The following is a 56812-nucleotide window of genomic DNA, read 5'->3' as shown; positions in this document are numbered from 1 at the left end:
AGTAATTTTCTAAAGAATAGGTTCTTTCTTTGTGAAGTTCATCGAATCTTAAAAATTTGTTATTGTCCCTGACAAAAAATGTTAAGAAATGTTCCACACTGTCTTTTTTTTCGCCGGGAAAACTATCCCATAAAAAAGCAAAGTCCTCTGTCTGATAATGATAAGAATACTCGCGAAAGCCTTCATTGATTTGATGAAGAGAATGCACATCAAACATAAAGATACCTTCTTCTTCTAATGCTGAATATACGGTATCAAAAACCTGCTGGACCGATTGACGATCCGGCATGTAGCACAATGAATCTGAAAAACACGTTATCGCCTCATAAGTTCCTGCTTCAGACAAGTCCAGCATGTCTCCTTGCACAAATTGGACCTCTACGTCATCGGCAGCAGCCTTGCTGCTTGCCACCATGAGCATTTCTTCAGATAAATCCAATGCAGTGACGTCGAAGCCTTCTCGAGCAAAAGCACAGGCGAGTGCGCCTGTGCCGCATGCCAACTCTAAAATTCTCTTGGTCCCGGGAACAAGATGACGTTTAGCAAACGCCAGCCAAGACGTGTATAAACTTTCATCCATGACCTCATCATAAATAAAAGCAAAATTTTCATAAGTCATTTTAAGACACCCATCTGGTGATCGAAACTGATGGTGCATCGGACCACAGTTTTTCTAGATTGTAAAAACCTCTTTCATCTCCATGGAACACATGGACGATCACATCTCCAAGGTCTGCCAAGACCCATTTTCCCATCTCTCTGCCTTCTACTCTGCCCACATCCACGCCGGCTTTTTGAGCAGCCTCAACCACTCCGTCAGTGATGGCTCCGACTTGTTTTTCGCTATTTCCGTGACAAATGACAAAATAATCTGCTAATACTGAAATCTCACGAACATCCAGCACCAATAAATCTTCTGCCCTTTTGTCATCTGCGGCTTTTACAATTAACTCCAATAATTTTTCACTGTTGATAATAAATCCCTCCTCAAATAGTTTGTTTGCTAAGTATTGTCATGTCTTTTTCTTTATCTCAAATCAATTGGCTACCCAAGCATTATAAGTTTCAATAGTCTTTGGGTATACCTTAACTTCTTTCTCAATTAAAAACTGCAGTGTGTGTTTGGTCTCAAAGGCGACCGCTGAAGCCAAGTTTTCAAATGCCAGTCGTCTTGCCGTTGCCACACCGGGAAAGTCTCGTCCGTCTTCGATAAAATCCGCCACATAAATGATTTGTGCCAAACGGGACATCTCCTTTGCGCCTGTAGTGTGTAAGCGAACAGCCTGCAAGATAGCTTCATCTGATATCTCTAGCTCCTCAGCGACAAAATCCGCACCGATGATGCCATGCCAAATTTCGTTGCCGTAAGCCTTTAAGTCTTGAGAATATTTTCCTTTATCTATCTGACGAATAAAGTCTTCATCCGGGCGCTCCTTTGCATAGTCATGAACTAAGGCTGCCACACTTGTTTTTTCCAATTCCTCACCGTAGTATTCAGCCAGCTCTAAAGCAACTTTTTCCACCCGGAGGACATGGGAAAATCTTTTGGGACTCATGGTTGCTGAAACTTTTTTTACAAGCTCCTCACGAGTGCCGGGAAAGTATTGTTTACTATAAAGAATCATTTAGATATAAGCCTTCCTTCTTTATATATTGTAACACCTTTTCCGGAAGCATGAAATTCACACTGCACCCGTCCTTAACTCGTTTGCGAATCAAGCTGGAACTGATACTTGTTTCGGGGATTTCCACCCAGATGACCGGATAGGGGGTCTCTACCTGATAGTTTGGCCGTTTGATTCCTACAAACTTTACTAAGGATACCAGCTCATCGATTCGATGCCAATTCGGCAAATCTTCTACCATATCCCCACCAATGATGAAATAATATTCTGCCTCGGGATTCTTCTCTTTCAGTGTCTTCATTGTATCATAAGTATAGCTTTTACCTTCTCGTTGAAGCTCTATTTTTTCAATGCCGATATAGGGGTAATCTTCTACGGCTAGTTCGATCATTTTCACCCGATGATCACTGTTGATGGTCCTCTTGGCAGTTTGATGAGGCGGTATATTGCTGGGCATTAGATAAATTTCATCCAAGCCAAGTTGATGATAAACTTGATCAGCCATCAACAAATGAGTGTAATGGACTGGATTAAAATTGCCTCCAAGAATCCCTACACGCTTTTTGTTTACAATTTCTTCTACACTGACAACCACCTCGGTGACAGGATTAAAAAATGTTTGTACCTTTTTGCCAACCACTATCTTCACCTCAAATTATTTCATTGTTTTAACCATAGAAGAAAAATGTTGTAATTTTTCTTTTGATGATGGCTTATACAATACTAATACACGTCCGATAATTTGAACCACGTGGCAATCAATTTTTTCTTCCAAAATCTCAGCCACGTCTTCGGCGACTTCATCCGTATTTTGCAACAAACTTACTTTTATCAATTCACGTTTTTCTAAGGCTTCGCCGATTTGCATCATCATGGCCTCATTTAATCCCCCTTTACCGATTTGAAAAATCGGATTCAAATGATGGGCCTGACTGCGTAAAAAACGTTTTTGTTTCCCTTTTAATTCCACTTTGAGAACCTCTTTCCTTAAATCAATGCTTTACGTATAACGACTTCCACGCCCTTAGGTGCATAGGCTGCGATGACTGCTTTTTCTCGGACAGAAATCCAACCTAGACCAGAAAAAACGATGTCCGTATTTTTATCAACAGAAAACTCACGACGAGTAAACTCTGGAAATTCTGGGATTTCTTCTTTCTGCGGTGGAACCAACAAGCCTCCCACATGCTTTTGATAAAAATCATCGGCTCCTTGGGCCTTTGTCCGATGCACGTCCAATTCGTTTGACACATAGACTGTGAAAGAATTTTTCTCTCCTTGGAGATAGTCCATTCTTGCCAGACCACCTAAAAATAATGTCTGTCCTTCATTCAGCTGGTACGTCTTCGGCTTAATTTCTTTAGAAGGACTGGTAATTTTTAAATCCTTCTTGCCCAAATAGTGGGCCATTTGGTGTTGATGAATGATTCCCGGAGTATCAATCAAAAAATGACCGTCATCCAGAGGAATTTCAATTTTATCCAAAGTCGTTCCTGGGAATTGGGACGTCGTAATGACTTCCTGCAATCCGGCCGTTGCTTTGATGATGCCATTAATGATCGTTGACTTCCCTACATTTGTCACACCAACCACATAAACATCTTTCCCGTGTCGATGCTTTTCTATCATCTCCATCAATGATGCCATTTCGGATATTTTTTTCCCGCTGAGTAGTACCACATCTACAGGTCTTAACCCAGCCTCATGGGCACGCTCCCGCAGCCACTGCGTCAGTTTTCCGCGTTTTAAAGATTTTGGCAAGATATCGACTTTGTTGCCGACCAACAGCACCGGATTATTCCCGACAAAACGATGGAGTCCCGGAATCAAACTGCCGTTGAAGTCAAAAATATCGATAACATTCACGATCAAGGCATCTTTCTCCGCAATCGAATTTAGTAATCTTAAAAAATCATCATCCGTCAGACTGATATCTTGTATATCGTTATAGTGTCTTAAACGGAAGCATCTTTGACAGTAAACTTCTCCAACCTCTAGTCCCTTTTCCAATGCCGACTTTGGCGTATAACCTAATTTTTCTTTATCTGTCGTCTGGATGGTCGCCCCGCAGCCGATACATTTTAGTTCCTCATTCATTCTAAGTCACCTTTCCAAATCATTCCAGGATGTTTTTTCAACAAATGTCTCATGACGATTTTTTCCATCCCTCGATTAAACTTTGTCTTCCAAGAGTCGGTATTGACAATCGGTTTAACTAAAATTGAGCGGATACCTGCTGCATTAGCCGCTCTGATATCTGTCATGATCTGGTCTCCAACCATGACTACCTGATTGGCATCTATACCTAGCTTGTCTACTCCTCGATGAATCCCAAATGATAATGGTTTTAATGCCCCGTGAATGAAATCTAAATTGATTTTTTCCACTGCTTTTGATACTCTTCTTCTATTATTATTAGAAACCACAATCACTGGAATCCCGGCATTTTCCATTTGGTTCATCCAATCATGGAATTCTTTTGTCCCTTTTGGATTATTCCAAGCAATCAGAGTATTGTCCAAGTCAGTCAATATTCCTTTGATATTATGTTTTTTTAATTGCTCAGGCGTTAGTTGGTAAATCGCCTCAATCATCCATGTTGGTTTATATTTTGAAAACATATAGACTCCTTTCATTCATCTGTCCTTGTCGGCTGATTTCACTTCCTCAACTGGTATGAATCCCACCAATCTATCTAGTGAAGCACAACAATCAACAATTATTGTCGTTCTGGATGAATGGTCTTTTCATAACAAAAACAGGCGTACTTTGATGGTACCCCTTTGGCTCTTTACATTATAGCGTAAAATCCATTTATTTTCACTAAATAGTCTTTCTTTTTTTGAACTCATTTTTGATGGGATATTTAACATGTCTTCAATAAGAATGAAGGTTACACATAATAAAGACGGTTACCCGCAGCTTTTCAGCTACCGGATAACCGTCTCCCTCAACCATTTAACAAGTCCTATTCCCCCATAGGACTTAACACACGAGAAAGAAAATTTCTGCTCCGTTCCGTTTTTGGTCGCGTAAACATTTCATCTGGCGGTCCTTCCTCAACAATGACACCTTCATCCATAAAAATGACACGATCAGCTACATCCTTGGCAAACCCCATCTCATGAGTCACCACAACCATCGACATTCCTTCCTCCGCCACGGATTTCATCACTTGCAATACTTCTCCTACCAACTCCGGATCCAAAGCACTGGTAGGTTCATCAAAGAGCAAAATTTCCGGATCCATTGCCAGTGCTCGGGCAATCGCAACACGTTGGAGCTGTCCTCCTGAAAGCTGACTTGGCTTCGCATGTTTTTTATCCCCTAAGCCCACTCTGTCAAGTAGAAGTTCACCTTTTGCTATCGCTTCTTCTTTATTCATTTTTTTGACATAAAGTGGTCCCTCAATGACGTTTTCAAGTGCTGTCATATGAGAAAATATATTAAATCTTTGAAAAACCATCCCTACCTGCATCCGCAACTCATGAAGTTTGTTTTCTTCCACACGCTTGCCTCTCAAAAACACGTCCCCTTCTTCAAAAGATTCCAGATGATTAATACAGCGTAACAACGTACTCTTACCTGACCCAGACGGACCTAGTATGACTATCCGTTCTTTTTTTTCCATGGAAAAACTAATACCTCTAAGAACTGCATTGTCACCAAAACTTTTATGAATATTTTTTAATTCGAGTATTGGAGTCGTCATGCTAACCTAACCTCCTTTGCAGCCAATTTGACAAAACCATACATAATGATGTCATAATCAAATACAAAGCTGCAACAGTGATATACACAGGAAAATAATTGAAGGAAGAATTAGCAATAACTTGTCCTTCACGTGTCAACTCTGCAACTGTGATCACTGATAAAATCGATGAATTCTTTATCGTTGAAATAAACTGATTAACCATCGGCAGCATGCACTGCTTAGCCGCTTGAGGGGCAACGATTCGACGCATTTCCGTCCAATAGCGCATCCCAAGTGCACGAGCAGCTTCTCTTTCGCCTTCATCGACACCATGGATACCAGAACGAACAATCTCGGCAATATATGAGCCGTTATTCAGTGTCATCCCTAAAATTCCCGCAACAAACGGTGTCATAATAATATTAAATTGAGATAAACCAAAATAAATAATGAATAGTTGGACCATCAAGGGTGTCCCTCTAAAAACCCAGATGTAAAACCAAGAAATACCGGATAGTAATCTATAATTTGAATCTCGCATCAACGCGATAAACACACCTAATAAAAGACCTAACACTAAAGAAAAAAGACTATATTCAAGTGTTAAAAGAGAACCATTCAAAAGGTTCGGCAGCCTACGTATAACAATGTCCATAAATTATATCTCCTTCAAAATTCCATTACGGAAAAAAATGATCTTTTAATTTAGATGAATCATATGATAGTCGTATTTTTTTAATGAACAGACTATTCGATCCACTTTTTATATAGCTCCTCGTAAGTACCATCTTCCTTGTATTCTTTGATCAAATCATTGATGAGTTTCAATAAATCCTCATTCCCTTTTTTTACAGCGATTGAAAGATCAGCTTCTGTGAACGGTTCTGTGATGATTTCCTGTTCTAAAAACGTCTTGTTCAATTCCATTTGATTTAACAAGTCGTTGACCACGACGTCTACTCTTCCTGCTTCTAGGTCCATCGCATGTCCCACTGTCTCATCGTATCCCTTTTGGACAAACGTTATCTCATGTTCTTCCATGGCTTCCAGTGCGACTTTCTCAGAGGTTCCTCCTACTTTGTAACCAACGACAAGAGAATCACAATCTGCCAAAGAAGTAATTTTTTTCGGATTGCCTTTCGGTGCAACCAACACCATACCAGTGCTCATATACGAATCCGACATTAAAACTTGTTCTCGACGTTCGGGTGTGTCATACATTGCAGCAATTGCAATATCATAGTCCCCTTTCTGGACAGAAGGCACGATACTTTTAAAATCCATGTCAGTAACTTTCAGATCAACTTCTAGCTTGTCTGCTATCAGTTGCGCGAAATCCACATCAAAACCTATAATTTCATTGGTCTTTTCATCTCGAAATTCAAACGGAACGTACGTACCTGTTGCCAAAGTAAGCACTCCTCTTTTCTTTATTGCGTCTACAGCTGACATTGAAGAAGTACTATCGGATGAATCTACAGCCTTCTTTGAACCTCCTCCTGAAGCATCCCCGCCGCATCCTGTTAGAACAAAAAGAGCTGCTGTGAGCGTAAGACAAGCAAAAGTATACAACATTTTTCTCATAAATCTTCCCCCTTTTTAGTAACAAAAAAGGTCTGCAATCGACTATTTTTGTTAACATTCCCCTTAAAATATTTTAATGTGCATCATCCAACTATTAAAACAATTTTCACCTTATTAAAACTCTTTAGCGAAAATGAAAACGCTTTAATAAATCAAATGTTAACAATTCGGTTTTAGTAAGTCAAGGGGAAAATTAAAAAAAAATTAGTGATAATTATTTTTTTTGCGAATATTTAATGTGGTGCTGATTTAATTTTTTTGCAGATTTCATTCAAATGATTTTGAAAAAAACTTGAAAATGTATTTACATCTTGACATTGTGAACATTTAAAGCAACAAAAAAAGTTACAGATTTTATGTCTGTAACTTTTAATGAAAGATATTATCGGTAAAAGCAGCGTGATTTTAGCTCGTTCATGGCAACCTCTCTACTCTTCCAATCCCAGATACCCTTCGATCAATTCCCAAGCTTGTTCTTTCCCCTGCTTTGTTTCTGAAGAAAATAAAATAAATTTATCCTCTTTCTGAAAATTCAAATTCTTTTTCACTAAAGATTCCTGTTTATTCCACTTGCCTCTAGGTATCTTGTCCATTTTTGTCGCTACCACGATGGTCGGAATCTGATAGTATTTTAGAAATTCATACATCTGTATATCTTCCTTACTTGGCGCATGTCTGCCGTCAACTACAACGATACCTGCTTTAAGATTTTCTCGTTGAGTAAAGTAGGTTTCTAACATCGGGCCCCATTTGGCTTTCTCCGTCTTTGAAACTTTAGCGTAACCATATCCGGGCACATCAACAAAATAAAACTTATTTTCTATCAGATAAAAATTCAGCGTTTGTGTCTTTCCGGGTTTGCTGGAAGTACGTGCTAAATTTTTTCTATTAATCAATGAATTGATAAATGATGATTTTCCCACATTGGAGCGCCCCGCCAAAGCAATTTCCGGTAAGCCGTCTTGCGGGTACTGACTTGGTGACACAGCACTGATGATAAATTCTGCTTGATTGACATTCATATTCTACACCTCTTCAATTTCAATATGGTAACACAAATCACATCAGCTGCCTAGCAAAAAAAGTAGATTCAGATATTTTCAATGTTTTTCCATAAAAAAAACACGATTTTCATCGTGTTTTTTCTTTAGCCTACTTTTTTGCCATTTTCTAAAATCAGCATTGGATTACTTTTGTTATCAACTGTTTCTTTTGTCACGATGACTTTTTTGATGTCATCTCTGTGAGGGATTTCAAACATGATATCCATCATGACAGATTCAATAATCGAACGCAGTCCGCGGGCACCCGTATTTCTTTCGATTGCCTGATTGGCTATTGCCTTTAGTGCATCTTCTTGGACTTCAAGAACTGTGTCATCTAACTCCAACAGTTTCTTATACTGTTTAATGAGCGCATTCTTTGGTTCTGTCAGAATTCGTACCAAATCATTTTCCGTCAGTTTTTCCAAAGCTGCTGTCACAGGCAAGCGGCCGATAAATTCTGGTATCAAACCAAATTTTAGTAAGTCTTCGGGAATAATCGCTTGCATCATGCTTTGATCTTCATCGATTTTTGTTGAAGTTTTACCAAAGCCGATGATTTTTTCACCCAAACGTTCTTTCACAATCGTCTCGATACCGTCAAAGGCTCCGCCGACAATAAATAATATATTCGTCGTATCGATTTGAATAAACTCTTGTTGCGGGTGTTTCCGACCTCCTTGAGGGGGAACACTGGCTACAGTACCTTCTAAAATTTTCAACAAGGCTTGCTGTACACCTTCACCTGAAACATCACGGGTAATAGAAACATTTTCACTTTTACGTGCGATTTTATCGATTTCATCAATATAGATGATGCCTTTTTCCGCCCGTTCCACATTAAAATCTGCTGACTGAAGGAGCTTCAGTAAAATGTTTTCCACATCTTCTCCTACATAGCCGGCCTCGGTCAAACTGGTGGCATCTGCAATGGCAAACGGTACATTCAGCGTACGAGCCAGTGTTTGGGCAAGAAATGTTTTCCCTGAACCCGTCGGCCCGATCAAGCAAATATTACTTTTTTGCAATTCCACTTCATCATCTTCATGAGCTTCCAAATTGCCGACCCGCTTGTAATGATTATACACAGCTACAGAGAGAACTTTTTTTGCTCTTTCTTGGCCAATCACATATTCATCTAAAGCGGATAAAATTTCATTAGGTTTAGGCACATCCAGAAACTCCTGAGCAGCTGTTTCATGAAACTCTTCATCTATAATATCTTTGCACAATTCAATACATTCATTACAAATATAGACTCCGGGACCAGCTACAATTTTGCGTACTTCGTCTTGAGACTTGCCGCAAAAGGAGCAACGCACTGTGCCGTTACCATCCATTGTGTCGTCATACATTTTTTCTGGCCTCCCTTTCTTTCCATTTTCTGAAACAAGTTTATCATAAATAGTTCAATAAAGATACTAAACACTTTCAAACAAGAAAAGAGCAAAGGAGACGCCCCTCTACTCTTTCTCTCACATAAAAACGTATCCGACTAAACTTCTTTCACTGTATCAGTGATTGTACTTAAAGCTTTTTTCAACTTGATGTCATGCTTCAGCATATCTTCTGATAGGGCACTACGGACAGCTTCTACTTCCATGCCATAGTTTTCAGCTAGACTAGTGATTTCTTCATTGATGTCATCTTCTGTGACTTCGAATTCTTCTGCTGCTGCAATCGCCTCAACAACTAAGCTGGTTTTCACACGTTTGTCAGCATCTACTTCATATTGCTGATGCAAATCTGCTTCAGTTGTACCGGTAATTTGATAATACACTTCTGGAGAAATTCCTTGACGGTTCATATTTGCAAAAAATTCATCCATTGCGCGGTGAACTTCATCATGGACCATGACTTCTGGAAGTTCAACGATTTCTGCATTAGCAACAGCTTGTTCAATAGCAAGCTCTTCTACTTTATCTTTTGCAGCTTTTTCCTTTGTTTCTTCCAAATTCTTACGGATTTTTTCTTTATATTCTGCAAATGTTTCAACTTCTTCATCTGCATCTTTTGCAAAATCATCATCCAGTTCTGGTAATTCTTTCGCTTTGACTTCATGGACGATTACTTCAAAAATCGCCTCAGCACCTGCTAAATCTTCAGAATGATACTCTTCTGGGAAAGTAACTTTCACTTCTGTTTGATCGCCGGCTTTTGCTCCTACCAGCTGTTCTTCAAAACCAGGGATGAATGAGTTAGAGCCTAACTCTAGAGAATGATTTTCTGCCGTACCACCTTCAAAAGCGATGCCGTCTTTCATTCCTTTATAATCAATCACGACAGTGTCCCCAATAACTGCTGCTTCATCTTCCTTCAAGACAAGTTCAGCAAAAGTTTCCCGTGTTTTTTCGATAGCCTCATCTACTTCGGCTTCTGTGACTTCACGATCTTGTTTTTCGACTGTCAGGTTTTTATATTCACCTAATTTAACTTCAGGTTTTACTGTCACTTCGGCGGTCAACACCCAAGCACCATCGCCATCCATTTTTTCCACGTCGATTTTTGGTTGAGATACTGGTTCGATACTAGCTTCTTCGATGGCTGCTTCATAAGCTTTTGGCAGCAACACATTTAAAGTATCTTCATACAATGCGGCTTCTCCATACATACGGTTAAACACAGTACGAGAAATTTTTCCTTTACGGAATCCTGGTACACTTAGATTTTTTTTCACTTTATTAAAAGTTCTTGTTAATTCTGGTTGAATAACTTCTTGAGCAATTTCAAATGTCAAGACACCATCATTTGTGCCTTTTTTTTCCCATTTGGCTGTCATTTATCTATTCCCTCCACCTATCAATATAGTCATTTACATACTTTACAATAGTACTACAAATGCCGGTAAATGTAAATAAAAGAAGAAGTAAATTCATTTATCCCCCGGCGAAACTCTCGGTTAAAGATTTTTTCAGTTTTTCCAATAACATAATTTCAGTTTGTCCTTCGCTTGTTGGCCGCTGCTTTAATGGCACAGCCAAGATTTCCTGATAGGGAGACAAACAAGTTTGCACCCAACGCTCTTCATCTTTTATCCAGCGGTCAGCGAAGGGATATAAACAATTAAAATACAGTTGCTGTTCGTGTGTGAGCTGGGTCAACTGCTCATCTGTTCCATCGGCTAAAAAATCTTGCAAATATTTTATCGCATTGAGAAACACCTGCTGCTCCCGTACTGGTTTTAGCTGTGATGGCACGACCTGATGTTGCTTTCCTTCAAAGTCGAATATCAGTACTTCTTGATCGACTTTCAGATAAACTAATTTTTCCAATAACAGCGTTCGCAACAATAATGGATATCGGGAATCTCCTAAAATATTTTTAGTCAACAACAGATAGGACACCAAAGGCAGTGTTTCTAATTCTGTCAAAAACTGATTGAGCTCATAAGATTTTGGCTGCATAGAACTAAGTCTTTCAATTTTTTCGGCTAACTGCTGGCTTTGATAAGTTGAAAGAAACTTCTCTATTTCTGCCACACGTTGTTCGATAGCCGCAATTTTTTCGGCTTCTTTTAAGTAAGATAGGGCGATGATCCGACAAGTGATTAATTGTTGCGTCCCCAATAATAGTTCCAGATATTTATCAAGAAGCCGGGCATCTATCAGATAGTCCCGGCGTTTTTCATTGGCAATCTTCAAAGCTTCTTGGTAGCGATTCTCTTGCGATAGAGCTTCCACTAGCCACTGGTTTGCAACTAAACTATCTTTTTCATCGTAAGCTGCTTCAAAATGACTAATGGCTTCCGTGGTTTTCCCATCCAGCAAAAAGTTTTCTCCTAAACGCAAGTGTCCTTCAAAATTTTGCGGGAAATTTAACAGATCTTCACACATTTTAGGCCTCTAATCCTTGATAAGCTTTGATGAGATTTAAGCTGACAACACTTGTGTCTGAAAACATGTCACCAATGTGCTGTTTTTTAGGTGAAAAAGCTGCCACAAGATAGCCGATCATGAAGAACCCTTTTTTTAGAATGATACGGCACGCACCTTCTCGAATAAGCACCGTCGTCCAACTCAGTTTTTCTTCATTAAAGCAAACAACCTTTAAACCAAAAATCATTTTGCCGATCGTTTGTCCATTGGTCAATTTTGTCATGAAGATGAAATATCCCAAATAACAAATCAAGGCGCCAATAGTATAAACCAGACCGTTCGCAGACATTCCTAAAACGTTGCCGAGGAGAATGGTTTTCAAACAGGCAATCAGCAGCAAATCAACCAAAAAAGCAAACAATCGCATCCAAAAGCCTGCATAAAAATAATTAGGAAATTGATAGTGAAGATTTTTTTTAGGCGGCTTTTTCCCTAACAGTGAAAAATGTTCTGGTGTGTCATCGGTCTCTTGAAAATCAAAAGACGTTACTTGCTGCTCTTCTGTTGACGATTCTTTCATATCATCACTGGCTGAAGCAGGACGATTGGGTTCTTTTTCAGCACCATCACGAGAAATCTCCTGCCAATCATTAGAATGCTTATCCATGCTACTCACCTCCATAAAGATACATCATTTGAGGTGTGTCGGGATTTTCAATTTGTTGCAGCAACTCTGTTTGAGTCGTTGCTTTCTTACTTTGAAAGATATCCTGCTTTGTAAAAACATTTAAAAATGGAAAATTTTTAGAAAAATAACCTGTGTTCAGTTCATATTCAAAAACCGTCGCATCTTTTAAGTCATGATCTTCTTGAAGTGCTGCCAAAGCCTCTTCTGGAAATCCGATAGCATCGACCAAACCATTTTCTAAAGCTTGCTTGCCATCATAAATCCGCCCGTCAGCAATTTCTCTGACTACTTTTTCATCCATCCCGCGACCTTCAGAAACAATGTTTACAAAGCGGTCATACGAATTGTTGATCATGGATTGGAGAACTTCATGGTCTTTATCTGTCCATTTACGTGTAGATGAGCCAACATCCTTCATCTCTCCGCTTTTTACGGTAGTGTCCTCGACTCCCAAGTCATCCAGCATCTCTGCAAAGTTCAATCCGGACATGATGACACCGATTGAACCGGTCATTGTTTCCTCAGTAGCAAAAATTTTATCCGCACTTGCAGAAACATAATATCCTCCGCTAGCCGCCATATTTTTCATTGACACATACAAAGGTAATTTACGGTCTGTCTGAATTTCTTTGATTAAACGAGCGATTTCCGCACTTTCATAGACACCGCCACCGGGTGAGTTCACTTCTAGAAACACAGCCGATACATTGTCATCATTGTAAATTTCATTCAGTGCTTGAATAAAGAAATCATGATCATAGGCTGCTTCGCTAAAAATACTGCCTGAGCTTTGAGAAGAAATCGTGCCGTCAATCGTCAGTTTTGCAATCTTTCTGCTACTTCCTTCTTGAAGCACATTTTCCACTAATCCATTTTGGGATAGCAATGATTCCAAGTTCTTATCTTTTTCGGTTTGGCGGCTAGGCAAGCTGATCGTAAAAATGACGATTGCTGCCGCAATAGCAATGGCCACCCATCTTTTAGTATTCATATTTTCTCTCCTTTTTAAATGACAAAGACTCAAGAATTATCTTGAGTCTTTGTTTTTCTATACATCTAACAAATCAAAAATTTCTATAGCAACAAAGTCAATGTCATCGAATTGGTAAATTTTCTGTGTGTCTGACTCAGTCAGTTCAAAGGTTCCAGTCGCTGCATCATAAGTGACCAAGCACTTTTCAACACCGTCTTTTTCAAATCGACGCACTTGCACGTCATTATCAGTAGCTTCAGTCATAGCATCCAATCGTTTAAGTATGGCAACTAATTTTGAATTTTTCATTGGGTCTGCCTCCTTTAGTTTCACTTCCTGTTACATTGTATCAAAAAGTGTTGACTGTTGCACCGATAATAAGAAATTTAATCTAAATTTCATCTTTTTCTGTACTTATTGGTTTTCCATCTGCCCACCACAATTTAATAAGCGACTGTGTCCCATCGTTTTCCCAGCCTTTATCAGCTAATTTTTGATACAATTCTTTCGCTTTTTCAGTGGCCGGCAGCAAGATTTTCATTTTTTCAGCTTCATCGAGAGCAATTTTCAAGTCTTTGACAAAATGTTTTACAAAAAAACCGGGACTATAATCTTCTTTTAAAATCCTTGGGGCGTAATTAGCTAACGACCAGTTTGCTGCACTTCCGCCACCCACAGTTTCAATGATTTTTTCCAACTCTAAACCAGCAGCATCAGCATAAACTAATAATTCGGTCATACCCGTCATGGTCCCTGCGATCATGATTTGATTCGCCATCTTGGCATGCTGCCCTTTTCCGGCAGTCCCTTGGTAATTGATTGTTTTTCCGAAAACTTCAAAAATCGGATATATTTTTTCATAAGCTGAGACACCTCCACCGGCCATGATGGTCAGCGTGCCATTTTTAGCTCCCAAATCCCCGCCTGAAACAGGTGCATCTAAACTATCAGCTCCCAGTTCCTTCGCAGAATGATAAATTTTCTCTGCTAACGTTGGTGTGCTAGTCGTCATATCCACCACTATTTTATTTTTAATCTCACCGCTGAAGATTCCTTGCTCTCCATAGTAAATTTCTTCCACGTCTGCAGGATAACCTACCATAGAAAAAATCACATCGCTTTGATCTACCACTTGCTTTGGTGTTTCCTGCCAAACTGCCCCTGCCTTTTGCAAGCCTTCAGTTTTAGCTTTCGTTCGATTATATACATTCACTGAAAAACCAGCCTTGAGCAGATGCTTGACAATCGCCGCTCCCATCACACCTGTTCCAATAAAACCTACTCTTTTAGTCACACTCACAGCCTCCCTAAATTTTTCTTTATTATATCACATCACATAAAAAAACAGACATCATTCACCGCAGTCTCACGTCCTGTCATGCAGAGAATCATATCTGTCCTTATTTTTCATCCTTTGGTCGTTTTAAGAAAAAACTTTTAGGTGCCATTATCTTCAATTGATGAGGCAAGCTGATGCTCGCTTTGATTTCAACCATCAACTGGTGATATTTTTTTGCTATGTCATAAAAATTCAGCACATTTTCAGCAAAACGTTCACTGGATATTTCTATTATTTTTGCTTCATACGTTTCCTGACGAAGGGGCAGTTGTTCACTACAAAAATGAATCAGCGCCTCCGGAAAATCTTGATCTTCTCTGAAAGTCCTTCCTAATTCATCCGAAGATAATAACTGCTTCAGATAATCGTTCTCTTTTGCTATGACTTTTGTGCCAGTAGCCAACGCTTCAATAAACGTCAGCCCTTGGGATTCAGAGGAAGAGGCTGAAACAAAAAAGTCCGCCGTCTGATAAAAATTCCTCACCTGATCATTAGGGACTTCCCCAATAAATTTAACCGCATGAGTCAACGATAGTCCTGCGACCAGCTCTTCCAAGGCAGCCTTGTAAGGCCCATTTCCTACGATCATCAATGTGACTCCGGGCATCTCTTCCAAAATTTTCGGCAGTCCTTTGATAATCCCTTGGATATTTTTCTCATAAGAAATCCGGCTTAAAGACAGCAACAGTATATCATCTTCAGTGATTTTTAATTGTTCCCTGATATTAGTTTCGGGCAGCTGGGCTTCTCTAGTATAAAACTTGCTGACTTCAATACCTGTCGGAATCACTCTCAAAGGAGCTCTGACACCGTACTCTTTCATTTTTTTCACGACGCGCTGACTCGGGCAGACGATGCCGCTCAATCCGCGGGAAAAAGCTAAGGTCGCCTGCTTCACATGGCTTGGTTTTATCAGCTTTCCTTTGGCAATGTAATGCAGGTATTCTTCATACATCGTGTGATACGTGTGCACCACCGGAATATTTAGTTTTTTTCCAATATATTTTCCTAACCAGCCCACACCAAATTCCGTATGTGTATGGATGATATCCAAATGATGATGTTTCACCCATTCGTAGGCATCTGCCATGCCACTGATCATGATACGGCGTTCTTTAAATGAAATGAACGGAATGCTGGGTAAACGAACAATCGTCGGGTCTTCATCCTTGGCTTGCGGGTCCGTCGTTGTAAAGACGATGACTTCATGACCCAACTTCTCAAGTTCAATTTTTAAAGTTTTGATAGAAGTCGCCACACCGCTCACTTGAGGAAAGTAAGTGTCTGTAAACAGGCCTATTCTCATGAATTTTCCTCCAAATCAACTCAATCCTAACATTGATGTGCTGTTTTAGAATTTTCTGATAATATTTTTTCATCCAACACTGATGTGTATATTTTTTTCAACTCTTCGCCAACCTTCTCTATACTTCTGTTTTCCACTACTTCGTAGGCGATGTTACTCAGATCAGGCTTTTGCTTCTCAATAATCTGCTGTAAGAGTTCTGCAAATTCTTCATTATTATTCCCCATATAACAATTGATATCTTTATCCAGCCACCCCTCATAGACAGGAATGTCACGTACCAGCAGATTTTGATGACTGGCAATTGCTTCCAATACTACTATTCCTTCTGTTTCCTCATACGAAGGGAAAAAGAATAAATCACTGCCAGAGTAGGCACCTTCGATGATTTCTCCTCTGATATATCCTGGAAACTCAACGTTTTCCGGGTGATCTTCCGTGACGATTTTGCGAATGTGGGAAGGAATGGACATCAGAGGCACATGGCCAAACCAGATAAAACGATACTCAGGGAATAATTTTGCAACTTCAATAAAATCGATAATTCCTTTTCGTTCAAAAAATAGACCGACACAAATAATAACTTTTTCTCCGTCTTTAATATTAAAATGATTGCGAAAGGCAGTCTCTTTTTCTTCACTTTTTTTGTACTTCTCTAAATCAATGCCATTGGAAACGGCTGATATAGGTACTGTAATGCCGTAGCTTTTTATAAGTTCCTTTGAATAATCAGTTGGTGTCACAATATGGTCAGCCTGTGAATATAAACTAATCAAATATTTCTTTACCAGCGGCGACAGTTGGTTGGATCCGATGAATGAATTCCTGAAATCTTCTTCCGTTGAATGGGCATGATAAACAATTTTTTTGCCTGCCTTTTTGGCCTTTTGGACCATGGCTCTGCTTTTCAGTCCGTAAGTATTGATATGTACAACATCATAATCCGTGCAACTGGCATCCATCGTATAGTTCACGCCTGACGCTGCCAATGCTTTCTTTTGATGTTCCAACGCCCGGCCGATACCCGATTTCCCCAGTGCCTTCTCCCCTTCAAAGTATAACAGTACTTTCATAACATTTCTCCCGTCCACCAAATATTTTTAATATTGAAACTATTTGGTTGTTAGTTCAACTATAGCATAAAAAAGCATTTCTAAAATCAAACTATAGTCTGAGAGTTGATTCATTAAAAATTATATCATATTCTTATACATTCTTACTATAAAGTCTCTATTGTGCCAAAGACCCATTAGCAATTATTACTTCGGGAAAAAACAAAGATTTTTAGATAACGTCCATATAATTTTGTGAAAGTCTACAAGAAAAAAACCATTGGCAACAGTCCCAAGTGAATTTTTTTTGACAAGAAAACTTACTTTTTATAAGAAGGATACATTGAGCCAAAAAACAGTTTAAGATGGAATTCTGAAAAAATCAGATTTAAGGTAATAAAGTAGACAATCTAGCAATAATAAAAACGTCTAAGAAAATACCTTAGACGAGAGTCATCACATCTTATCAAAAACGGTTATAAAATTATCGAAGCTGCTGTTATTTTTTATTGGAAACTTCTGAATTTGACAGATGTTAAGGGTAATGCGTCCTTCTCTAAGAACTGAATAAATTTTTCACCACCAAGACAAGAAAAAGGGCAAGAAAAATCAATATGTACGTCAATCTGTTTCATAATAAAACCTCCTTTAAATTTATATGCTTATTGTATAAGTACAATTTATTTTTATGAAGAAATATGATTTTAAAAATTATCAGTCGGTGCCAAAAAGCCTTAAATATCTTCGTATAAATACAAAGAAGCCAACTGGAATCAAAGTGGACTTATCCCCAATTGATATCTAAAGCACCAATGTCATTTTATGTCATGAATGATGAGTACAGATTGTAAAAAAGGCAGGACCAAAAGTGGTTTTTAAGGCTCGAATAAAGAAATCAAAAATCCCATAAAATCAGTGAGTTAAAGAATGATTTCATGGGATTTTCTCTATTTTAAAGCGTTGGACTCACCCTTGTATCTTAAGCACTAGAACCAGCATTTCAAATGTTAAACTAAAAGAGCACTAAAACGGTTCTTACCAGATGATTTTCCTATGACATTTTTGCAGAAAGAAAAACTTTACCACAAATTATTTTTTGTTATACTTTTGCGGGAGTAGTAATGGATATTCCTGTTGTTGTTGGAACAACAGCTCTTTGAAAGGGATTTTGAGTACATAATCAAAGCGGTTTTCTGTTTTTTCCCTATAACCTTTAGAACCACTCTCAAAGAGAGCATATAACTGATCATCGTGGATGGTTATTTGTTCTAGATAAGGCGGAAAGTCTATTTTATAAGTAGCCTTTTCCACATCAAAAACATTACCAGCCACCCTAATATCAAAAATATACAAGGAAGAATTTTTTTTGCCATAAGATTGAGAAATAATAACATAGTTATCATAAAGTGCGATTCCTTGCATTTTGGCGACGGAAAGCGTTTCTGCATTATAGTATAAATCATAGGAGGGATTATCGTTTGTTTGGGAAACTAGAGTTGAATCCAGTAGTTTTCCCTGCGAGTCCATCCCGTAAAGAGTTAATTTTCCTTCGGTCTTTTTTTTGAAATGACCAGCAATTAAGAAACCATTATAGGAGGTGATGACAGAACTTCTAGGAATATCATGTAGTCTCATATCCTGATCATAGCCAACTGGTTTTTTCACGATATCTAAATCATAGTTCAGCAAATGTTCCAGGCTGATGGCAGCGACTCCTTCGGTCGTGCTGACCCATAAATTATCAAAGTTGTCATCGAATGCTAGTCCACCAGCATGGGGATTACCGTGCATGACAACAGTATTAAGCAAATCATAGTTATAATGGTTCATTATATAGATAACGGAATTGTGCTCGTGATTATGACAGTAGGCGGAAATAAAAACATGGTCATCTGTTATTGCCAGTCCCTGAGGCGTCATAGCATCACAGGCAGTGATAGTATTTGAATCATCAAGTGTTTTGGTCTGATATAGGCCAGGAATCGGAATCATAGCATCAGAATTTTTCCAGCTTGAGCTATGATAAATTGTCGGATATCTTTTTAGGACTTTAAGCTGCTTTTTTTCAGATTGAATTCCTTTAAATGTTGTAGCAGGTGTTTTTTGAGCCTCATGCTCCGATAGGGGCATAACAAAAAGAGCGACACCAAAAAAGGCGGTTAAAGTCAGCACAAAAAGAAGCAGCAGCCATAGATTTCTTTTTTTCATAGGATTCTCCTGTCAGTGTTTCCCTGTAATAAATTGTATCATAAATGAACAGCAGAAAGATATGGCAACACATTTTTTTATAGAAACTTCCCAAATGTCAAGTATAAGTTAGCCGCTGCCTTTTAAACTAACATTAATTGAAAAAGCGAAAAATTCCCCAGATTGGCCAAGCTACTCCTGAGTCTCGCTATATTAACATTCTATTATTTCCCTTCTTCAACCAGACGAACTTTCTATTCCACCAATCTGATTGAAAAATTTAATGGGCAATTAAAAAAATACGAAAAAAATCCACCTAAGCAAATTGCTTAGGTAGATTTCTGATTTCATTCGTTATTTTACGTACTCATTCACTAGCGCAACAACTTCATCAGCAGTATCGCAATCATTGATTGCTTTGTCCGCTAATTCAGCCATTTTACTTGTGTCAAGACGTTTCATCAAGCTGCGGGTTTTCAAGATGCTTGTAGCACTCATCGAAAACTCATCTAAACCTAATCCCATCAACAATGGAACAGCCGTTTGATCCCCAGCCATCTCGCCACACATACCGGCCCACTTGCCTTCCGCATGTGCAGAATCAATGACGTGTTTCAATAGACGCAGAATTGATGGGTTGTATGGTTGATACAAATAAGAAACCCGTTCATTCATGCGGTCTGCAGCCATTGTATATTGAATAAGGTCGTTTGTTCCCACACTGAAAAAGTCAACTTCTTTAGCAAATTTATCAGCAATGACTGCCGCTGCTGGAATTTCGATCATAATACCCACTTGGATATCATCAGCCACTTTGACACCTTCGTCAATCAACTTAGCTTTTTCTTCTTCCAAAATTGCTTTAGCACTGCGAAACTCTACTAAAGTTGCTACCATAGGGAACATGATACGTAATTGACCGTAAACAGATGCTCTTAACAAAGCACGTAACTGTGTTCTGAAAATACCATCTTCGACTAATGAAATTCGTAGTGCCCGGTAACCCAGGAACGGATTCATTTCGTGAGGTAATGGCAGGTAAGGCAATTCTTTGTCCCCGCCGATATCCATCGTACGAACAACGACTGGTTTGCCGCTCATTCCTTCAAGCACAGCTTTATAGGCTTCAAACTGATCATCTTCAGTTGGAAGTTCAGAAGAATCCATATAAAGAAATTCTGTCCGGTATAAACCAATACCTTCAGCACCGTTGTTGTTGACACCTTCCAAATCTTTAGGTGTCCCGATGTTTGCAGCTAATTCCAAATGTTTGCCGTCAGCAGTTACTGTTGCTGCATCCTTCAATTTATCCCATTCAGCTTTTAACTTGGCAAAATCTTCGCCAACTTTTTTCACTTTAGCGATTTCATCTTCAGTAGGATGAACAAGCACTTCACCGGCGATGCCATCCACTGCAAGCATATCCCCGTCCTTCACGATCTTAGTGATCGATTTTGTCCCTACGACTGCAGGGATTTCCAGGGAACGAGCCATGATTGCCGAGTGAGAAGTTCTGCCGCCGATGTTAGTAACAAAAGCTTTAACATATCGACGATCCAGCTGAGCAGTATCGCTCGGTGTCAAGTCGTGTGCAATCACAACGACTTCTTCATTAATCATCGAAGGGTTAGGCAGTTTAACATTCAACAAATGACTCAATACGCGTTTAGTCACGTCTTTGATATCTGCTGCACGTTCTTGCATGTAAGGATTGTCCTCCATTGCTTCAAACAAGCCGATAAACATATCCGTCACTTCTTTTAATGCAGACTCTGCATTAACTTTATTATCTGTAATATTAGTTTCGATTGCACCTGTTAATTCAGGATCAGAAAGAACCATTAAATGGGCATCGAAGACTTGTGCTTCTGCCTCTCCAAGAGTTTCCGCAGCTTTGTCACGGATTTTCTGAATTTCTTCAGTGGACGTTGCCAAAGCCTGTTTCAAACGGGTGATTTCTCCCTCGGAGTCTTCTACTGTTTGCTTGGTAAAAGAAAGATCAGGTTCTATCAGTAAATACGCTTTTGCAATTGCAACGCCGTCACTAGCAGCAATTCCTTTTAGCATCTCTGACATTATTCTGATAGTCCTTCCTTCTTCATTGTATCTACAATTCCTGCCATAGCTTCTGCTTCGTCAGCTCCCTCAACAGAAATCGTCACGTCAGCTCCTTGACCAACACCTAGGGACATAACACCCATGATTGATTTCAGATTAACTGATTTACCTTTATACTCAAGATTGATATCTGAATTAAATTTGCTAGCAGTTTGTACTAGTAAAGTAGCTGGGCGAGCATGAATCCCTGTGTCTGCGATGATGTGAAAATCTTTTTTTTCCATAATTGATCCGTCTCCTTTAAATGAAGATATTTTTTTATTTTAGGGCTTATTTTTGAAAGCGAAAAACATCGTGCTGCCACGAAAAAAAAGCCCCCTCATCTGTTTAGATTACCATCTTTTGCGGTTACTTACAACTTTTTTATTTTTTAATTGATAGATTCACTGGTTTTTGATCATTTGATATCTAACTTCTCCGCCCAGCCTTGCTTCCCCCGCTATTTTTTTTCTTTCAGGGTGCGCCAGATAAACATCGCGAAAGCTCATAAACTCAGCTTTTGGTACGATTAATTCTGATATTTCCCCAGCAATCAGCTGATCAATCTTCAATTTGTATGGATTTTCACTCATCATCACTCATCCTATCTCGCCTAATATTTTTTCGGTTATTAAAAAGCCTATTTCTTGAAAGTTTACCATTTAATGATATAATACTATTAAAGGTCAGACAAGGTCAACACCTTGTTTGGCTATTCATTTTGAAGGATGTGAAAAAAGAATGCTTTGTCAAAACTGTAAGCAAAATGAAGCTACAATCCATTTTACTGTTTTTAATGGTCATGAGACTCAAAAAGTTTATCTTTGCCAAAATTGTTACCGCGAATTGAATGCCAAATATAAAGGAACAATGAATCCCAATATGTCTAAAGATCCTTATGGGTTCAGTTCTATCGAGGATTGGTACCGTGCATTGTCCCAACAAGGGCAAACACCTAACCAGTTCGGACAAACACCTCCTACTCAAAGCGGTCGCGGAGGCATGCCTCCTCAAGGGCCTGCTCAACAAGGGGGAGGAACGTTGCTTGAAGAATATGGTGTGAATTTGACTGAGGAAGCTAGACAAGGTCGAATCGATCCTGTCATCGGACGAGATAACGAAATTACTCGTGTCATCGAAATATTAAATAGAAGAACTAAAAATAATCCTGTGCTAATCGGGGAGGCCGGCGTCGGAAAAACCGCTGTAGTCGAAGGTCTGGCTCAAAAAATCGTTAGCGGTGAAGTCCCGCAAAAACTTCAGGATAAAGAAGTCATCCAGCTGGACGTTGTTTCCCTTGTTCAAGGAACAGGCATTCGAGGTCAATTTGAGGAACGGATGCAAAAGCTAATGTCAGAAGTCGAAGCCGACAAAAAAATCATCTTGTTTATTGATGAAGTCCATGAAATCGTTGGAGCCGGCAGTGCTGGTGACGGAAGTATGGATGCTGGAAACATCTTGAAGCCTGCGTTAGCTCGCGGAGAATTACAGATGGTCAGTGCCACGACTTTAAATGAATACCGCGTCATAGAAAAAGATGCTGCGTTAGAGCGTAGATTGCAGCCTGTTCAAGTCGATGAACCTACACAGGAAGAGACTCTTGCTATTTTGAAAGGTATCCAAAAACGTTACGAAGATTATCATCATGTAACCTATACAGATGAAGCTATCGAAAGTGCGGTCTCTTTATCCAGCCGTTATATTCAGGACAGATTCTTGCCAGATAAGGCCATTGATTTGCTTGATGAATCCGGCTCTAAGAAAAATCTGACCATTCAAACGGTGGACCCTGAATTGTTAGAAACTCGTTTAAAAAATGCGATTGAACAAAAAGAAATTGCCTCGAGAGAAGAAGATTACGAGAAGGCAGCTTACTATCGTGATCAGATAGCCACTTTAGAGAAGATGAAAGATAATCAAGTGCCCGATAAAGATATGCCTGTGGTCACTGAAAAAGATATGGAAACAATCGTCGAACAAAAAACCGGCATACCTGTCGGAGAGTTGAAAGCAAAAGAGCAAAATCAATTGAAATATTTGGCTGACGAATTGCAAAAGAAAGTCATCGGTCAAGATGAAGCGATTGACAGAGTGGCCAAAGCCATCCGACGTAACCGTATTGGATTGAATAAGAAAAACCGTCCAATCGGCTCATTCTTATTCGTTGGACCAACAGGGGTAGGTAAAACTGAATTGGCAAGACAACTGGCTTTTGAAATGTTCGGTTCCACCGAAGCCATGATCCGTTTAGATATGAGCGAATACATGGAAAAGCACAGCGTCTCCAAACTAATAGGCTCTCCTCCCGGATATGTAGGCTATGAAGAAGCGGGGCAATTGACCGAAAAGGTCCGCCGTTCTCCGTATAGTCTGGTCCTGCTTGATGAGATTGAAAAAGCTCACCCAGATGTTATGCACATGTTCCTGCAAATATTGGAAGATGGACGCTTAACAGATGCCCAAGGACGAACAGTCAGCTTCAAGGATACGTTAGTAATCATGACTAGTAATGCCGGAACAGGAACTTCTGAAGCTAATGTAGGATTCGGTGCTATTCGTGAAGGAACGACCCAATCAGTGCTTGGACAACTAAGCAATTACTTTAAGCCTGAATTCTTGAACCGTTTTGACGGTATCGTAGAATTTAAGCCGTTATCAAAAGAAAACTTGCTGAAAATCGTCGACTTGATGATAAATGAAGTCAATCAGATGTTGGAGGATCAAAAATTATATATTGATGTCCCAGCAAATGTAAAAGAAAAACTTGTCGATCTAGGCTACAATCCTGAGATGGGGGCCCGACCTCTACGTCGTGTCATTCAAGAACAACTGGAAGACAATTTGGCCAGTTTCTATCTTGATCATCCAGAGACAACGAATTTTGAAGCTTATCTCGATGAAAATGGAACGATTAAAGTTCATGCAAAGGTAGCGAAACAAATGGAAATCAAAGAGACTCAATCTTAAGATTGAGTCTCTTTTACTTTTAAAATAATAACAGTTTGATATGTCTGTTGCTAAAATAAAATGAATTTCCATTAAAAAAATAATTTTACGAAAATAAACATCGTTAAAAAGCAAAACTCTATTTAGATACACTGATACTTTCTGTTTCATTTTCTTAAAAAAAGAGGTACAATTAAGCTAATAAATTATCTTTTAAGGGAGGTAAGAAGATGAAGCTAATTGATGTCACCAACAGTTATCCACAACTCGTCACTAGTCAGCTTGAAAACACTGACAGTCACTTGGTGAGAGTTTATACTGTCGGAAAAACCAATGTAATATATAGTGAAGCACCCACCCATAATGAAATCGTCATCCAGAATAAAAATCGCAAAGTCAAAGACAGTGAAATTAATTTTGTTTTAGACAAATTGCTCCCGAAACACCAAGGTATCTCCAAGTTAAATCACATTCGAACGAATCATCTCGTTGAGATTTCTATTCCTGTAGGGGCTGCGAGCTGACTTGCTATCATTCAAAGACTGAATCCAGTGAAAACATGACAACTACTTGTTCTCTGAAAACAGCCGGCACACGTTTACCGTCTGCTTTGCGTGTTTTAGACAACAAATATTTTAGTTGCATGTCGTCGCTGTCATCAGTCTTGCTTTTTTTATTGGTTACTTCTTTCTTGTTTAATCCAAACAAGATTTTTTTATTTCTCAAAAAACACTTCTTGCACTGCATGGCTGACGGCAATCTTCACATGTTCGTAAGTCAATCCCCCCTGCACATACAAACGATAAGGCGGACGAATCGGCCCATCCGAAGTTAATTCCAAACTGCCACCTTGAATAAAGGTTCCCGCCGCCATAATCACATCATCTTCATACCCCGGCATGTACGCTGGGATCGGGGACACATGTGCGTCTACTGGGGAATACTTTTGAATGGCTTGGCAAAATTTCACCATCTTGTCTTGTTCTTCCAACTCGATCATTTGAATCAGATCTGTCCTGATATCTGCCCACTTTGGTGTGGAATGAATGTCGAACTCTTCCAGTAAGGCAGCAGTAAATATGGCTCCTTGAATCGCCTGACTGACTGCATGAGGGGCTAAGAAAAAGCCTTGAAACATCTCATGACCGCTATAAAGCATCGCGCCTGCTTCTTTTCCCACGCCGGGTGTGGTCAGCCGATAAGCACATTTTTGAATCAGCTCTTTGCGCCCAACAATATACCCTCCTGTTTTTGCAATGCCGCCCCCGGGATTTTTTATCAATGACCCGGCCATCAAATCAACACCTACCTCCGTAGGCTCGATAGTTTCTGCAAACTCCCCATAGCAATTATCCACAAAGGTGATTGCCTTTGGAAAATGTTTATTGACAAACGCCACCATCTCCCGGATTTCTTCCACAGTGAACGACGGACGCTGGTCGTATCCACGTGAGCGTTGGATAGCTACCACCTTCGTTTTCTCAGACACTGTTTTCAATACACCGTCAAAATCTACACTTCCGTCATCTTTTAATTTCACTTCGTTATAAGAAATATTATATTCCTTAAAGGAACCGATACCGTCTCCATTGATGCCAATGACTTCGAGCAAAGTATCATAAGGTGTTCCCGTAATGTAGACCAACTCATCGTCAGGACGCAAGACACCAAACAATGCCGTAGCAATCGCGTGGGTGCCTGAAATGATTTGGGGTCTCACAATCCCATCTTCTGCGCCGAACACTTCCGCATAAACAGCCTCTAAAACATCCCTGCCCATATCATCATAGCCATACCCTGTAGACATGGCGAAATGACTTTCAGAAACATGATGACGCCTGAATGCCGCCAGCACCTTCGCCTGATTAGTCAAAGCGATTTCCTGAATTTCTTTTCTTTTTCCTTCTATTTTTTTGTCCACCAATGATATTTTTTGACATAGTTCTTCATTTAAAAATTGATTCCAACTCATTTATTATCTCCGATCCATTTAGAATGTTTTGGTGCATAACCTTTGACCTGATACACTTCTTCGTCCTCATCAAACGTTCGGGAAGTGACTAAAGTGTGTTTGCCTAACTCGTGAATTTTTTTCCCGTCATCAGGCTCAAACGTTAACTGATAAGGTGAAAAAATTTTCTTCACTTCTTCGATAATCGCCTGCTCTAAAATTTTCTTGCCCTCCGGTTCATGAGCTGACAATTGACAATTAGGAAAAAGTGTCGGCGCAAATTCATGGGAAGCCACCAAATCCATTTTGTTATAGACTGTCAGCACCGGGATAGTTTCCATCTCCAAATCCTGCAGCAAGGACATCACTGTTTTTTCTTGCAAGTCCCGGTCCGGCGAACTGGCATCCACCACGTGAAGCAACAAGTCCATCACCCGGCTTTCTTCAAGGGTAGACTGAAAAGCCTCAATCAGCTGGGTCGGCAAGTCCTGAATAAACCCGACGGTATCAGTCAACGTGACCTCCATTGTCTGATTGATTTTCCAACGTTTAGTCAACGGGTCCAACGTAGCAAACAATTCATCCTGAGAATAGGCATCAGCATCCGTCAAACTATTTAAAATCGTTGATTTTCCGGCATTCGTATAGCCAATCAATCCAATCTGAAAGACTTGTGCCGATTGACGTTTTTGACGGCTGCGTTCCCGATGTGCCGTCACCTCTTTTAAATCACGTTTGATGCTGGTGATTTTCCGGCGAATATGGCGCCGGTCTGTTTCCAATTGTGTCTCCCCGGGGCCTCGCGTACCAATTCCGCCTCCCAACCGGGATAATTCCAGCCCTTTTCCAACTAGTCGCGGCAGCAAATAACTCAGCTGCGCCAACTCTACTTGTAATTGACCTTCTTTAGAGTGAGCCCGCATGGCAAAAATGTCCAAAATCAGCTGGACTCTGTCAATGACTCTTAAATCAAGTCTTTCTTGAATAGTAATCCCCTGTCTAGGCGTCAACTCCTGATTGAACACCACTAAATCAATTTCATGAGCATCAATCAATTGTTTCAATTCCGCCATCTTTCCTTGGCCGATAATCGTTTTCGAATCAACTCTAGGCCGTTTTTGAACAAGTTCAGCCACGACTTCTCCCTGGGCTGTCTCCACTAAATTTTTTAATTCATTCATCGATTCATGGAAGAACTCAAAATTTTCAGGAGTTTCAACACCAACTACTAAAACTCTTTCTCTCAACCCTCTTCCTCCTTTTGTTCAAGCCATTTTGCCAGTTCCTCTTCTAATTCAGAAATTTTTTCAGGTCTCTGGACTAAATCCCACCAAGAAACGTTCATCCTGTTTCTGAACCACGTCAGTTGTCGTTTAGCATAACGACGAGAATTTTGTTTCACTTGGGTCACAGCTTCCTCTAATGACATCTCACCAGAAAAATAAGGGAAAAATTCTTTATAGCCGATCCCCTGAGCCGATTGGGCATCTGGTGTCTCAAACACCATCCGTGCTTCGTCCTCCAGCCCCTCTTTCATCATCAAATCCACCCGGTGATTGATTCGTTCGTAGAGCAACTCTCTGTCCGTCGTCAAACCGATCAGCTTTACATCATATAGCGAGGCAGATAAATCGGTGATGTCTCCCTGTTGCTCTGTGATACTCTTTCCAGTTGTTTCCATGATTTCTATTCCCCGTATCACCCGCCTGAGATTATTAGGATGAATGGTATCTGCTGCCGCTGGATCTATCTGCCTTAGATGTTCCCAGACAAATGTTTTTCCCTTGGTTTCTGATATTTCCTCCCACTGCCGACGAATAGCCTGCTTTTCAATTGTGTTATCTTCACGTCCGCCTAAAGTAAAATCAAATAGCAAAGCTTGGATATACAATCCTGTTCCACCGACGATTATTGGAAGATGTCCCCGATTGCCAATTTCTTTGATGTGTTTTCGGGCTGATGTCTGGAAATCACCTGCTGAATAACGGTCCGTCATTTCAATCTCATCCAGCAAAAAATGTGGAATTCCCTGCTGCTCCTCTTTCGTTACCTTGGCTGTTCCGATATTCAGATTTTTGTAGACTTGCATAGAGTCCCCGCTAATAATCTCACCTTGGAATTTTTTCGCCAAGTTGATACTCAAATCCGTTTTACCAACAGCTGTCGGTCCAACGATTACAATAATTTTTTGTTTAGCCGCCATATTTATTTTGCCACTCTTTTCTTACCTCTAGTGCTTTTTGCGGGTAATCTGTGTGAATCGCTGTCAATTTTTTGTTAAAGCAGTCAATCATTTGCTCTTTTTTATTGACCGTCCATGGACGCAAATCTTTGGGAAAGTCAGACACATTTGGGGATTGCTTTTCAATCCACGTGTACTTTGGATGAAGACCGCTGATGATTGGGCTATACACTCCCAGCTGAATCAATTCTTCTTCAGCAAACATAATAAAGGCTCTCTGAGTATCTGGTGCAATGAGCGCCAGCTTCTCCAAAGACGGAAAGTGAAAGCTTGAATATAGGTAAGTAAAAGACCACTGGCGGCTTTCCATCCAATCATTTACTTTTTGTTCTATCCCTTCATACTGGATCACATCTGTTTTGATTTCGATATTCAATGTACCCCGGTATGCTTTTTCTTGCAGGAATGATGTCACCTCCGGCAAGGTGGGGATTTTCGTTCCGGCAAACTTTTCGGAAAACCAGCTTCCCCCGTCAAGCTCTTTTAGTTGCGCCAAAGTCAAGTCTGCTATCCGACCTTGGCCATCCGTTGTCCGGTCTACTTTTTCATCATGCATCACAATCAGCTGACCGTCTCGGGATAAATGAACGTCCAGTTCAATCCCTTCAGCCAAGCAATCGACTGCTTCTTCAAATGCAGGCAATGTATTTTCCGGATGGGTTCCCTTACTCCCCCGATGAGCAAAAACTTTAGTCTTTATTGTTGCCATTTCTATCCTCATCTCTTTGGGTCAGAATTATTTTCTAACCATTTTTGATATGCTTTAAAACGTCTGTCTACGGTTTTTTTGACTTCTTCATAATTAGATTCATTGTAAATGACCCCTTGATAAATTCTTTCAAAACCTTTGATATGTTCCAGCTGGGGCATGATGCCTTCATAATCTTCTAAATAATTTCCGTTTGCTCGGGAAAAGGTTTCTTTTTCCAAGTAGTATGCATTGGCAAATCTGGCACCTTCTGGCGTAAAGTCTTCTTCTAACAAGACACCATCAAAAAAGACAGTCAAAAGATCAAACGCCTCTATCTCGTTTTCTTTTACTTTTTTTTGAATGTCAGGATACTCCTCTTGCAATTCCGCTCCCGAAAATCCATTTTCTATCATCCATCGCAGAAAAAAGGCAATGTGTACCCCTCCCTGTTCATTTGCCAGCTCCCGCGGAAAATCCGGCACCTCATAATGCCACGCTGATTGATCGATTGTCATAACTAACTCCTTCTATGTACGTATCTTCTTTCAAATAGATATAAAAGGCCTATTTTTCCAGACCACCCTATCTATTATATGACGAAACAGCCAGAAATTCACCTAACTATTATTTTTTGTGCAAAGCTTATGCTGATACTGGATTTTATAAAGCAAATATTGGATAATGTAAGCATAGGAAAGGATGATGTCCGATGAAAAAATTTACTTCTGGGTTTTTAGCTGGAACAGTTTTTACTTTGGCAGCAGTTGCTGGGGTCGCCTTTGGTGTAAAAAAAGTAATTATTGAGCCTATCGAAGAAAAAGAAAACATGATTGAAGACAATCGTAGAAAAGCAATGCGTAAAAGCTACGCAAGATAATGAAACAAAAAACTCCTATTCCTTATTTTAAAGGATAGGAGTTTTTTGATTTAAGAATCACTTAATAAATGATTTAAGAGTTAATTTATTCTTATCGATTATAGTGGAGTTATAGAAATGGAGGCGGACAAACAGTGACAGAAATACTATCCGTTAGAAATCTTTCAAAGAAGTACCACCATCAGTCAGCTTTGACTAATATCAATTTAACCATCAGGCAGGGAGAGATCTATGGGTTGATTGGAAGAAATCAAGAGGACGACCTGATAGCTCTCCTGTAATATTTTTTCCAGCATCTCGCTAACTTCCAGATTATCTTCTACAATCAGTATTTTCTCCATCTCATCGACTCCTTTTTATATAACACCATCATATCAGATTTTATCCCCAAATATAAAAAACCCTCATGAAAATCATGAGGGATGAATGCGTTAGACCAGTTTAGTTTTTAGTTACATTTGTCGCTTGAGGTCCACGATCGCTGTCTTCGACATCAAAACTTACGGATTGACCTTCTTCCAAAGTTTTAAATCCGTCTCCTTCAATTGCTGAGAAATGTACGAAAACATCATCGCCTTCTTCTCGCTGAATGAATCCAAATCCCTTTTCTGCATTAAACCATTTTACTGTACCTTGTTCCATCTTGTGTTTCCTCCTTGTGTTCATACACACATATACTTGTAACTCGTTGCGGCCATCTTTAGAAGTGCTTTGTTTTAACTATACAACTAAAATATCCCCCACAAAATTACAATAACATCATACATGAAGACGCTAACAAATGCAACCAAGAACCCTATTGTTTTTAAACAATCCCCTCTTCCCGCAAACTTATGTAGGAGTCATGACCGACAATCAAGTGGTCTAATAATTCGATGCCGATCAATTCGCCGCATTCCACAATTCTCTTGGTAAAATCAATGTCGTTTTGAGACATTTTAGGATTTCCGGAAGGATGGTTATGCACTAGAATAAATCTCGCCGCAGCATATTTAACTGCACTTCGATAAATCTCTCTGGGGTGGGCAATGCTTTGGTTCAGAGAGCCGATGAACAAAACTTCTTTTTTGATCATTTCATTTTTAGTATTTAAATAAATGCCCACCAGATGTTCCTGCTGTAAATCTTTCAACTCGTCGATCATCATTTGTCCTAATGAGGAACTAGAAACCACCTGTCCCAGCTTGATTTGGTTTGCTTGGGCGATACGTGTTCCCAGCTCAAACATTGCTGCCAATTCAATCGATTTGACTTTTCCAATTCCGGATATGGCTTGAAGTTCTTCTAGACTGGCTTTTTTTAAATCATACAGGCTCTCAAAATGGTGCAGTACTTCCGATGCCAGCCGCATCACATTTTTTCCCTGAGATCCAGTACGCAAAACAATCGCTAATAACTCTTGTTCTGACAACGCACTGCCCCCGTATAATAACAAGCGTTCTCTTGGTAAGCTGGAGAGAGGCATTTCTCTGATTAGAGCAGTCCGTTCTTTTACCCTTTCCATAATTCCCCTTCTTTCACATCATTTCCCTATTAATATTCAAAAAAGGGGAGATATTTCATTAACTAATGGCTGCTTCCTATTCTTTAAGAAATAATCATTGGTAAAGTAATCTTTTCTAGACATCATGACATTTAGAATTTTTCGGTTACTCCGGCTACTTAGATGAAGACATCCGTATGACATAGGCATCAATAATAATTCGGCTGATAATTGACAGTGGAAGTCTTGAATGAACTTCATATTCTGGTATATACGTCTGCGAGCTTTTATGACCGATAAATAACGTATCGGAAAGTTGTGCTAGCCTACTGTGCTCATTTGTTGTCAGTGTAATGGTGTGAACTCCATTTTTTTGGCAATTTTTAGCAGCTACTACCAGTTCCTCAGTCTCTCCTCCGAGTGAAATAAAAATAACAATGTCTTCTTTTTTTATACTCTCGCTTCTAATTTTAATAATATTAGGATCATCGTGTAGTTCAGAGTATTTATCCAACAGTTGAAATTTAATAGACATCTCTTTAGCAATCCAAACAGAAAAACCTCTCGCAAAAATAAGTATTCTTTCAGCACTCTGAATCGTCTGGATAGTATCTTCAATAACATCACTATTTAAATTAGCAATCGTGTTTAACACTTCAATTTTATTTTTATTAATAGCTTTTTTTATTTCAGAATCTGCAATATCCATAGAAATCACCTCATCACGATTTGCAAATTTCAAGGTGTGTTTAAAGGCTGTATATCCTTCAAATCCCATTTTTTTCATCGTTCTGACGACTGTCGCAGTAGAAACATTAGCCAATTCGCTTAATGTAACAATGCTAAGTTTAGGAATATCGTTAAGATGATTATTGATATACTGCCACAAATAAGATTCAGAATCACTCAGATTAGTTGGTTTATTCACTTTAATCCCCTTTCCTATATTCAATGTGTAAATTTTTTCATGATTTCTCTTTTACTATATCGAAATCTGTAAACATTTACAATTACTAACATGTCATAATAAGAATGAAGGAGGTAAAATATGATATATACAGTAACAATGAATCCTGCCATTGATTTGTTTTGTCAAACAAAGAATTTGATACCTAAAGTTGTCAACCGGACTCTCAATGATGACATACAACCGAACGGTAAAGGAGTGAACATCTCATTCATATTAAATCTACTAGGAATTGAAAATGTCGCCCAAGGATTTAGCGCTGGCTTCACAGGAACATTTATACAAGAAGCTTTGACAGAAAGAAACATACAAGAAGATTTTGTTCGTGTGGATGGTGTAACAAGAATCAATGTGTTTATCAATGTTGAAAGTGAGAAAACTGAATATAAGGTGGTCAATCCTGGACCTTATGTTGATGAGCAGGCACAAGCAGAACTGCTAAAAAAAATAAAGCAAATCGAGGCAGGAGATATGCTATGTGTGTCAGGAAGTTTACCAAGAGGATGCCAGCCTGATATTCTAGTTGAGATATCAAAAATTTGCCACGCACAAGGAATTAAACTGGTGTTGGACTCGAGTTATCGTGAAGTGATTGACTGCTTGGCATATCAACCTTATTTATTAAAACCAAATGAAGAGGAATTAAGTGAATGGTTTGGGACTCCGTTATCCACAGAAGAGGAACTAATTCATTATGCCAAAAAATTAATCTCACAAGGGAGTCGTCAGGTACTTCTGTCACTTGGAGGAGAAGGGGCCATCTTTATGGACAACCAAATAATTTTAAGAGGTAATGCACCAAAAGGTAAGTTGGTTAATACCGCCGGCGCAGGGGACACACTCTTAGGCACATTTTTAGGTTGTCAGTTAAAAGGTCTTAGTAAAGAAGACAGCTTAAGACAAGCAATAGCAGCAGGAAGTTCAACTGCATTTCAGGAAGGCCTCACTGATTTTTCAGATACAGAAGATTTAGCCAAGCAAATAACAATAAAAAGAATGGGGGAATAAAAGAATGACAACGTATAAAATTTTAGCTGCCACAGGGTGTCCAACAGGTATCGCGCACACATACATGGCTGCAGAGGCACTAGAACAAGCTGCTAAGAAAAAAAACATCTCAATAAAGGTAGAAACTCATGGACAAGTAGGTATTGAAAATGAGTTTACAGAAGAAGAAATTCGTAATGCCGAAGTTATCATTATTGCCGCTGACAAGGATGTACAAAGTGAACGTTTTGCTGGCAAGCGCGTGATAGAAGTATCCGTTGGAAAAGGTATTAAAGAACCTGATTTATTGATCGAACAAGCTTTAGAAGGAAAAGGTATCATCAGAAAAGGCACTGCAAGCCAAACTGCTGGTAGCAGTACAGAAACAAGAGACGGCACTGGTATCGGCCACGCAATATATAAGCATTTGATGAACGGCGTTTCCCATATGTTGCCGTTTGTCGTGGGCGGTGGGGTACTGATAGCAATCTCCTTCTTGTGGGGAATATACTCAGCTGAACCAGACCACGTACAATACAATGCGTTTGCAGCAATGCTTAAAACCATTGGAGGAGCTTCAATGGGGATGATGGTGCCTGTATTGTCAGCTTATATCGCAGAAAGTATTGCCAAACGACCTGGATTAGTCATCGGATTTGTTGGTGGATTGGTTGCGAATAACGGCGGAACAGGTTTTCTAGGAGGTATTATTTCAGGATTCTTAGCTGGTTATTTAATTGTGCTATTATCTAAATTATTCAAAAATCTTCCAAAATCTCTTGATGGATTAAAAGTGATTTTTCTTTATCCCGTAATCGGTGTTTTTGTCATAGGAGTCGTCATGACTCTCCTATCCGAACCAATGTCAGGTGTCAATGAATGGATGATGGATTTCCTTGCTGGTTTTGAAAATTCCAATCCTTTGATTTTAGGTATCATTGTAGGATGTATGAGCGCCTTCGACATGGGAGGACCCGTAAACAAGGCTGCCTATGTAACAGGAACATTATTGTTGGCACAAGGAAACACCACCTTTATGGCGGGAGTTTCTGCAGCATGTATTGCACCTCCTTTGATGACAACTGTTGCTGTTCTTTTATTTAAAGACTCTTATTCAAAAGAGGATCGTAATGCCGGTTTAGTCAACTTTATTCTTGGATCAACACATATTACCGAAGGTGCTATTCCGTTTGCCGCAAAAAGTCCTTTGAAAAATATTCCAATAATGATGGTAGGCTCTTCAGTTGCAGCAGTTTTAACATACTTCTTTAAAGTACAAGTGCCAGCTCCTCATGGAGGTTTTTTAGTACTGCCGGTAGTCACTCACCCTTTAATGTGGATACTTGCAATTTTGATAGGCTCAATTATTGGCGGAGTACTTCTAGGGATTGTACAAAAAAGCAGCCAAAAGAAAGAACAAATATAGAAAGGAGAATAACTCTTGATCAGTCAAAATCATATTTTCCTAAATCAACAATGTAAATCACAACATGAGATGTTTGATTTCTTAGCAAATGCCATCGTTTCTCTTGGATACGGGAAAAATGCAAGGCAAATTAAAAAGGCATTGATTCAAAGAGAAAAAGAAAGTACAACCGGAATGATGGATGGATTCGCTATTCCTCACGCCAAATCAGCTGCCATATCGTCCCCGGCAGTTATCGTTGTTAAAAACAATATACCATTAGAGTGGCAGTCAATGGACGGAGAAAAAATCCATGTCGTTATTGGTCTCTTCATACCAGAAGATGAAGCGGGGACAACCCATTTGCAAATGTTATCAAAGATTTCCAGAATGTTGATGAATGAAGAGAAAAAACAATTAATTAAAGAAGCACATAATGAAGAGGAAATACTTTCAGTCATTCAAGAAAGTATTACAAATTAGGAGAATGAGATGAATAGCATAAAGAATAATAAAATGGAAAAGTTGACTGATGATAATGGAGTCATTGCTGCTATAGCCATTGATCAGCGTGGAGCACTGAGAAAGATGTTCGCACGAGAAAATTACAACGGCGATATCGACAAAGCAGCAAAGCAGTTCAAAGCACTTGTTTCAGAAGAACTGACGCCCTATGCTTCTTCAATACTGCTAGATCCAGAATATGGTTTGGAAGCAGCCACCGTCCGCTCCGAGAACGCAGGTTTGCTAATCGCTTATGAGCAGACAGGATACGATGCATCTGAACCAGGGCGTTTTCCCGATTTGCTTCACGAATGGTCCGTTCGACGCATAAAAGATTTTGGGGCAGATGCAGTAAAATTTCTGCTTTATTACGATGTAACAGAAGACGATGCTGTAAATGATCGAAAGCAGGCCTTCGTAGAAAGAATCGGTTCAGAATGTGTAGCAGAAAAAATGCCGTTCTATCTGGAACTTCTTTCTTATGATGCCTCTATTGATGACAACAGCAGTAAAGAGTTTGCTAAGATCAAACCTGATAAAGTCATTCAGATGATGCAAGAATTTTCAAAACCACAATATCATGTGGATGTTTTAAAAGTTGAAGTACCAGTTAACATGAATTATATAGAAGGATTTGCGAACGATGTAGAGGATACTATTTTTTCAAAAGAAGAAGCCCAATCTTATTTTAAAAAACAGAGTGAAGCCACACACCTTCCGTTCATCTTTTTAAGTGCTGGTGTGAGCTCTGAATTATTTCAAAAAACTCTCTACTTTGCACATGAAGCAGGTTCAACATTTAATGGTGTGTTATGCGGTCGTGCAACTTGGCAAGACGCTGTACCTATATTCATCAATGAGGGAGAAATAGCTACGAGAAATTGGTTAAGAGATCAAGGACGCAAAAATATGGAACAGTTGAATGCTGTGCTTGATAAAACAGCTGTGCCTTGTAAGTAAATTATTAATAATATTAGTCACTAAAACAAAATCCATTAGTGCGAAGTACATGATACTGACAAAAAAGTTCATATCATGTGCTTTTTTATGTTTGTAACACTTTACAAACATCTCCCTTAACTCATGAGCAATAATTAATATCAGACAAAATAATTCCTTGACAGTTTAAAACGACTTTTAAATTAAACTGATCAATATCTCATATCATAGGGAAGACAACTTATGAAAAACTATTTGACTTATCACAAATTTGATGTAAAGCAGATTAAACTCGATATTTCAATCTAAATCTAACTGCTGAATACATTTCTATTTTTCGAAAAGAATCTTAAAAATACAACAAAGGCACCTAAATCATTCAAGATTTCAAAGGTGCCTTATTACTAACTATTATTACCTGACTAGTTAAAATCAGACAGTTTATTTTATACGTTCACAATATACGGATGTGCCTCAAAAAGATTATCCACAATCACTTTTGCTTTAGATGTCATCTCAGGATTAGGCGCGATTAAATCGGGTATGACGATTACATCCACATTTGCCTCATGGGAGGCCCTGACACCGTTTAATGAATCTTCCAGCATTAAACATTTTTCTGGTTCAAGACTTAACAACTCAGTTGCCTTAATGACTATTTCTGGATCTGGCTTGGCTCTTTCAACTTCATTGGCCGACACAATTCCAGAAAAATAATGATCAATATTTGCTTTTTCTGTCAACAATTCAATGAATTCCCTTAAATTACTTGAAGCGATCACGCTAGGAATTTGATGTTTCCGCAGCAACTCTAATGTTTCTACCGCTCCTGGTTTCAAAGGCGTCTTTCCGCCTTCAAACATTTCACGTACTAGAGACCGCCCTGCATAGAAAAAATCATCCAACGTTTTGCTAGGCAGATGGGAAAAATCCTTACGAATAGTAGCAAAAACCTCTTCATCTGAGATGCCGATAAAATTCATCATATACGATTTATCTAGTCCATGCAGTCCAAAGTCCGGAGCTAAGGTCACATTCACATCAAGATACACCTGCTCAGTATCAAACAACAACCCATCCATATCAAAAATAACTCCTTGATAATTTGTCAATCATTTGTCTCCTTTACAAGATATTTTCTTACATTTGAAATAAAATACAAAGAACCGGTGATGACCAAGACAGTATTCTCATCTAATTGTTTCTTCAATGCATCCACTCCCGTCCACCACTCTTTAAAGATATGATCGTCAGGAACACCTAATTGATGGTACTTAGTCAAGTTAACTGCCGTAGGGTAATCAAATGTGGTCACATAAAAATTCCCTTTACTTGCCATGATAATTTTTTGCATCATAGGCTGGATATCTTTTGTGCTGATTGCGGAAAATAATGAAATTATTTTTTTATCCCCGTAGTACGCTGCCAGATTATCCACCATCACATCCACTGCAGGCTCATTGTGAGCACCGTCGATGAGGATCAGCGGTTTCTGCTGAACTACCTCCATGCGTCCCGGCCAACTCACTTGGTTTAACGCTCGCTGGATGCCTGACTCAGTGGGTGTTAAATCAAACTTGGAAGCTAATAAAAGAAACGTTTCAATGGCAACACTGGCATTGTCAAATTGATGATAGCCGATCAGCGGAATATGCAAATTTTGCAAATCTTCGTCCTTTGTTTTAAAGCTGAACGTTTGGGCTTTTCTGTCACTTTTATCATACACAAACTGTTCACCCAACACAAATAATGGGCTCTGTTTTTCCGTGCTTACGTTCCGAATGACTTCCAATGCTTCGGGAGGTACTTTTCCAACAACCGTCAGCTTATTTGTTTTGATGATACCAGCTTTTTGATAGGCGATTTCCTCAATGGTATCACCTAAGATATCCATATGATCCAAGCCGATAGTCGTAATCACTGATGCCAGCGGCTCAACAACATTGGTGCTGTCCAGTAACCCTCCCAGACCAACTTCGACTATGGCTAGATCAACCTGTTCTTGTTTGAAATAATCAAACGTCATCGCCGTAATGATTTCAAACTCGGTGATGCCCGCCAGCGAGTCGTCCTTATCCATTTCATCAACCAAAGGACGAATTTTTTCAACATACTTGACTAAATCCTCGTCCGAGATTGGAATTTCATCAATACTCATCCGTTCGTTAAATTTAACTAAATACGGAGAAGTAAACGTCCCCACCTTTAAGCCGTATTCTTGAAACAAACTTCTAAGAAAGGCCAGTGTGGACCCTTTACCATTTGTTCCTCCAACATGGATAATCGCCAAATCACGATGAGGATTTCCCAATAGCTCCAGTAAAGCTTTTATTCTAATCAGTCCCGGCCTCGAGCCGAATTTCAAACGGCTGTGAATCCAGGCAAGTGCTTCTTCATAAGTCATGCGTGTTTTCCATCCCTATCTTAAACTTTTTTTAATTGACTGATACGATCTTTCACAGTCTTTTGTTTTGCTAAATAATCTGCTTCTTTCCCGCGTTCAGCTTCCACAATCTCAGCAGGAGCATTAGAAACAAATCGTTCATTCGTCAATTTCCCTTGGACTCTTGCCACTTCTTTCGTCCATTTATCTAGTTCTTTTTCCAGTCGCGCGATTTCATCCCCGATATTGATCAAATCTGCTAAAGGAAGGAAAATTTCCCCTCCGGTAATAACTGCGCTCATGGCAAGTTCAGGCGCTTCGATCTCTGCACTGATTTCCAATATTTCAGGATGGCAAAAACGTTTGATATAGTCCACGTTATCCTCTAAAAATTCACGAATTGTCTCATCAGTGGTCTTAATCAGCAACGTGATTTCTTTCGACATTGGCGCATTGACTTCGGCACGAATATTTCTGACTGAACGAATTAACTCTTTTAGCACTTCCATGCCCTCAGCGGCGGGCTCATCATCGTTTGCCGGAACCACTTCCGGATAAGGCGCCACGACGATGGACTCTCCCTCATGAGGCAGATAAGCCCATATTTCTTCAGTGACAAAAGGCATGATTGGATGAAGAAGTTTTAAAATCTTATCCAGCACATACGCTAACAGACTCCGTGTCAAATGCTTTTGTCCTTCATTATCTCCATAAAGCACTTCCTTGCTCATCTCTATGTACCAGTCACAAAAATCATCCCAAATAAAATTATACAAATGACGGCCGGCTTCGCCAAACTCAAACTTATCAAACAAACGATTGACATTTGCAATCGTATCATTCAAGCGTGTCAAAATCCAACGGTCGGCAACCGTCCGTTGACCTTCTAGAGAAATCTCATCATAGGTCAAACCTTCCAAGTTCATGATGACAAACCGGCTGGCATTCCAAATCTTATTGATGAAGTTCCAAGCTGCATCCATTTTTTCTTGACTGAAGCGAATGTCTTGCCCCGGCGAGGAACCCGTTGCCAGGAACCAGCGCAAAGCGTCTGCCCCATATTTTTCAATAACATCCATAGGGTCTATGCCATTTCCCAAAGATTTACTCATTTTACGGCCGTCTTCAGCCCGAATCAAACCATGAAGCAGCACATTATCAAAGGGGCGGCGATCGGTAAATTCCAAACTTTGGAAAATCATGCGACTGACCCAAAAGAAAATAATGTCATAGCCAGTGACCAAGGTGGACGTAGGAAAATACCGTTCAAAGTCAGGTGACGTCTCATCGGGCCATCCCATCGTGGAAAAAGGCCACAACGCGGAACTGAACCACGTATCCAGCACATCTTCGTCTTGCGTCCAATGTTCAAGGTCTTCTGGCGCATCCTCTCCAACATAGACTTCTCCAGTCTCCTTATGATACCAAGCAGGGATTTGATGTCCCCACCACAATTGGCGAGAAATGACCCAGTCATGCACATTCTCCATCCATTGGATAAATGTTGCATTAAAACGCGGCGGATAAAACTCAACTTTATCTTCTGTGGACTGATTGTGAATCGCTTTTTCTGCCAAGTCAGCCATCTTAACAAACCACTGAGTAGATAGGCGGGGCTCCACCATGACACCTGTCCGCTCGGAATGTCCTACGCTATGGACCATTTTTTCGACTCTTATCAGACGACCAGCTGCTTTCAAATCCTTGACGATTTCTTTTCGTGCCTCAAAACGGTCCATCCCTTTATACGGCGGATAAAAATCATTCATCGTACCGTCATCATTCATGACATTTACCCGAGGCAGTTGATGGCGATTGCCTACCTCAAAGTCATTAGGGTCGTGAGCCGGAGTGATTTTTACTACACCCGTGCCGAAATCCATATCCACATAGTCATCGGCAACCACAGGAATTTCCTTCTCTACGAGAGGCAAGATGACTTTTTTGCCAATCAAATGCTGGTAGCGCTCATCTTTCGGATGAACAGCTACAGCAGTATCCCCCAACATTGTTTCAGGACGAGTGGTAGCAATTTCTACTGATTCACCGCTGCCATCTGCCAGTAAGTAAGTCATATAGTAAAAAGCGCCTTCCACATCTTTATGAATGACCTCAATATCAGAGAGTGCAGTTTTTGCCTGCGGGTCCCAGTTAATGATATACTCTCCGCGATAAATCAGACCCTTTTTATATAGCTCCACAAATACTTTTTTAACGGCGGCAGACAGTCCCTCGTCAAGAGTGAAACGCTCCCGCTCATAATCCAAAGACAAGCCCAATTTGGCCCATTGCTCACGAATATGGGAGGCGTATTCTTCCTTCCATTCCCAAGTTTTTTCTAAAAACTTTTCCCGTCCCAACTCATAACGGCTAAGACCTTCTTCTCGCAGCTTTTCTTCCACTTTCGCCTGTGTGGCAATGCCGGCATGGTCCATCCCCGGAAGCCACAAGGTATCGTAACCTTGCATCCGCTTGTGCCGAATAATAATGTCTTGCAGTGCAGTATCCCAAGCATGACCCAAATGTAATTTTCCAGTGACATTAGGCGGAGGAATCACAATAGAATAAGGCTTGGCATCAGGATTGCCGTTGGGGCGAAATACTTTTTCGGCCAGCCATTTTTCATATCTGCCTTGCTCTACTTTTTTCGGATCAAATTTCGTTGATAAATTTTGTTCTTCTGTCATCATTTCTTTCCTTTCTCCTAAAACTAACGTTATGAACAATGAATAACTAATACAATAAGAAGCACATTTATAAAATTAAGTTTAAAAACAAATAAACCCTAGAACACATGATGTGTTCTAGGGCGAATAATCGCGGTACCACCTATTTTTACCGTAAAAACATACGGTTTCTCTCAGTGTCATAACGTTCACTAAACGAACTAGTCTACTACTCATCAAAAAAGGTTCGACTAATCAACTTCCAAGCTACCTTCACAAAGAAAACTTAAAAATCTTCCAGCGTACGATTTTCTCTCTGACAAGTTTGACCTTTGTTACTCCTCTTGTGCACAGTCTTTTTACAAGTGTACAATGAAAACTGCCCCTCGTCAAATAGTTGTTAAACTAATTTTCTCAACTCAGTCAAGGCTGCGTTGTAATCAGGCTCGTCTGTCAATTCAGCAACAATCTCACGATAAACAATCGTGCCGTCTTTATCAAGCACAAAAACAGATCTTGCTAAAAGTCCTAAAGATTCGATCAATAAACCATAATTTCTTCCAAAAGTAAATTCTGTATCATGCAGCATTTCCATGTCGACACCTTCAGCCGCACACCAGTTAGCTTGTTCTTCTTTTGTATTTTTCGAAATCGTTACAAACGCAGCCCCTTCGATACTGGCTGCTTCTTGGTTAAATCGTTTAGTCTGAATACTGCAGACTCTTGTATCGATGTCAGGAACGATATTAAGTAAGACGGGTTTCGTCAACAACTGACCCAACGAAATCGCCTGATCCTCCAAATTATTGAGTGTAAAGTCTGGTGCTTTCTCCCCAACATTTCTTTCTGTTCCAACTAACGTTAAAATATCTTCACCTTTTGTTATATTCATAGTCTTCTGTCTCCTTCCATCATTTCTTTCATTATAACTAAATTAAAAAAAAGGGACAAAGATACTGCTTATGAAATGAACACACAAGAAAAAAGCCTTTCAGCAACAACTATTTCTTGTGTTACTGAAAAGCCAATCACATCATTGACTAAAAATTGATTTGTTTACTTGATGTAAAATTTTCATCAAAATAAATCAACGTCTGAAGCTCTGTGGTCAAATCAATATACTGCACTTTCACATTATCCGGCACACGAATTCTTCCGGGTGCAAAATTTAAAATAGCTGTGACCCCTGCAGCAATAACTTTATCTGCTACCGTTTGAGAATATTTACTCGGAACCGTTAAGATGGCGGTCGTCACACCTTCTTTTTTTATTCGCTCTTCCAAACAGGACATGTCTTCGACCACAATATCTTTGATTTTTTCTCCTACAACCTCTGAATCTGTATCAAAAGCACAAACAATATTCAGGTGATCATTGTTTTTGAAGTTGTAGCGCCCTAAAGCTTTTCCTAAATTTCCTACACCTACTAAAGCAATTCTTTTTTCTACCTCAGTATTTAGAATGTGACTAAACACTTCGATTAAAAAGCTAACATCATAGCCATAGCCGCTTCTCCCTAATTCCCCAAAATGTGAAAAATCTCTTCGGATCGTTGCAGAAGGGATTTGAATCATCTTACTAAAATCTTTTGACTTGATTCTTTCGACACCAGACTCTTCCAGTGTTTTCAAATAACGGTAGTACATAGGAATTCTTCTCGCAGTTGCGTTTGGTATTGGACACCCTTTTTTTTCCATTTTCCCCACCTCTTGTTAACTTTTTCACATCTAGTGTATCACTGAACACGCTTTTTTTCAATGTGTTTGTGAAAATGAAAATAAGACAACTTGTAAGAATCTTTTCTTACAAGTTGTCATTCAAAAAGAATGTTTATAACAAATCTTCAAATTCTTGCTGCCCTGAAGTCAAGAAATAATCTCCCGTTTGGATTTTTTCAAATACCATCCCATCAAATGCTCTCTGAATTAAATCATCTACATCCAGTCGTTTTTCGTACTCAAGAACTTTTTCAAGTTTGGGTTTTGTTTTAGGTTGTGGCGGGGCAAAAATCGTACAGCAGTCCTCAAAAGGCAATACTGCCAAGTCAAACGTATCGATTTTTTCCGCCAAATCTATGATTTCAAGTTTATCCATTGTGATGACCGGCCGGATGACCGGTGTGGTTGTGACCTCATTTATAGCTGTCATACTTTCTAAAGTTTGTGAAGCCACCTGTCCCAATGATTCTCCATTAATAATAGCCAGACCGCCTCTTTTTTCCCGTATCAAATCAGTCAGGCGCATCATAAAACGCCGGGTAATCGTCATCAAATAACCGCTGGGCACATTTTCTTTGATTGCTTCCTGTATTTCAGTGAAAGGCACGGTGATAAATTGAATACTTCCAACATAAGGCGTTAATTTTACGGTTAATTCCTTTGCTTTGTTCAGTGCTTGTTCACTAGTATAAGGCGGGCTGTAAAAATGTACGGCCTCTATTTCTACACCACGTTTCATCGCCAAATATCCGGCCACCGGTGAATCAATACCGCCAGACAGCATTAGCATTCCTTTACCGCTGGAGCCAACCGGCAGACCTCCAGCACCTTTGATCGTCGCCACTGAAAGATAGGCGGCATCATGACGGATCTCGACCCGTAATTCGATATCCGGCTGCTTCATTTTTACTTCTATTTCTGGTATCGCACAAATGACCGCATGACCCACCTCTCGGTTCAATCCAATGGTATCTAATTCAAAGGCACGATCCGCCCGTTTGGCATTGACTTTAAAGCTTTGACCCGGTACATACTCTGAAGCTACTAGTTCTGCTGCAGCTTGATATATTTTTTCCAGCTGCTTGTCAACTTTGACCACTGGAGAAAATGTCTGAATACCAAAAATAGGCCTCAATTTTTCAATAATTATCTGACTTGGTTCACCATTTAAAATCAAATACATGCGGTCTTTCTGTCCATGAATTTTGACCTTTGGGTGAGCTTGTAAAGCTGAGCGTATATTTTTTGCCAGCTGTTGAATAAATAATTTTATGTTTTTTCCTTTAGTTGATAACTCGCCATACCGAATCATAATTTCCGAATACTCTAACATCTTTATCTCCTATCTTGAAACCTTAGAAAATTTCTCGTAAATATGTCTAAACGACACTAAAAACTGCTCAAGTTCACTCATTGTCGAATGACTGCTGAAGCTGACCCGAACGGCAGTAGTGCCGATATCGCCAGGGACGCCCATAGCATGGAGAGTGCTGCCTGTCACGTGGCTTCGACTGGAACAAGCACTGGTGGTAGAAATCAAAATATTTTTTTCCTCAAAGGCATGAACCAACACTTCCCCTTTAATTCCATTGATACCGAAACAAACAATATGAGGGGCATACTCATCTGTGGGTTCGGTAAACAAGCTTACGTTGTCAAACGTTTTTAACGCCTCGATTAAGTAAGTCTGCAATTGACGCTGCTGATGACATTTAGCTTCCTCGTCTGTCAACTGCAAACGAACAGCTTTAGACATGGCTGTGATTCCCGGAACATTTTCAGTACCGCTGCGACCGCCAAATTCCTGCCCTCCGCCATTCAGAAGAGGGGCTAGTTTTCTTCCCCGACGCCAAAACACAAACCCTACTCCCTTTGGCCCGTGAAATTTATGGGAAGAAAAGGTGGCAAAATCGACACGCGCTGTTAACCAATTTTGGAGAGGCAATTTCCCCAGCCCTTGTACAGCGTCAACATGAAAATGAATGTTGGGATAACTTTCCAGCACCTTGCCAATTTCTTTTATCGGCTGGATAGCACCTACTTCATTGTTGACCAGCATGGTGGAAACTAAAATCGTTTCCGGGCGAATCAACGCCGCCAATGCGTCAACTTTTATTCTGCCCTTTTGATCCACAGGTGCCCGGCTAATCTCAAAACCAAGTGTTTCAAGCTGTGCAGCAGCTTTTCCAACTGCAGAGTGTTCCACATCCGAAATAATGATATGTTTCCCAAAAGGATGTTTTTCAATGGCTGTGCCCTTGATGACCCAATTATTTCCTTCCGTGCCACCGCTGGTAAAATAAATTTCTTTATCCTCCACGTTTAACAATTCCGCAATCTGCCCACGGGCTTGCTGCAATAAACGATCAGCCTGTGTTCCTAAAAAATGCAAACTGGAAGGATTGCCTATAATACGTTTCGTCGTCTGGATATATGTGTCCAACACACTGGCATCGACAACTGTCGTCGCACTATTATCAAAGTAGATCATTACACACACCGCTTTCTAAAATTCTTATTCATTATAAAATGATTCCCTTGTAATATCAAACAAAATAAATAAGCAGAAGCTCTCATTTACCAGCCTCTCTGCCCGTCAACACCTGCTGAGTTTCTAGGCAAATACCGCTTTTTTCTCAAGCTCCACTCAAATTCAAAGGATTTTAAAAAGCTGAGGAAAAATTCCTCAGCTTTTTTAATTACATGTCATTTTTATTCCGGTAATAGTAGGACTCAATACGTTTAAACGCACCCGGCTCTACTTGTTCCAAAGCCACGCCAATCTCATCAAGAGCATCTTGATAGCGATAGTCTTCAGAGAATAAAATCATACTCTTCTCAATGGCTCTTTCGACCAGCTCATGGGAATGACGGTAACGATTAGCATATTGCAGCATTTGTTCAGTCAACGCCGCACTGTCGATAAGCTCCTGTGTTTTTTCTTCCAGCAAAGCCAAATCTTCATTACACAACGTTACTAATTTATCAATATAGTCCATATCGATACGGATGCGGTTCAACTCTCGCACCAATTCTTCCACCCGATCAGAGGCTACAAAGAAAAATTCCAAATACTCTTGAGGAATTCCTGGCAAGCGTTGCTTGTCCACTTGACGTTTTAACGACTTCAATTCAAATTCGTAACCTTCGATTTTAGAAGCAGCTTCCTTCTCGCCTTTGCGTAAGTCTTTAAGAGAAGCACTGATTTGAACTTGCTGATTTTCCATCTCTTTCAAAATCTGGAAGCCGTCACGCAGACTTTTTTCAGCTTCACTGTAAATCACATCTTTTTTCTTGATCTGCTCATCCAGCTGAGTGATAGCACGTCCCAGTTCCTCCAGTTGTGTCTGGAAGCCCCGAGTGCGTCCCAACTCGTTATTGTTCAACGTATAACTTTGAGACGTGTGGTCCAACTCAATCAGCAACTGACGATTATTTTTTTCCACATGGCCCACATAGTCACGGACTGTTTTGATATTTGTCCGAACATAGTCCCTAGCTTTGATTTCGATTTCCATCAGCTCATAAAGTTCTTCGATACGCTCTTCGATGATGATATTACCGTTTTGAACATCGACAACTTCACATCTTTGCAAGGCATTCGTCACATCTTTTATCCGAACATTAATTTTCCGGATGTCATCAGAAAGGTCACCTTCAGAAAATTTATAGTGATCTTTCACCATTCGTTTATAGCCTTCTTCGATTTCTTTCATCTGAGCCGGATATTCTTTATCAATTTGTTCAAACAAAGGCGGAACAGCCAAAATAATTTGTTCTAATTCATAAGTATGATCTTCGGCCTGTTGCAGAACACTGCTGGCTTCCATCGGGTCCCCTGCGGTATTCAATGCTACAAATTGTGTGAATTCATTTTCTATTTTTGTTACTTGTTTGCGGATTTCGTCAATGGCAGGGCCAAATGTTTTTGCCTCTTCCTTAACCAATTGTGCAATTTCTTCATATTTGTCCAAAGCTTCTTGGACCGCGAGAGAATTCCGTTCTTCGCTGGTCTTCAGCTCTTTCAGTCCATCCCGGATTTCTTCAACTTCCTCTTCCATCTTATCCATGGTCTCATAAGCATCTTGGATAACATCTTTCACTTTGATGAAACGGAAGGTTTCATTAAGATTTTCTACTTCAAAAATACGACTTTCCAATTCAGCAAATGAAGCGGTGGAAATATCCGTCCAACGTTGATTCCATTCACGAAAGGTGTTTTGGCTCTGACCCACCAAATGCATCTTTTTGATTTCTTCGATTTCTTCAAACACCGGCAAATCGAACAAGTCAATCTTTCGTTCTTCCAGCTTGTCTAATTTTTCTTCATTTTTTCGTTTTAGCAGTACTGCCACTATATAAAAAATTGCGACCACGACAATAATGGCTACAAACACTATTAAAATTGTATTGATGTTGGCTTTCATGCATTTTCCTCCGTGTAGGTTCTTCCCCGTAAAAATAGTTTTATTAACTATCCATTTATTTCCATCAAATAATCAGTAGAAATACAGCTGTCTGTAATTTTCATCTGTCTTCGATTGTAACATATTTTTATTGGGCAATCACCATTTATCTTATTTAAATTTCACTTAATCCCACTTGATAATTCTACCACAAAAACCTTTAAGATTTAAGAGTCAATGTTAAATTAACACATTTCTAAACTTTAATGAGGAATATCATTTTGCTGACGCAGAATATCTCTAAGCTTCTCTTCAGGACCATAGTCTTTTTCCCAATTTTCCGGTTTCAACACTTTCCCGGTTTCAGGATGATAGTGAACCTGTCCATCTGGAAAAATTTTTCCCATATTCGCCTGATGAACGATTTTATGAAGGGGGCGTGGGTCCACACCCATCAAGACAAAACTGCCGTAAGTAAAATATAATAAGTCAAGCAACGCATCCGCTTGATGGACCAGCTGATTTTCTGCTCCCTGGTAATCTTCCTGATTCTGATGAGTATTTTTAGTTTTTTCTACCGCCCGGTCAATATCCTTGTGCATTTGTGAGACTAATTCGTCGAAAGTCTTCATCTCTCCCTGAGCAGAAGCATACAAAAACTCCACCAGTTCCTCCAGCTTAAATCCTGCCCTGTCACTAGCTTCTCTCAAATCTAAGGCTTTGGGTCTGACATTTTCAGTTGGGTGAAAAACTTTATGAAACTCTGCTGCATACATGAAACCGTCGTCGTTCACTGGCTACTCTCCTTCCAATAAATCAAAATATGTCAACGCATGAACAATTCCTTCATCGTCATTACTTTTTGTCACAAAATCAGTAACCTCTTTGATACTTGCCACGCTGTTTCCCATGGCAATCCCAAAACCCACCCCTTGAAGCATCTCTTTATCATTGGCACTGTCGCCGAAGACCATGACTTCATCCAAAGAAAAATGATGATAATCTGCCACGTGACGAATCCCCTCCAGCTTGCTGCCTCCTTGTGGAATGATATCCACGCTAAGTGCATTTGAATGTGTCACATGACAGTCTGGAAAAAGTTCCGCAAGGTGCTGACTTTCTCGTTCATCCGCCAGCATCACACACTGGTAAATAGGTTGGCTTGGAACCTCTATCACATCAAGGTCATGTACAGGCTTCTTTTTTGTAAGTTTTTTTAACCAGCTCTTAACAACTTTCTGATCGGGATGTATAATTTTAGAAAATATTTTTCTAAGCGAAAAAATTGCCGGCTGCTGTGAAAGTTTAAGCAGCCAATCTCCTTCAAACTTATTTCTGCCGCCAAGCAACAGTTTTCTGTTTTCCTTTTTGGCAAACAAAAGCAGTTCACTGAGCGCTTCCCTTGTCAAAGGCTGGGCAAAATACACTCGTTCATCAGAAAATACATACTGCCCATTATAGGTCACGAGCACATCCACTTTTAGCCCTTTTATTAAATGAGCCATTTTAATCGGACTGCGGCCTGTAGCAATACCGCAAATAATCCCTTTCGCTCTTAGTTTAGCGATTGCCGCTTTACTTGAAGCCGACATACTGCCGTCACTGGTCAGAAGCGTCCCGTCAAGGTCAAAAAAAACAGCTTTTATCATCTCAACACCCTCTATATCTTACGTTAAAATAGACCCATCTGTTCAGGGTTCAAATTATCATAGGTAATATCTAGCATTTCCTTTAAGCGCAAACAATTTTTAGCGGCATGTCCACCGGAATTATTATTAAAAATCACCACTACTTTTTGCGCCTTTGTCTCCAAAATTTTAAGTTCTTTTCCAAGCAAAACCAGCTCTTCATCAGAATAATCGTACAAGGTTCGGACTTTGCGCCAATCCTGTGTTTTGTCCTCCCAGCCGACCTTGTTGCGCCCATGCAATCTCACAAGTACCAACTCTGGGTTAGTCACAACAGGAAGAAATGGCACTGAATAGTTGGGAACTTGAGGTTCATCCACAATCGTCAAATGAAAATAATTTTCCCTCATAAAACTCAACATCGATGGATAATAGTTGTTTGAATACCATGAGTGATGGCGAAATTCGATAGCAACAGGCAATCCGGTAAAAATTCGACCGAGCCTCTTTAAGTAAATGATATTTTCTTTGGTACAATCAAAATACGGGGGAAATTGACACAAAATTCCTGCTAATTTATTACTTTCCACTAATGGACGAATACTCTCAAAATATTGCTGGTACATTTCTTTTTCAGAGCTGTAAACTTCCGACCACTCTTTATGCAGTGTCATGCATTGGTGTGCCTTGATAACAAATTGAAATTCAGCAGGTGTGCCATCAACCCATCCCTGCACAACTTCTCTGTCCTTAATGCCATAAAAAAAAGTATCCAACTCTACCACTGGCAATTTTGAGGCATACAAAGGTAGAGTCACTTTTTTAGCTGCAACCAATGCTTGATGTTCAGACCATGTGGTCAATCCTAATAACATAAAAATTCCTCCTGCCCCTCTAGTTTACACAATCAAAGACGTCTTGGCAAAAAGCTGAGAAATAATTTTTTTGCTGTGATATGATAGAAACACATGACCAAAAAGGAAGAAAACACATGAAAAAAATCTTAGTCCTGCACACAGGCGGTACCATTGCAATGTCTGAAGATAGCGCCACTGGTGCAGTCTCAGTCTCACAAATAAATCCCTTGCTTCAGCAGTCCCTTGTACTAAATACAGACACTCGTCTGCAAATCGAGGATATTTTCTATTTGCCTTCGCCCCATATCACACCAGAGCACATGCTCACCCTTAAAAATAGAATCCTTAGAGGCATAAAAGAAGGATATGACGGAGTGGTCATCACTCACGGAACTGACACATTGGAGGAGACGGCTTATTTCCTCGATATAACAATCGGCAAAAAAATACCGATTATTGTGACTGGTGCCATGAGATCCAGCAATGAACTGGGAGCTGACGGCTTATCAAACTATCAGTCAGCCATCCGTGTAGCATCTTGCGAGGAAGCACAAGGAAAAGGGACACTTGTTGTGATGAATGATGAGATTCACACTGCGAGATATGTGACTAAAACCCACGCGACAAATGTGGCGACTTTTAGATCACCTACGTTTGGTCCTATTGGATTAGTCACAAAGCACGTCATCAGTTTTTACCAGCAATTATTAAATCAAAATAATTTAGATGTTCATTCCGCTGACGGTGTTATTCCCATCATGAAAGCTTACGCAGGGATGGGGGACAGCTTAAATCTCCTCTCCAATCAACCCATTGACGGTTTAGTGCTTGAAGCTCTCGGTGCAGGAAATCTCCCGCCCCAAACTTTACCAGCTCTCGAAAAACTTTTAGCTGACAACATCCCGATCGTTCTAGTATCAAGATGTTTTAATGGGGTGGCTGAAGGTGTTTATGACTATGAAGGGGGAGGCAGACAGCTGAAACAAAAAGGCATCATTTTCTGCGATAGTTTAAACAGTCAAAAGGCACGAATCAAACTATTAGTAGCCTTAAATGCCCAGCTCTCACATTCAGAACTGAAACAATTCATGATGAATCAAAGTTAATAACCGCTGACTTTTAGGATGGAGGCATCACTTTACGATTCTTCCGTCCTTGATCTGAGGGGTTTTAAATCTGATAAAACCGTGTCAGTCGCCAAATATATATAAACTTAAAAGAAACAAAAAAAGACTTATCACAAGTCCTCCGCTAAATATAGAAACAAATCCAATCTTTTATTAAAATTTCATCAACACTTGCGGTCACACATAAAATAAGCAAAAAGCCCCTAATTCGTCAAGCGATTAAGGGCATCCGACTCTTTTATAAAAATTCGACTTCAACAGTTTCTGTCAAAATATCTGTATAACTGTATGACACTCGGTCACAGGAGTTCTCATCTGCATCTAGGTCCACAATAAACACCGCTGGATAAGTTTCTGTCAAAACTCCGCAATGCTCAGTCTGGCGCTTTCTCCCTGTTTGTGCAGTCAACATAATTTTGCTTCCTACTCTTGCTTCCATTTTTTGCTTGATTTCAGACAAAGATTCTGGCATCCAATTCACTCCTTACTGGAGTAGTATAACATAAAAGTCACAAAAAAACAAATTTTAACACAGTTTATTTTCCTTTGCAACTATTTTATCGATAAATTAAATTATTTAAATAATTTTCTTATAATAGCACATCTTTCAGCTCGTTTAAACAAAGCAAATCAACAGTTAATGTGTTCCCTAAGTTTTCGTTTAACACGGTCCAGCGCATTTCTAACCTTTCCCAATGAACAATTTAATTCCTCTGAAATATTCTCTTTACTTTTACCTTTGACATAATGGTGGAAAACAAGTCTTTCAAAATCAGAAAGCTGCGTATCAAAGGTTTGTAGCTGATCACGAATCAAAACGTAGTCAAGAGCGACAAGAGCATCATTATCTTCCTTGACTGTAAAAAAGTCGCCTCCTTGAGCAATTTTCCCTTCTAGTGACACGGATTGAACATCTACTCTTCTTTTCAACGCATTTTGTCTGCGGATAACACTGAAAATATGACGCTGAAAATTCATTTTGAAAAAATACCCAAAAGAAAGACCTTTATCCAGATCATAAGACTTAATTGAATTGTAGCAGACAATCTGTCCTTCCTGTAACCAATCATCATAATCATACCCTCTTAAATAATACTCTTTTTGTAATTTAAAAATGATAGGCTGATATTTTTTAAAAATCTGCTCAAAAGCTTCGATGTCCCCATGTTTCGCAGCTATGATTAATTGCCGGTCTTTGTTTTTCATGCTCCACCCCCTAAAATAAGCAAACGCTTCCTGTTTTTTACCAATCATAGCACAACCCTATTATAAATAACATATATTTTTTGAATTTAAGCAAAATAATATACAGTGATATAGAATGATATTTAAATTAAATAACTTTAACACGCGTAATAAATAATTGACTAAACGAATAATTCCCTTGATATGATATAATAGATTGTAAGATAAGAGAAAGGGGGCCTCCCATGCCGATCAAAGATGTTAATGACTATTTGCAACAAAACATTCGAGGCAAACCTGAATTACTTTCCGGTGAAAAAAAAGAATATCTGGGGATCTTTCGTGAAAGAATTTTTTTAGTGATGACTGGAAAAGATATGCAGAACAAAGTATATCAAATGTTTTTAAAACAACAGCTGAAAGACAAGCCAGGCGGTAAAATCAAAATAAGTGTCCACATTGATTCTCCCGTAAGAATGGCCTACATTTTAATTGCTCAGGATTTAAACATCCCGTTTACCGTTGTGGATACAGACCATAAAAACGGTGCGGCATCCATCGGATTGGTCTATCATTTTGATACAGTTGTCGATGAACCGGTAATCAATATCGATAAAAAATACCAGCAGATGAAAAAATAAAAGTTTTCTAAGAAACATTACAAAACATTGCCGCAGCGCCTGCAAAAAACACTATTGTTTTTGTAGGTGCTATTTTACATTAAATAACCTTGATTACAATGGCAAAACGATATTATGAAAAGTTTTCGGGGCTAGATTAGTCACAGTGATTCCCAATAATCTTACCTGAAAAACCTCTTCTCCATTCATCATGCTTTGCCAAATGTCGAAGGCATGAAAATATATGTCTTCTTCTGTATCCAAAAACTCATCCAAAGTTTTTCTTCTAGTTTTAGTTTCGTAATCGGTAGTCCTGACCTTCAAAACAACAGTTTGTCCATGCTTCTGATTTTTGTGCAATGATTTGGCAACATCACGAGCCAACTCTCTGAGATGAAAAATAACCTTGGCTTCATCACGCACCGGCTCCCGATACGTTTGCTCCCGTCCAATCGATTTCCGCTCTCTGTTTGGGTTAACAGGTGATAAATGAACTCCGCGTACTTTCCGATACAAGGAATAGCCCATTTTTCCAAAATGGTAAATCAAATCCATTTCATTCCATTGATAAAGATCTTCCCCAGTATAAATACCTAACTGATGCATTTTAGGAACCGTCTTTTTGCCCACCCCATAAAAATCTTCAATCGGTAAATCTTTTAAAAAATCAACTGCCTTGTCTGGCAAAATAACTGTTTGCCCCGCTGGCTTATCAAAATCAGAGGCGAGTTTTGCCAAAAATTTATTGTAACTGATACCGGCAGAACAAGTCAACTGCAGTTCTTTCCAAATATCTTGCTGAATCATACTAGCAATTTTTATCGCACTAGTAGAATTAATTTTATTGTTCGTCACATCCAAATATGCCTCATCTAAGGATAAAGGTTCAATCATATCTGTGTATCTTTTAAAAATTTGTCTAATTTCAGCTGAAACTTCTCTGTAGTATTCCATCCGACCGGGAATAAAATTAGCTGTTGGACAAAGTTCATAGGCTTCTTTCGCACTCATGGCAGAATGAATGCCAAATTTTCGTGCCTCATAGTTAGCAGTCGTTACAACTCCTTTTCCCCCGGTATCCTTCGGGTGCTTTGCAATAACTAGGGGTTTGCCTTGCAAATCTGGATTATCCCGCTCCTCCACAGAAGCATAAAAAGCATCCATATCAATATGGATAATTTTTCTCGACGTATCGTTTTGCAAAGGAATCTCAAAAAAACCAGACATTTTTTCCCACCGCTTTCCAAGGCTTCATTCTATCAAAAGTATATCACGAACGTACATTCCCTTGCAAACAACCAATTCCTATATTATTATATAAACTAAATTATAAATTGTTTGTATATCTGCAAACAGTATTATGATTCGTATAAAAGCAAACTGATTCTCATTTTGTATATAAAAAGGTGAAAGGAGCAAAAAGATTATATTGGCAAGTATACATCCAGTTAGTCTTACTTTAATCTAAAATATTTTAAGGAGTAACTGACAAATGACAAAACATCTTGTGAACCAAATCGAACAACTAAGTAATGGATATGATTATCGTAATGAAAGCTATTTTTGTAATTACTGCGAGTCTATTTTTAAAGAAGAGATGATCTATCCGCTTGATGAAGAATTACTAACCGCAAAAGGGGCAATGAAGCACCATCTTTTAACAGAGCATGGGGGTAATTTTTTTGCTCTGATGGAAAAAGACCACAAAACATTTGGGCTTACAGAAGTTCAACTGGCTATGCTTTCATGCTTTTATCAAAATATTTCGGACAATGATATGGCAAAAATGTTTAACATCACTCCCGCTACAGTTAGAAACCACCGATTCAAGCTGAACGAAAAGAAGAATCAAGCCATTCATTTTTTGAGCTTGGTCAGTATCATAGATAAAAGTCTGGAGGAAGGAAAATTGGGCATTCAATCATTTGACCAGCGCTTTAATATTACGAAACATGATCGGGAAAAAGCACTTAAAAATTTTATTGATCCCGAGACCAAACGAATCACAATTATCCCACGAAAAGAGAAAACAAAAATTATCCTACTGCAGTATCTAATAACCGCTTTACCAAATAAAACTTTTTCTGAACAAGAAATCAACCTTTTCCTTAAGAAATATGTTGATGACTTTGCTAGCATCAGACGCTACTTAGTTGACTACGGCCTTCTTGCTAGGACAAAGGACGGTAAAATTTACTGGAAAATATAAAAAAGCTTGCGAAAACCAGACAATCCATCTGATTTTCGCAAGCTTTTTTATCTGCTTACTTATTCGATATGACCCGTACGGGAATCGAACCCGTGTTACCGCCGTGAAAGGGCGGTGTCTTAACCGCTTGACCAACGGGCCTAAACTACGGAGAAGGAGGGATTTGAACCCTCGCGCCGCTTTCGCGACCTACACCCTTAGCAGGGGCGCCTCTTCAGCCTCTTGAGTACTTCCCCAAAACAAAATGGGCCTAAATGGACTCGAACCATCGACCTCACGCTTATCAGGCGTGCGCTCTAACCAGCTGAGCTATAGGCCCCAAAAAAACAAAAAGCGGGTGACGAGAATCGAACTCGCGACAACAGCTTGGAAGGCTGTAGTTTTACCACTAAACTACACCCGCGTAGTCTAATGTGCTAAACGGTTCCGACGGGAATCGAACCCGCGATCTCCTGCGTGACAGGCAGGCATGTTAACCCCTACACCACGGAACCTTGATACAATTGCGGGAGTAGGATTTGAACCTACGACCTTCGGGTTATGAGCCCGACGAGCTGCCAACTGCTCCATCCCGCGATATTTTTATTAAAGGAGGATAAGGGATTCGAACCCCTGCACGCTTTTACACGCCTGACGGTTTTCAAGACCGTTCCCTTCAGCCAGACTTGGGTAATCCTCCATTTTATTACTAATGACCCGTACGGGAATCGAACCCGTGTTACCGCCGTGAAAGGGCGGTGTCTTAACCGCTTGACCAACGGGCCAGACTTATAGTACGAAATCAGTGGGCCTAAATGGACTCGAACCATCGACCTCACGCTTATCAGGCGTGCGCTCTAACCAGCTGAGCTATAGGCCCCAAAAAAGCAAAAAGCGGGTGACGAGAATCGAACTCGCGACAACAGCTTGGAAGGCTGTAGTTTTACCACTAAACTACACCCGCAAAATAGTGGATGGCTCAGGACAGAATCGAACTGCCGACACACGGAGCTTCAATCCGTTGCTCTACCAACTGAGCTACTGAGCCAATAAACGGTTCCGACGGGAATCGAACCCGCGATCTCCTGCGTGACAGGCAGGCATGTTAACCCCTACACCACGGAACCTTGATACAATTGCGGGAGTAGGATTTGAACCTACGACCTTCGGGTTATGAGCCCGACGAGCTGCCAACTGCTCCATCCCGCGATATTTTTATTAAAGGAGGATAAGGGATTCGAACCCCTGCACGCTTTTACACGCCTGACGGTTTTCAAGACCGTTCCCTTCAGCCAGACTTGGGTAATCCTCCGGAATATAATTATGGACCTTGTAGGACTCGAACCTACGACCTAACGGTTATGAGCCGTTTGCTCTAACCAACTGAGCTAAAGGTCCAAATACACCAAGCAGCATAATTAAAAATCGCGGCGAAGGGGATCGAACCCCCGACCTCCCGGGTATGAACCGGACGCTCTAGCCAGCTGAGCTACACCGCGCTATTAAAATGTAAATCGGGAAGACAGGATTCGAACCTGCGACCCCTTGGTCCCAAACCAAGTGCTCTACCAAGCTGAGCTACTTCCCGTACTATTTCAAACGCACCCAAGAGGAGTCGAACCCCTAACCTTCTGATCCG

General features: G+C 39.8%; 59 protein-coding genes, 17 tRNA genes, 2 pseudogenes and 1 other annotated feature (1 of these 79 cut by a window edge). Of the genes and pseudogenes, 12 read left to right on the top strand and 66 right to left on the bottom strand.

Going from position 1 to position 56812, the window contains the following annotated elements; translation table 11 throughout:
* From CBF29_RS09215 to CBF29_RS09115, 22 genes are all read right to left on the bottom strand, one after another.
* A protein-coding gene (locus CBF29_RS09215) for a class I SAM-dependent DNA methyltransferase (protein ID WP_126809439.1) crosses the window boundary here: on the bottom strand, positions 1-619 show its 5' portion. It extends 110 nt beyond the left edge of the window; 619 of the gene's 729 nt are visible here — the first part of the coding sequence; the start codon lies at positions 617-619; the stop codon falls past the left edge of the window.
* A 1-nt stretch (position 620) separates the two neighbouring features.
* Positions 621-974: a ribosome silencing factor gene (rsfS, locus tag CBF29_RS09210; RefSeq protein WP_126809438.1), complete on the bottom strand. Its 354-nt coding sequence runs from the start codon at positions 972-974 to the stop codon at positions 621-623.
* A gap of 63 nt (positions 975-1037) precedes the next feature.
* Positions 1038-1622 (bottom strand): bis(5'-nucleosyl)-tetraphosphatase (symmetrical) YqeK, encoded by a 585-nt coding sequence (yqeK, locus tag CBF29_RS09205; RefSeq protein WP_425469895.1) that lies wholly within the window; start codon positions 1620-1622, stop codon positions 1038-1040.
* Entirely contained in the window at positions 1612-2220 is a 609-nt protein-coding gene (locus CBF29_RS09200; protein ID WP_245987333.1) for a nicotinate-nucleotide adenylyltransferase, read from the bottom strand. Before CBF29_RS09200 ends, yqeK begins: the two co-directional genes overlap by 11 nt.
* Before the next feature lie 60 nt (positions 2221-2280).
* On the bottom strand, positions 2281-2595 hold the full coding sequence (yhbY, locus tag CBF29_RS09195) for a ribosome assembly RNA-binding protein YhbY (RefSeq protein ID WP_126809435.1): 315 nt from the start codon (positions 2593-2595) through the stop codon (positions 2281-2283).
* Between the two features lie 17 nt (positions 2596-2612).
* Positions 2613-3722, bottom strand: a complete 1110-nt coding sequence (gene yqeH / locus CBF29_RS09190) for a ribosome biogenesis GTPase YqeH (RefSeq protein WP_126809434.1) — start codon at positions 3720-3722, stop codon at positions 2613-2615.
* Positions 3719-4246, bottom strand: coding sequence for a YqeG family HAD IIIA-type phosphatase (locus tag CBF29_RS09185; RefSeq protein ID WP_126809433.1), 528 nt, complete (start codon positions 4244-4246; stop codon positions 3719-3721). Before CBF29_RS09185 ends, yqeH begins: the two co-directional genes overlap by 4 nt.
* A 347-nt stretch (positions 4247-4593) precedes the next feature.
* Positions 4594-5337 (bottom strand): amino acid ABC transporter ATP-binding protein, encoded by a 744-nt coding sequence (locus CBF29_RS09180; RefSeq protein ID WP_126809432.1) that lies wholly within the window; start codon positions 5335-5337, stop codon positions 4594-4596.
* 1 nt (position 5338) lies between these two features.
* Complete coding sequence (locus CBF29_RS09175; RefSeq protein ID WP_126809431.1) at positions 5339-5974, bottom strand: amino acid ABC transporter permease; 636 nt, start codon at positions 5972-5974, stop codon at positions 5339-5341.
* Between the two features lie 92 nt (positions 5975-6066).
* The gene (locus CBF29_RS09170; RefSeq protein ID WP_126809430.1) at positions 6067-6903 is read right to left on the bottom strand and encodes an ABC transporter substrate-binding protein; all 837 of its coding nucleotides are present in this window, start codon (positions 6901-6903) and stop codon (positions 6067-6069) included.
* Between the two features lie 428 nt (positions 6904-7331).
* Positions 7332-7925 (bottom strand): ribosome biogenesis GTP-binding protein YihA/YsxC, encoded by a 594-nt coding sequence (gene yihA, locus CBF29_RS09165; RefSeq protein ID WP_126809429.1) that lies wholly within the window; start codon positions 7923-7925, stop codon positions 7332-7334.
* A 125-nt stretch (positions 7926-8050) separates the two neighbouring features.
* Positions 8051-9301, bottom strand: coding sequence for an ATP-dependent Clp protease ATP-binding subunit ClpX (gene clpX / locus CBF29_RS09160; protein WP_126809428.1), 1251 nt, complete (start codon positions 9299-9301; stop codon positions 8051-8053).
* Positions 9302-9441: 140 nt separating this feature from the next.
* Positions 9442-10725: a trigger factor gene (tig, locus tag CBF29_RS09155; protein WP_126809427.1), complete on the bottom strand. Its 1284-nt coding sequence runs from the start codon at positions 10723-10725 to the stop codon at positions 9442-9444.
* A 97-nt stretch (positions 10726-10822) separates the two neighbouring features.
* Positions 10823-11779, bottom strand: coding sequence for a hypothetical protein (locus CBF29_RS09150; RefSeq protein WP_126809426.1), 957 nt, complete (start codon positions 11777-11779; stop codon positions 10823-10825).
* Position 11780: 1 nt separating this feature from the next.
* Positions 11781-12428, bottom strand: coding sequence for an RDD family protein (locus CBF29_RS09145; protein WP_245987332.1), 648 nt, complete (start codon positions 12426-12428; stop codon positions 11781-11783).
* Between the two features lies 1 nt (position 12429).
* Complete coding sequence (gene sppA / locus CBF29_RS09140) at positions 12430-13440, bottom strand: signal peptide peptidase SppA (RefSeq protein WP_126809425.1); 1011 nt, start codon at positions 13438-13440, stop codon at positions 12430-12432.
* Between the two features lie 57 nt (positions 13441-13497).
* Positions 13498-13731 carry a YkuJ family protein gene (locus tag CBF29_RS09135; protein ID WP_126809424.1) on the bottom strand — a complete coding sequence of 78 codons (234 nt, stop codon included), beginning with the start codon at positions 13729-13731 and terminating at the stop codon, positions 13498-13500.
* Positions 13732-13813: 82 nt separating this feature from the next.
* Entirely contained in the window at positions 13814-14716 is a 903-nt protein-coding gene (locus CBF29_RS09130; RefSeq protein WP_281272917.1) for an NAD(P)-dependent oxidoreductase, read from the bottom strand.
* 106 nt (positions 14717-14822) lie between these two features.
* Positions 14823-16067: a glycosyltransferase family 4 protein gene (locus tag CBF29_RS09125; protein ID WP_126809423.1), complete on the bottom strand. Its 1245-nt coding sequence runs from the start codon at positions 16065-16067 to the stop codon at positions 14823-14825.
* 26 nt (positions 16068-16093) lie between these two features.
* Positions 16094-17140 (bottom strand): LTA glycolipid anchor biosynthesis glycosyltransferase, IagA/BgsA family, encoded by a 1047-nt coding sequence (locus CBF29_RS09120; protein WP_126809422.1) that lies wholly within the window; start codon positions 17138-17140, stop codon positions 16094-16096.
* A gap of 485 nt (positions 17141-17625) precedes the next feature.
* Positions 17626-17754 carry a hypothetical protein gene (locus CBF29_RS14135; protein WP_281272916.1) on the bottom strand — a complete coding sequence of 43 codons (129 nt, stop codon included), beginning with the start codon at positions 17752-17754 and terminating at the stop codon, positions 17626-17628.
* A gap of 454 nt (positions 17755-18208) precedes the next feature.
* A complete protein-coding gene (locus CBF29_RS09115) occupies positions 18209-19327 on the bottom strand; it encodes a hypothetical protein (protein WP_126809421.1) in 1119 nt (372 codons plus the stop codon).
* Between the two features lie 156 nt (positions 19328-19483).
* On the opposite strand from CBF29_RS09115, the pseudogene CBF29_RS09110 reads away from it, so the two are divergent.
* Positions 19484-19615, top strand: a pseudogene (locus CBF29_RS09110) (transposase); the annotation flags it as partial.
* Between the two features lie 45 nt (positions 19616-19660).
* Here CBF29_RS09110 and ptsP read toward each other — a convergent pair.
* The 3 genes from ptsP to CBF29_RS09095 form a co-directional block, all read right to left on the bottom strand.
* A complete protein-coding gene (gene ptsP / locus CBF29_RS09105) occupies positions 19661-21382 on the bottom strand; it encodes a phosphoenolpyruvate--protein phosphotransferase (RefSeq protein ID WP_126809419.1) in 1722 nt (573 codons plus the stop codon).
* Positions 21382-21648, bottom strand: a complete 267-nt coding sequence (locus tag CBF29_RS09100) for a phosphocarrier protein HPr (protein ID WP_126809418.1) — start codon at positions 21646-21648, stop codon at positions 21382-21384. Before CBF29_RS09100 ends, ptsP begins: the two co-directional genes overlap by 1 nt.
* A 159-nt stretch (positions 21649-21807) precedes the next feature.
* Positions 21808-21996 carry a hypothetical protein gene (locus tag CBF29_RS09095; RefSeq protein ID WP_126809417.1) on the bottom strand — a complete coding sequence of 63 codons (189 nt, stop codon included), beginning with the start codon at positions 21994-21996 and terminating at the stop codon, positions 21808-21810.
* A 148-nt stretch (positions 21997-22144) separates the two neighbouring features.
* Here CBF29_RS09095 and CBF29_RS09090 point away from each other — a divergent pair, with 148 nt between their 5' ends.
* Together CBF29_RS09090 and CBF29_RS09085 are read left to right on the top strand one after the other, a co-directional pair.
* Positions 22145-24370: an ATP-dependent Clp protease ATP-binding subunit gene (locus tag CBF29_RS09090; RefSeq protein ID WP_126809416.1), complete on the top strand. Its 2226-nt coding sequence runs from the start codon at positions 22145-22147 to the stop codon at positions 24368-24370.
* Positions 24371-24579: 209 nt separating this feature from the next.
* Positions 24580-24873 carry a DUF1827 family protein gene (locus tag CBF29_RS09085; protein WP_126809415.1) on the top strand — a complete coding sequence of 98 codons (294 nt, stop codon included), beginning with the start codon at positions 24580-24582 and terminating at the stop codon, positions 24871-24873.
* Between the two features lie 7 nt (positions 24874-24880).
* Here the strand turns inward: CBF29_RS09085 and CBF29_RS09080 are convergent, their stop codons facing one another.
* The 6 genes from CBF29_RS09080 to CBF29_RS09055 are packed head-to-tail and all read right to left on the bottom strand — an operon-like array spanning position 24881 to position 29748.
* Positions 24881-25075, bottom strand: coding sequence for a hypothetical protein (locus tag CBF29_RS09080; RefSeq protein ID WP_126809414.1), 195 nt, complete (start codon positions 25073-25075; stop codon positions 24881-24883).
* Positions 25065-26321, bottom strand: a complete 1257-nt coding sequence (locus tag CBF29_RS09075; protein ID WP_126809413.1) for a methionine gamma-lyase family protein — start codon at positions 26319-26321, stop codon at positions 25065-25067. Before CBF29_RS09075 ends, CBF29_RS09080 begins: the two co-directional genes overlap by 11 nt.
* Entirely contained in the window at positions 26318-27547 is a 1230-nt protein-coding gene (hflX, locus tag CBF29_RS09070; RefSeq protein ID WP_126809412.1) for a GTPase HflX, read from the bottom strand. The genes CBF29_RS09075 and hflX overlap by 4 nt, the downstream gene beginning before the upstream one ends.
* Positions 27544-28503 (bottom strand): tRNA (adenosine(37)-N6)-dimethylallyltransferase MiaA, encoded by a 960-nt coding sequence (gene miaA, locus CBF29_RS09065; protein ID WP_126809411.1) that lies wholly within the window; start codon positions 28501-28503, stop codon positions 27544-27546. The genes hflX and miaA overlap by 4 nt, the downstream gene beginning before the upstream one ends.
* On the bottom strand, positions 28493-29251 hold the full coding sequence (locus CBF29_RS09060; RefSeq protein WP_126809410.1) for a glycerophosphodiester phosphodiesterase: 759 nt from the start codon (positions 29249-29251) through the stop codon (positions 28493-28495). Before CBF29_RS09060 ends, miaA begins: the two co-directional genes overlap by 11 nt.
* A gap of 8 nt (positions 29252-29259) precedes the next feature.
* Positions 29260-29748, bottom strand: a complete 489-nt coding sequence (locus CBF29_RS09055; protein ID WP_126809409.1) for a DUF7832 domain-containing protein — start codon at positions 29746-29748, stop codon at positions 29260-29262.
* 194 nt (positions 29749-29942) lie between these two features.
* Here CBF29_RS09055 and CBF29_RS09050 point away from each other — a divergent pair, with 194 nt between their 5' ends.
* Positions 29943-30110 carry a DUF3042 family protein gene (locus CBF29_RS09050; RefSeq protein WP_126809408.1) on the top strand — a complete coding sequence of 56 codons (168 nt, stop codon included), beginning with the start codon at positions 29943-29945 and terminating at the stop codon, positions 30108-30110.
* A gap of 134 nt (positions 30111-30244) precedes the next feature.
* Positions 30245-30361 (top strand): annotated as a pseudogene (locus CBF29_RS14270) (ABC transporter ATP-binding protein); the annotation flags it as partial.
* Here CBF29_RS14270 and CBF29_RS09045 read toward each other — a convergent pair.
* From CBF29_RS09045 to CBF29_RS09030, 4 genes are all read right to left on the bottom strand, one after another.
* Complete coding sequence (locus tag CBF29_RS09045; RefSeq protein ID WP_126809407.1) at positions 30317-30451, bottom strand: response regulator transcription factor; 135 nt, start codon at positions 30449-30451, stop codon at positions 30317-30319. The pseudogene CBF29_RS14270 and the gene CBF29_RS09045 sit on opposite strands and share 45 nt — an antisense overlap.
* Before the next feature lie 100 nt (positions 30452-30551).
* Positions 30552-30752 carry a cold-shock protein gene (locus CBF29_RS09040; RefSeq protein ID WP_126809406.1) on the bottom strand — a complete coding sequence of 67 codons (201 nt, stop codon included), beginning with the start codon at positions 30750-30752 and terminating at the stop codon, positions 30552-30554.
* 163 nt (positions 30753-30915) lie between these two features.
* The gene (gene radC, locus CBF29_RS09035) at positions 30916-31614 is read right to left on the bottom strand and encodes a RadC family protein (RefSeq protein WP_126809405.1); all 699 of its coding nucleotides are present in this window, start codon (positions 31612-31614) and stop codon (positions 30916-30918) included.
* A gap of 154 nt (positions 31615-31768) precedes the next feature.
* Entirely contained in the window at positions 31769-32521 is a 753-nt protein-coding gene (locus tag CBF29_RS09030) for a MurR/RpiR family transcriptional regulator (RefSeq protein WP_126809404.1), read from the bottom strand.
* Between the two features lie 120 nt (positions 32522-32641).
* Between CBF29_RS09030 and pfkB the strand changes: the two genes are divergently transcribed.
* Genes pfkB through lacD form a run of 4 tightly spaced genes read left to right on the top strand, consistent with a single transcriptional unit; the run spans position 32642 to position 36416 of the window.
* Positions 32642-33568 (top strand): 1-phosphofructokinase, encoded by a 927-nt coding sequence (gene pfkB, locus CBF29_RS09025; protein WP_126809403.1) that lies wholly within the window; start codon positions 32642-32644, stop codon positions 33566-33568.
* Positions 33569-33572: 4 nt separating this feature from the next.
* Complete coding sequence (locus CBF29_RS09020) at positions 33573-34973, top strand: PTS fructose transporter subunit IIC (RefSeq protein WP_126809402.1); 1401 nt, start codon at positions 33573-33575, stop codon at positions 34971-34973.
* A gap of 15 nt (positions 34974-34988) precedes the next feature.
* The gene (locus CBF29_RS09015; RefSeq protein ID WP_126809401.1) at positions 34989-35435 is read left to right on the top strand and encodes a PTS sugar transporter subunit IIA; all 447 of its coding nucleotides are present in this window, start codon (positions 34989-34991) and stop codon (positions 35433-35435) included.
* A 9-nt stretch (positions 35436-35444) separates the two neighbouring features.
* Positions 35445-36416, top strand: a complete 972-nt coding sequence (gene lacD, locus CBF29_RS09010; RefSeq protein ID WP_126809400.1) for a tagatose-bisphosphate aldolase — start codon at positions 35445-35447, stop codon at positions 36414-36416.
* Positions 36417-36841: 425 nt separating this feature from the next.
* Here the strand turns inward: lacD and CBF29_RS09005 are convergent, their stop codons facing one another.
* The 11 genes from CBF29_RS09005 to CBF29_RS08955 all read right to left on the bottom strand — a co-directional run bounded on the left by CBF29_RS09005 (position 36842) and on the right by CBF29_RS08955 (position 50071).
* Entirely contained in the window at positions 36842-37507 is a 666-nt protein-coding gene (locus tag CBF29_RS09005; RefSeq protein WP_126809399.1) for an HAD family hydrolase, read from the bottom strand.
* Positions 37504-38799 (bottom strand): bifunctional folylpolyglutamate synthase/dihydrofolate synthase, encoded by a 1296-nt coding sequence (locus CBF29_RS09000; protein ID WP_126809398.1) that lies wholly within the window; start codon positions 38797-38799, stop codon positions 37504-37506. The genes CBF29_RS09005 and CBF29_RS09000 overlap by 4 nt, the downstream gene beginning before the upstream one ends.
* 20 nt (positions 38800-38819) lie before the next feature.
* Positions 38820-41465, bottom strand: a complete 2646-nt coding sequence (locus tag CBF29_RS08995) for a valine--tRNA ligase (RefSeq protein WP_126809463.1) — start codon at positions 41463-41465, stop codon at positions 38820-38822.
* 115 nt (positions 41466-41580) lie between these two features.
* Positions 41581-41805 (bottom strand) — a binding site (T-box leader).
* Positions 41806-41844: 39 nt separating this feature from the next.
* A complete protein-coding gene (gene tpx / locus CBF29_RS08990) occupies positions 41845-42336 on the bottom strand; it encodes a thiol peroxidase (protein ID WP_126809397.1) in 492 nt (163 codons plus the stop codon).
* Between the two features lie 148 nt (positions 42337-42484).
* Positions 42485-43141: a redox-sensing transcriptional repressor Rex gene (locus tag CBF29_RS08985; RefSeq protein WP_126809396.1), complete on the bottom strand. Its 657-nt coding sequence runs from the start codon at positions 43139-43141 to the stop codon at positions 42485-42487.
* Positions 43142-43274: 133 nt separating this feature from the next.
* Positions 43275-44495, bottom strand: coding sequence for a tRNA uracil 4-sulfurtransferase ThiI (thiI, locus tag CBF29_RS08980; RefSeq protein ID WP_281272915.1), 1221 nt, complete (start codon positions 44493-44495; stop codon positions 43275-43277).
* A 9-nt stretch (positions 44496-44504) separates the two neighbouring features.
* Entirely contained in the window at positions 44505-45653 is a 1149-nt protein-coding gene (locus tag CBF29_RS08975; RefSeq protein WP_126809395.1) for a cysteine desulfurase family protein, read from the bottom strand.
* Positions 45654-45861: 208 nt separating this feature from the next.
* Entirely contained in the window at positions 45862-47589 is a 1728-nt protein-coding gene (locus tag CBF29_RS08970; protein WP_126809394.1) for a septation ring formation regulator EzrA, read from the bottom strand.
* Positions 47590-47831: 242 nt separating this feature from the next.
* Complete coding sequence (locus CBF29_RS08965) at positions 47832-48362, bottom strand: pyrophosphohydrolase domain-containing protein (RefSeq protein WP_245987330.1); 531 nt, start codon at positions 48360-48362, stop codon at positions 47832-47834.
* A 3-nt stretch (positions 48363-48365) separates the two neighbouring features.
* Positions 48366-49217 (bottom strand): Cof-type HAD-IIB family hydrolase, encoded by an 852-nt coding sequence (locus CBF29_RS08960; protein ID WP_126809393.1) that lies wholly within the window; start codon positions 49215-49217, stop codon positions 48366-48368.
* 23 nt (positions 49218-49240) lie between these two features.
* A complete protein-coding gene (locus CBF29_RS08955; protein ID WP_126809392.1) occupies positions 49241-50071 on the bottom strand; it encodes a DUF72 domain-containing protein in 831 nt (276 codons plus the stop codon).
* A gap of 116 nt (positions 50072-50187) precedes the next feature.
* Between CBF29_RS08955 and CBF29_RS08950 the strand changes: the two genes are divergently transcribed.
* Complete coding sequence (locus CBF29_RS08950) at positions 50188-51159, top strand: asparaginase (protein WP_126809391.1); 972 nt, start codon at positions 50188-50190, stop codon at positions 51157-51159.
* 259 nt (positions 51160-51418) lie between these two features.
* Here the strand turns inward: CBF29_RS08950 and CBF29_RS08945 are convergent, their stop codons facing one another.
* Together CBF29_RS08945 and CBF29_RS08940 are read right to left on the bottom strand one after the other, a co-directional pair.
* Positions 51419-51652 carry a Veg family protein gene (locus CBF29_RS08945; RefSeq protein ID WP_126809390.1) on the bottom strand — a complete coding sequence of 78 codons (234 nt, stop codon included), beginning with the start codon at positions 51650-51652 and terminating at the stop codon, positions 51419-51421.
* Positions 51653-51810: 158 nt separating this feature from the next.
* Positions 51811-52386, bottom strand: coding sequence for a sigma-70 family RNA polymerase sigma factor (locus CBF29_RS08940; protein ID WP_170170035.1), 576 nt, complete (start codon positions 52384-52386; stop codon positions 51811-51813).
* Between the two features lie 224 nt (positions 52387-52610).
* On the opposite strand from CBF29_RS08940, the gene CBF29_RS08935 reads away from it, so the two are divergent.
* Entirely contained in the window at positions 52611-53006 is a 396-nt protein-coding gene (locus CBF29_RS08935; RefSeq protein WP_126809388.1) for a DUF1694 domain-containing protein, read from the top strand.
* Between the two features lie 93 nt (positions 53007-53099).
* On the opposite strand, the gene dinB is transcribed toward CBF29_RS08935, so the two are convergent.
* Entirely contained in the window at positions 53100-54212 is a 1113-nt protein-coding gene (gene dinB, locus CBF29_RS08930; protein ID WP_126809387.1) for a DNA polymerase IV, read from the bottom strand.
* A gap of 265 nt (positions 54213-54477) precedes the next feature.
* On the opposite strand from dinB, the gene CBF29_RS08925 reads away from it, so the two are divergent.
* The gene (locus tag CBF29_RS08925; protein WP_126809386.1) at positions 54478-55194 is read left to right on the top strand and encodes a DUF2087 domain-containing protein; all 717 of its coding nucleotides are present in this window, start codon (positions 54478-54480) and stop codon (positions 55192-55194) included.
* 69 nt (positions 55195-55263) lie between these two features.
* Here the strand turns inward: CBF29_RS08925 and CBF29_RS08920 are convergent.
* The 17 genes from CBF29_RS08920 to CBF29_RS08840 form a co-directional block, all read right to left on the bottom strand.
* Positions 55264-55335 (bottom strand) — tRNA-Glu (locus CBF29_RS08920).
* Between the two features lie 7 nt (positions 55336-55342).
* A tRNA-Ser gene (locus CBF29_RS08915) sits at positions 55343-55430 on the bottom strand.
* A 9-nt stretch (positions 55431-55439) separates the two neighbouring features.
* Positions 55440-55513: transfer RNA gene (locus CBF29_RS08910), tRNA-Ile, on the bottom strand.
* Positions 55514-55526: 13 nt separating this feature from the next.
* Positions 55527-55597, bottom strand: a tRNA-Gly gene (locus tag CBF29_RS08905).
* A gap of 18 nt (positions 55598-55615) precedes the next feature.
* A tRNA-Asp gene (locus tag CBF29_RS08900) sits at positions 55616-55688 on the bottom strand.
* A 9-nt stretch (positions 55689-55697) separates the two neighbouring features.
* Positions 55698-55770, bottom strand: a tRNA-Met gene (locus CBF29_RS08895).
* A 13-nt stretch (positions 55771-55783) separates the two neighbouring features.
* Positions 55784-55873, bottom strand: a tRNA-Ser gene (locus tag CBF29_RS08890).
* A gap of 13 nt (positions 55874-55886) precedes the next feature.
* A tRNA-Glu gene (locus tag CBF29_RS08885) sits at positions 55887-55958 on the bottom strand.
* Between the two features lie 21 nt (positions 55959-55979).
* A tRNA-Ile gene (locus tag CBF29_RS08880) sits at positions 55980-56053 on the bottom strand.
* A 13-nt stretch (positions 56054-56066) separates the two neighbouring features.
* Positions 56067-56137: transfer RNA gene (locus CBF29_RS08875), tRNA-Gly, on the bottom strand.
* A gap of 11 nt (positions 56138-56148) precedes the next feature.
* A tRNA-Phe gene (locus tag CBF29_RS08870) sits at positions 56149-56221 on the bottom strand.
* A 6-nt stretch (positions 56222-56227) separates the two neighbouring features.
* Positions 56228-56300: transfer RNA gene (locus CBF29_RS08865), tRNA-Asp, on the bottom strand.
* 9 nt (positions 56301-56309) lie between these two features.
* Positions 56310-56382 (bottom strand) — tRNA-Met (locus tag CBF29_RS08860).
* Between the two features lie 13 nt (positions 56383-56395).
* Positions 56396-56485, bottom strand: a tRNA-Ser gene (locus tag CBF29_RS08855).
* A 12-nt stretch (positions 56486-56497) separates the two neighbouring features.
* Positions 56498-56571: transfer RNA gene (locus CBF29_RS08850), tRNA-Ile, on the bottom strand.
* A gap of 27 nt (positions 56572-56598) precedes the next feature.
* Positions 56599-56672, bottom strand: a tRNA-Met gene (locus CBF29_RS08845).
* 15 nt (positions 56673-56687) lie between these two features.
* Positions 56688-56761 (bottom strand) — tRNA-Pro (locus CBF29_RS08840).
* Positions 56762-56812: the final 51 nt, after the last annotated feature.

Origin of the sequence: Vagococcus elongatus, assembly GCF_003987645.1 — a bacterium.
GTDB classification, from domain to species: Bacteria; Bacillota; Bacilli; order Lactobacillales; family Vagococcaceae; genus Vagococcus_A; species Vagococcus_A elongatus.
The sequence above is the reverse complement of the archived record's forward strand: the minus strand, read 5'-3'. Positions and strand labels throughout refer to the sequence as shown.

Coding starts and splice junctions, on each gene's coding strand:
- yqeH (WP_126809434.1), bottom strand. CDS start 3,722: ATGAATGAGGAACTAAAATGTATCGGCTGCGGGGCGACCATCCAGACG.
- CBF29_RS09185 (WP_126809433.1), bottom strand. CDS start 4,246: ATGTTTTCAAAATATAAACCAACATGGATGATTGAGGCGATTTACCAA.
- CBF29_RS09180 (WP_126809432.1), bottom strand. CDS start 5,337: ATGACGACTCCAATACTCGAATTAAAAAATATTCATAAAAGTTTTGGT.
- CBF29_RS09175 (WP_126809431.1), bottom strand. CDS start 5,974: ATGGACATTGTTATACGTAGGCTGCCGAACCTTTTGAATGGTTCTCTT.
- CBF29_RS09170 (WP_126809430.1), bottom strand. CDS start 6,903: ATGAGAAAAATGTTGTATACTTTTGCTTGTCTTACGCTCACAGCAGCT.
- yihA (WP_126809429.1), bottom strand. CDS start 7,925: ATGAATGTCAATCAAGCAGAATTTATCATCAGTGCTGTGTCACCAAGT.
- clpX (WP_126809428.1), bottom strand. CDS start 9,301: ATGTATGACGACACAATGGATGGTAACGGCACAGTGCGTTGCTCCTTT.
- tig (WP_126809427.1), bottom strand. CDS start 10,725: ATGACAGCCAAATGGGAAAAAAAAGGCACAAATGATGGTGTCTTGACA.
- CBF29_RS09150 (WP_126809426.1), bottom strand. CDS start 11,779: ATGTGTGAAGATCTGTTAAATTTCCCGCAAAATTTTGAAGGACACTTG.
- CBF29_RS09145 (WP_245987332.1), bottom strand. CDS start 12,428: ATGGATAAGCATTCTAATGATTGGCAGGAGATTTCTCGTGATGGTGCT.
- sppA (WP_126809425.1), bottom strand. CDS start 13,440: ATGAATACTAAAAGATGGGTGGCCATTGCTATTGCGGCAGCAATCGTC.
- CBF29_RS09135 (WP_126809424.1), bottom strand. CDS start 13,731: ATGAAAAATTCAAAATTAGTTGCCATACTTAAACGATTGGATGCTATG.
- CBF29_RS09125 (WP_126809423.1), bottom strand. CDS start 16,067: ATGAGAATAGGCCTGTTTACAGACACTTACTTTCCTCAAGTGAGCGGT.
- CBF29_RS09120 (WP_126809422.1), bottom strand. CDS start 17,140: ATGAAAGTACTGTTATACTTTGAAGGGGAGAAGGCACTGGGGAAATCG.
- CBF29_RS14135 (WP_281272916.1), bottom strand. CDS start 17,754: ATGAAACAGATTGACGTACATATTGATTTTTCTTGCCCTTTTTCTTGT.
- CBF29_RS09115 (WP_126809421.1), bottom strand. CDS start 19,327: ATGAAAAAAAGAAATCTATGGCTGCTGCTTCTTTTTGTGCTGACTTTA.
- ptsP (WP_126809419.1), bottom strand. CDS start 21,382: ATGTCAGAGATGCTAAAAGGAATTGCTGCTAGTGACGGCGTTGCAATT.
- CBF29_RS09100 (WP_126809418.1), bottom strand. CDS start 21,648: ATGGAAAAAAAAGATTTTCACATCATCGCAGACACAGGGATTCATGCT.
- CBF29_RS09095 (WP_126809417.1), bottom strand. CDS start 21,996: ATGAGTGAAAATCCATACAAATTGAAGATTGATCAGCTGATTGCTGGG.
- CBF29_RS09090 (WP_126809416.1), top strand. CDS start 22,145: ATGCTTTGTCAAAACTGTAAGCAAAATGAAGCTACAATCCATTTTACT.
- CBF29_RS09085 (WP_126809415.1), top strand. CDS start 24,580: ATGAAGCTAATTGATGTCACCAACAGTTATCCACAACTCGTCACTAGT.
- CBF29_RS09075 (WP_126809413.1), bottom strand. CDS start 26,321: ATGAGTTGGAATCAATTTTTAAATGAAGAACTATGTCAAAAAATATCA.
- miaA (WP_126809411.1), bottom strand. CDS start 28,503: ATGGCGGCTAAACAAAAAATTATTGTAATCGTTGGACCGACAGCTGTT.
- CBF29_RS09060 (WP_126809410.1), bottom strand. CDS start 29,251: ATGGCAACAATAAAGACTAAAGTTTTTGCTCATCGGGGGAGTAAGGGA.
- CBF29_RS09055 (WP_126809409.1), bottom strand. CDS start 29,748: ATGACAATCGATCAATCAGCGTGGCATTATGAGGTGCCGGATTTTCCG.
- CBF29_RS09050 (WP_126809408.1), top strand. CDS start 29,943: ATGAAAAAATTTACTTCTGGGTTTTTAGCTGGAACAGTTTTTACTTTG.
- CBF29_RS09045 (WP_126809407.1), bottom strand. CDS start 30,451: ATGGAGAAAATACTGATTGTAGAAGATAATCTGGAAGTTAGCGAGATG.
- CBF29_RS09040 (WP_126809406.1), bottom strand. CDS start 30,752: ATGGAACAAGGTACAGTAAAATGGTTTAATGCAGAAAAGGGATTTGGA.
- radC (WP_126809405.1), bottom strand. CDS start 31,614: ATGGAAAGGGTAAAAGAACGGACTGCTCTAATCAGAGAAATGCCTCTC.
- pfkB (WP_126809403.1), top strand. CDS start 32,642: ATGATATATACAGTAACAATGAATCCTGCCATTGATTTGTTTTGTCAA.
- CBF29_RS09020 (WP_126809402.1), top strand. CDS start 33,573: ATGACAACGTATAAAATTTTAGCTGCCACAGGGTGTCCAACAGGTATC.
- lacD (WP_126809400.1), top strand. CDS start 35,445: ATGAATAGCATAAAGAATAATAAAATGGAAAAGTTGACTGATGATAAT.
- CBF29_RS09000 (WP_126809398.1), bottom strand. CDS start 38,799: ATGACTTATGAAGAAGCACTTGCCTGGATTCACAGCCGTTTGAAATTC.
- CBF29_RS08995 (WP_126809463.1), bottom strand. CDS start 41,465: ATGACAGAAGAACAAAATTTATCAACGAAATTTGATCCGAAAAAAGTA.
- tpx (WP_126809397.1), bottom strand. CDS start 42,336: ATGAATATAACAAAAGGTGAAGATATTTTAACGTTAGTTGGAACAGAA.
- CBF29_RS08985 (WP_126809396.1), bottom strand. CDS start 43,141: ATGGAAAAAAAAGGGTGTCCAATACCAAACGCAACTGCGAGAAGAATT.
- thiI (WP_281272915.1), bottom strand. CDS start 44,495: ATGTTAGAGTATTCGGAAATTATGATTCGGTATGGCGAGTTATCAACT.
- CBF29_RS08975 (WP_126809395.1), bottom strand. CDS start 45,653: ATGATCTACTTTGATAATAGTGCGACGACAGTTGTCGATGCCAGTGTG.
- CBF29_RS08970 (WP_126809394.1), bottom strand. CDS start 47,589: ATGAAAGCCAACATCAATACAATTTTAATAGTGTTTGTAGCCATTATT.
- CBF29_RS08960 (WP_126809393.1), bottom strand. CDS start 49,217: ATGATAAAAGCTGTTTTTTTTGACCTTGACGGGACGCTTCTGACCAGT.
- CBF29_RS08955 (WP_126809392.1), bottom strand. CDS start 50,071: ATGTTATTAGGATTGACCACATGGTCTGAACATCAAGCATTGGTTGCA.
- CBF29_RS08950 (WP_126809391.1), top strand. CDS start 50,188: ATGAAAAAAATCTTAGTCCTGCACACAGGCGGTACCATTGCAATGTCT.
- CBF29_RS08945 (WP_126809390.1), bottom strand. CDS start 51,652: ATGCCAGAATCTTTGTCTGAAATCAAGCAAAAAATGGAAGCAAGAGTA.
- CBF29_RS08940 (WP_170170035.1), bottom strand. CDS start 52,386: ATGAAAAACAAAGACCGGCAATTAATCATAGCTGCGAAACATGGGGAC.
- CBF29_RS08935 (WP_126809388.1), top strand. CDS start 52,611: ATGCCGATCAAAGATGTTAATGACTATTTGCAACAAAACATTCGAGGC.
- dinB (WP_126809387.1), bottom strand. CDS start 54,212: ATGTCTGGTTTTTTTGAGATTCCTTTGCAAAACGATACGTCGAGAAAA.
- CBF29_RS08925 (WP_126809386.1), top strand. CDS start 54,478: ATGACAAAACATCTTGTGAACCAAATCGAACAACTAAGTAATGGATAT.